This window comes from Streptomyces sp. WAC04114 (assembly GCF_019733245.1).
Classification (GTDB): Bacteria; Actinomycetota; Actinomycetes; order Streptomycetales; family Streptomycetaceae; genus Streptomyces; species Streptomyces massasporeus_A.
Genome location: NZ_JAIGQA010000040.1, coordinates 1 through 51,485 on the forward strand (window position 1 = coordinate 1; position 51,485 = coordinate 51,485).

Annotated in this window: 43 protein-coding genes and 5 pseudogenes; 15 read left to right on the top strand and 33 right to left on the bottom strand. The window is 69.6% G+C overall.

The window, feature by feature from the left end; translation table 11 throughout:
- Positions 1 to 123: 123 nt before the first annotated feature.
- The 3 genes from K4G64_RS13775 to K4G64_RS13785 form a co-directional block, all read right to left on the bottom strand.
- Positions 124 to 645 (bottom strand): hypothetical protein, encoded by a 522-nt coding sequence (locus K4G64_RS13775; protein WP_221756328.1) that lies wholly within the window; start codon positions 643 to 645, stop codon positions 124 to 126.
- Between the two features lie 123 nt (positions 646 to 768).
- Positions 769 to 1,404: a DUF6461 domain-containing protein gene (locus tag K4G64_RS13780; protein ID WP_221756329.1), complete on the bottom strand. Its 636-nt coding sequence runs from the start codon at positions 1,402 to 1,404 to the stop codon at positions 769 to 771.
- On the bottom strand, positions 1,394 to 1,741 hold the full coding sequence (locus K4G64_RS13785; protein WP_221756330.1) for a hypothetical protein: 348 nt from the start codon (positions 1,739 to 1,741) through the stop codon (positions 1,394 to 1,396). The genes K4G64_RS13780 and K4G64_RS13785 overlap by 11 nt, the downstream gene beginning before the upstream one ends.
- Positions 1,742 to 1,936: 195 nt before the next feature.
- Between K4G64_RS13785 and K4G64_RS13790 the strand changes: the two genes are divergently transcribed.
- Positions 1,937 to 2,938 (top strand): helix-turn-helix transcriptional regulator, encoded by a 1,002-nt coding sequence (locus tag K4G64_RS13790; protein ID WP_221756331.1) that lies wholly within the window; start codon positions 1,937 to 1,939, stop codon positions 2,936 to 2,938.
- Between the two features lie 194 nt (positions 2,939 to 3,132).
- Positions 3,133 to 3,543: a hypothetical protein gene (locus K4G64_RS13795; RefSeq protein WP_221756332.1), complete on the top strand. Its 411-nt coding sequence runs from the start codon at positions 3,133 to 3,135 to the stop codon at positions 3,541 to 3,543.
- Between the two features lie 315 nt (positions 3,544 to 3,858).
- Here the strand turns inward: K4G64_RS13795 and K4G64_RS13800 are convergent.
- Positions 3,859 to 4,654, bottom strand: a pseudogene (locus K4G64_RS13800) (transposase family protein).
- Between the two features lie 194 nt (positions 4,655 to 4,848).
- A complete protein-coding gene (locus K4G64_RS13805) occupies positions 4,849 to 5,310 on the bottom strand; it encodes a hypothetical protein (protein WP_308122358.1) in 462 nt (153 codons plus the stop codon).
- A gap of 136 nt (positions 5,311 to 5,446) precedes the next feature.
- On the opposite strand from K4G64_RS13805, the pseudogene K4G64_RS13810 reads away from it, so the two are divergent.
- A pseudogene (locus K4G64_RS13810) lies at positions 5,447 to 5,773 on the top strand (transposase family protein); the annotation flags it as partial.
- A 315-nt stretch (positions 5,774 to 6,088) separates the two neighbouring features.
- Here K4G64_RS13810 and K4G64_RS13815 read toward each other — a convergent pair.
- From K4G64_RS13815 to K4G64_RS13835, 5 genes are all read right to left on the bottom strand, one after another.
- On the bottom strand, positions 6,089 to 6,745 hold the full coding sequence (locus K4G64_RS13815) for a fasciclin domain-containing protein (protein WP_221756333.1): 657 nt from the start codon (positions 6,743 to 6,745) through the stop codon (positions 6,089 to 6,091).
- Between the two features lie 65 nt (positions 6,746 to 6,810).
- Positions 6,811 to 8,409, bottom strand: coding sequence for a sulfite oxidase (locus K4G64_RS13820; RefSeq protein ID WP_221756366.1), 1,599 nt, complete (start codon positions 8,407 to 8,409; stop codon positions 6,811 to 6,813).
- Between the two features lie 124 nt (positions 8,410 to 8,533).
- Positions 8,534 to 8,755, bottom strand: a complete 222-nt coding sequence (locus tag K4G64_RS13825) for a chaplin (protein WP_221756367.1) — start codon at positions 8,753 to 8,755, stop codon at positions 8,534 to 8,536.
- A gap of 395 nt (positions 8,756 to 9,150) precedes the next feature.
- Positions 9,151 to 9,894, bottom strand: a complete 744-nt coding sequence (locus K4G64_RS13830) for an anti-sigma factor (RefSeq protein ID WP_221756334.1) — start codon at positions 9,892 to 9,894, stop codon at positions 9,151 to 9,153.
- Positions 9,891 to 10,475, bottom strand: coding sequence for a sigma-70 family RNA polymerase sigma factor (locus K4G64_RS13835; RefSeq protein ID WP_221756368.1), 585 nt, complete (start codon positions 10,473 to 10,475; stop codon positions 9,891 to 9,893). Before K4G64_RS13835 ends, K4G64_RS13830 begins: the two co-directional genes overlap by 4 nt.
- Positions 10,476 to 11,121: 646 nt before the next feature.
- Here K4G64_RS13835 and K4G64_RS13840 point away from each other — a divergent pair.
- A complete protein-coding gene (locus tag K4G64_RS13840; RefSeq protein WP_221756335.1) occupies positions 11,122 to 11,976 on the top strand; it encodes a DUF4394 domain-containing protein in 855 nt (284 codons plus the stop codon).
- 173 nt (positions 11,977 to 12,149) lie between these two features.
- Here the strand turns inward: K4G64_RS13840 and K4G64_RS13845 are convergent, their stop codons facing one another.
- From K4G64_RS13845 to K4G64_RS13865, 5 genes are all read right to left on the bottom strand, one after another.
- On the bottom strand, positions 12,150 to 12,791 hold the full coding sequence (locus tag K4G64_RS13845; RefSeq protein WP_221756336.1) for a carbonic anhydrase: 642 nt from the start codon (positions 12,789 to 12,791) through the stop codon (positions 12,150 to 12,152).
- A 587-nt stretch (positions 12,792 to 13,378) separates the two neighbouring features.
- Positions 13,379 to 16,909, bottom strand: coding sequence for a hypothetical protein (locus tag K4G64_RS13850; protein ID WP_221756337.1), 3,531 nt, complete (start codon positions 16,907 to 16,909; stop codon positions 13,379 to 13,381).
- Positions 16,906 to 19,641 (bottom strand): hypothetical protein, encoded by a 2,736-nt coding sequence (locus K4G64_RS13855; RefSeq protein ID WP_221756338.1) that lies wholly within the window; start codon positions 19,639 to 19,641, stop codon positions 16,906 to 16,908. The genes K4G64_RS13850 and K4G64_RS13855 overlap by 4 nt, the downstream gene beginning before the upstream one ends.
- Positions 19,642 to 19,750: 109 nt before the next feature.
- Positions 19,751 to 20,854, bottom strand: coding sequence for a hypothetical protein (locus tag K4G64_RS13860; RefSeq protein ID WP_221756339.1), 1,104 nt, complete (start codon positions 20,852 to 20,854; stop codon positions 19,751 to 19,753).
- Positions 20,855 to 21,130: 276 nt separating this feature from the next.
- On the bottom strand, positions 21,131 to 21,853 hold the full coding sequence (locus K4G64_RS13865; RefSeq protein ID WP_221756340.1) for a hypothetical protein: 723 nt from the start codon (positions 21,851 to 21,853) through the stop codon (positions 21,131 to 21,133).
- A gap of 447 nt (positions 21,854 to 22,300) precedes the next feature.
- Between K4G64_RS13865 and K4G64_RS13870 the strand changes: the two genes are divergently transcribed.
- The 3 genes from K4G64_RS13870 (at position 22,301) to K4G64_RS13880 (ending at position 26,355) form a co-directional block, all read left to right on the top strand.
- A complete protein-coding gene (locus K4G64_RS13870) occupies positions 22,301 to 23,245 on the top strand; it encodes a hypothetical protein (protein ID WP_221756370.1) in 945 nt (314 codons plus the stop codon).
- 257 nt (positions 23,246 to 23,502) lie between these two features.
- Entirely contained in the window at positions 23,503 to 24,495 is a 993-nt protein-coding gene (locus K4G64_RS13875) for an immunity 49 family protein (protein ID WP_221756341.1), read from the top strand.
- Between the two features lie 468 nt (positions 24,496 to 24,963).
- On the top strand, positions 24,964 to 26,355 hold the full coding sequence (locus K4G64_RS13880) for a S9 family peptidase (protein ID WP_221756342.1): 1,392 nt from the start codon (positions 24,964 to 24,966) through the stop codon (positions 26,353 to 26,355).
- A gap of 188 nt (positions 26,356 to 26,543) precedes the next feature.
- Here K4G64_RS13880 and K4G64_RS13885 read toward each other — a convergent pair whose 3' ends face one another.
- Complete coding sequence (locus K4G64_RS13885; RefSeq protein ID WP_221756343.1) at positions 26,544 to 27,815, bottom strand: cytochrome P450; 1,272 nt, start codon at positions 27,813 to 27,815, stop codon at positions 26,544 to 26,546.
- Between the two features lie 337 nt (positions 27,816 to 28,152).
- On the opposite strand from K4G64_RS13885, the gene K4G64_RS13890 reads away from it, so the two are divergent.
- Positions 28,153 to 29,055, top strand: coding sequence for a DUF5134 domain-containing protein (locus tag K4G64_RS13890; protein WP_260460429.1), 903 nt, complete (start codon positions 28,153 to 28,155; stop codon positions 29,053 to 29,055).
- A gap of 36 nt (positions 29,056 to 29,091) precedes the next feature.
- Here K4G64_RS13890 and K4G64_RS13895 read toward each other — a convergent pair whose 3' ends face one another.
- The 5 genes and pseudogenes from K4G64_RS13895 to K4G64_RS13915 form a co-directional block, all read right to left on the bottom strand.
- Positions 29,092 to 29,955, bottom strand: coding sequence for a F510_1955 family glycosylhydrolase (locus tag K4G64_RS13895; RefSeq protein ID WP_221756345.1), 864 nt, complete (start codon positions 29,953 to 29,955; stop codon positions 29,092 to 29,094).
- 179 nt (positions 29,956 to 30,134) lie between these two features.
- Positions 30,135 to 30,818: a DUF305 domain-containing protein gene (locus K4G64_RS13900; protein WP_221756346.1), complete on the bottom strand. Its 684-nt coding sequence runs from the start codon at positions 30,816 to 30,818 to the stop codon at positions 30,135 to 30,137.
- A gap of 91 nt (positions 30,819 to 30,909) precedes the next feature.
- Positions 30,910 to 31,374, bottom strand: a complete 465-nt coding sequence (locus K4G64_RS13905) for a DUF6153 family protein (protein ID WP_221756347.1) — start codon at positions 31,372 to 31,374, stop codon at positions 30,910 to 30,912.
- Positions 31,375 to 31,544: 170 nt separating this feature from the next.
- A pseudogene (locus K4G64_RS13910) lies at positions 31,545 to 31,922 on the bottom strand (proton-conducting transporter membrane subunit); the annotation flags it as partial.
- A 180-nt stretch (positions 31,923 to 32,102) separates the two neighbouring features.
- Positions 32,103 to 32,561 carry a hypothetical protein gene (locus tag K4G64_RS13915; RefSeq protein ID WP_221756348.1) on the bottom strand — a complete coding sequence of 153 codons (459 nt, stop codon included), beginning with the start codon at positions 32,559 to 32,561 and terminating at the stop codon, positions 32,103 to 32,105.
- Between the two features lie 584 nt (positions 32,562 to 33,145).
- On the opposite strand from K4G64_RS13915, the gene K4G64_RS13920 reads away from it, so the two are divergent.
- Positions 33,146 to 33,640 (top strand): hypothetical protein, encoded by a 495-nt coding sequence (locus tag K4G64_RS13920; protein ID WP_221756349.1) that lies wholly within the window; start codon positions 33,146 to 33,148, stop codon positions 33,638 to 33,640.
- A gap of 114 nt (positions 33,641 to 33,754) precedes the next feature.
- On the opposite strand, the gene dapA is transcribed toward K4G64_RS13920, so the two are convergent.
- The gene (gene dapA, locus K4G64_RS13925; RefSeq protein ID WP_221756350.1) at positions 33,755 to 34,681 is read right to left on the bottom strand and encodes a 4-hydroxy-tetrahydrodipicolinate synthase; all 927 of its coding nucleotides are present in this window, start codon (positions 34,679 to 34,681) and stop codon (positions 33,755 to 33,757) included.
- Between the two features lie 70 nt (positions 34,682 to 34,751).
- On the opposite strand from dapA, the gene K4G64_RS13930 reads away from it, so the two are divergent.
- A complete protein-coding gene (locus tag K4G64_RS13930) occupies positions 34,752 to 35,675 on the top strand; it encodes a LysR family transcriptional regulator (RefSeq protein ID WP_221756351.1) in 924 nt (307 codons plus the stop codon).
- Positions 35,676 to 35,768: 93 nt separating this feature from the next.
- Here K4G64_RS13930 and K4G64_RS13935 read toward each other — a convergent pair whose 3' ends face one another.
- Positions 35,769 to 36,677 (bottom strand): LysR family transcriptional regulator, encoded by a 909-nt coding sequence (locus K4G64_RS13935; RefSeq protein WP_221756352.1) that lies wholly within the window; start codon positions 36,675 to 36,677, stop codon positions 35,769 to 35,771.
- A 137-nt stretch (positions 36,678 to 36,814) separates the two neighbouring features.
- Here K4G64_RS13935 and K4G64_RS13940 point away from each other — a divergent pair, with 137 nt between their 5' ends.
- Both K4G64_RS13940 and K4G64_RS13945 read left to right on the top strand, forming a co-directional pair.
- Positions 36,815 to 37,633 (top strand): 3'(2'),5'-bisphosphate nucleotidase CysQ, encoded by an 819-nt coding sequence (locus K4G64_RS13940; RefSeq protein ID WP_221756353.1) that lies wholly within the window; start codon positions 36,815 to 36,817, stop codon positions 37,631 to 37,633.
- 41 nt (positions 37,634 to 37,674) lie between these two features.
- Complete coding sequence (locus K4G64_RS13945) at positions 37,675 to 38,271, top strand: NADPH-dependent F420 reductase (RefSeq protein ID WP_221756354.1); 597 nt, start codon at positions 37,675 to 37,677, stop codon at positions 38,269 to 38,271.
- Between the two features lie 112 nt (positions 38,272 to 38,383).
- Here K4G64_RS13945 and K4G64_RS13950 read toward each other — a convergent pair whose 3' ends face one another.
- Complete coding sequence (locus K4G64_RS13950) at positions 38,384 to 39,034, bottom strand: hypothetical protein (protein WP_260460430.1); 651 nt, start codon at positions 39,032 to 39,034, stop codon at positions 38,384 to 38,386.
- Between the two features lie 410 nt (positions 39,035 to 39,444).
- Here K4G64_RS13950 and K4G64_RS13955 point away from each other — a divergent pair, with 410 nt between their 5' ends.
- Positions 39,445 to 40,062, top strand: coding sequence for a hypothetical protein (locus tag K4G64_RS13955; protein WP_221756356.1), 618 nt, complete (start codon positions 39,445 to 39,447; stop codon positions 40,060 to 40,062).
- An 11-nt stretch (positions 40,063 to 40,073) separates the two neighbouring features.
- On the opposite strand, the gene K4G64_RS13960 is transcribed toward K4G64_RS13955, so the two are convergent.
- The 7 genes and pseudogenes from K4G64_RS13960 to K4G64_RS13985 all read right to left on the bottom strand — a co-directional run bounded on the left by K4G64_RS13960 (position 40,074) and on the right by K4G64_RS13985 (position 47,848).
- Positions 40,074 to 41,276 carry a serpin family protein gene (locus K4G64_RS13960; RefSeq protein WP_221756357.1) on the bottom strand — a complete coding sequence of 401 codons (1,203 nt, stop codon included), beginning with the start codon at positions 41,274 to 41,276 and terminating at the stop codon, positions 40,074 to 40,076.
- Between the two features lie 173 nt (positions 41,277 to 41,449).
- Positions 41,450 to 41,833, bottom strand: a complete 384-nt coding sequence (locus tag K4G64_RS13965; RefSeq protein ID WP_221756358.1) for a VOC family protein — start codon at positions 41,831 to 41,833, stop codon at positions 41,450 to 41,452.
- A 164-nt stretch (positions 41,834 to 41,997) separates the two neighbouring features.
- Complete coding sequence (locus K4G64_RS13970; protein WP_221756359.1) at positions 41,998 to 42,996, bottom strand: YdcF family protein; 999 nt, start codon at positions 42,994 to 42,996, stop codon at positions 41,998 to 42,000.
- Positions 42,997 to 43,195: 199 nt separating this feature from the next.
- Entirely contained in the window at positions 43,196 to 43,831 is a 636-nt protein-coding gene (locus K4G64_RS13975) for a phosphatase PAP2 family protein (RefSeq protein ID WP_374206405.1), read from the bottom strand.
- A gap of 169 nt (positions 43,832 to 44,000) precedes the next feature.
- Positions 44,001 to 46,331 carry a PAS domain S-box protein gene (locus K4G64_RS13980; RefSeq protein ID WP_221756360.1) on the bottom strand — a complete coding sequence of 777 codons (2,331 nt, stop codon included), beginning with the start codon at positions 46,329 to 46,331 and terminating at the stop codon, positions 44,001 to 44,003.
- 182 nt (positions 46,332 to 46,513) lie between these two features.
- Positions 46,514 to 46,600, bottom strand: a pseudogene (locus K4G64_RS41055) (IS5/IS1182 family transposase); the annotation flags it as partial.
- Positions 46,601 to 46,708: 108 nt separating this feature from the next.
- Complete coding sequence (locus tag K4G64_RS13985; protein WP_221756361.1) at positions 46,709 to 47,848, bottom strand: CdaR family transcriptional regulator; 1,140 nt, start codon at positions 47,846 to 47,848, stop codon at positions 46,709 to 46,711.
- An 86-nt stretch (positions 47,849 to 47,934) separates the two neighbouring features.
- Here K4G64_RS13985 and K4G64_RS13990 point away from each other — a divergent pair, with 86 nt between their 5' ends.
- On the top strand, positions 47,935 to 48,990 hold the full coding sequence (locus K4G64_RS13990) for a ferredoxin reductase (RefSeq protein WP_221756362.1): 1,056 nt from the start codon (positions 47,935 to 47,937) through the stop codon (positions 48,988 to 48,990).
- Positions 48,991 to 48,997: 7 nt separating this feature from the next.
- Positions 48,998 to 50,116, top strand: a complete 1,119-nt coding sequence (locus K4G64_RS13995) for an acyl-CoA desaturase (protein ID WP_221756363.1) — start codon at positions 48,998 to 49,000, stop codon at positions 50,114 to 50,116.
- A 126-nt stretch (positions 50,117 to 50,242) separates the two neighbouring features.
- Here the strand turns inward: K4G64_RS13995 and K4G64_RS14000 are convergent, their stop codons facing one another.
- Both K4G64_RS14000 and K4G64_RS14005 read right to left on the bottom strand, forming a co-directional pair.
- Positions 50,243 to 51,058 (bottom strand): SAM-dependent methyltransferase, encoded by an 816-nt coding sequence (locus K4G64_RS14000; protein ID WP_221756364.1) that lies wholly within the window; start codon positions 51,056 to 51,058, stop codon positions 50,243 to 50,245.
- Positions 51,059 to 51,216: 158 nt separating this feature from the next.
- Positions 51,217 to 51,485, bottom strand: a pseudogene (locus tag K4G64_RS14005) (FAD-dependent oxidoreductase); the annotation flags it as partial.

Genomic DNA, 51,485 nt, shown 5'->3' on the forward strand with positions numbered 1-51,485 from the left:
ACATTCTGCACTGGTCAACCTGGCGCCGCAGACGGCAACACCAAGCCCGCCTGAGTCACTACAAACGACGCGGACACAGCCCTTGAAAACTGCCCAGCACTCAGAACAAGCACCGTTGCAGTACTAGGCGGCATCGTGGATGACGAGCTTGAACTCGGCGAGGGTCAACAGGCGCGGGTTGGCGTCGTTGTGCGTAACACGGAGCGCGACAGGGGTGCCCGGGACGACGAAGATGCCATGGTTCTTGACGTAGTACTGGCCGCCGGGCGTCGGCGTGCGGTGCTCGGTCGCCGTCGTGTCGTTGGGGTTGGGCGTCAGGCCAAGCGGGTCACGGACGTACTGGTCGCGCAGCTCGGTGTAGCCGGCCGTGCCGCTGGCGGACTCCCACTGGATCATCGCGTGCAGGTGGCCCCAGCCGGCCTTGGACGGCCAGATCAGGCCGCTACGGTCGTCTGTCGCCCAGTTGCTCACCACGTAGCCGTCCGGCTGGGCGGCCTGGTGCATCTCGAACCGGTCCGTCGATTCCGCCGCTCCGAAGGGGAACCGGACGATCGTGTACGCGGTGCCCGGCGAAATCAGCTGAGGTACATCGACCTTGAGAGAGCAAACCTGCACTCCGGCTGCAACGCCACCATCTGTAGCCATAGTTCAGCATTGCCCACGGCCGGCCGACGACATGCCCACGCCGATACAGCCCGACCCGCTCGCACCGCGAAGCAGGTGCATGAGGCAGAGGCCCGTGGCTCTGGTGGCCTGGCCACCGTCTACTCAGTACCCGTCTGCGATCTTGACGGTGAGGAGGCGGCTCTCATCGGCTTCCCGCGGCACCATGCACTGCAACCGTTGCTGAATCGCCCGCACCGCGTTCGCATACGCCTCGGCACGATCACCGTTGCTGATTGCAGCCGCGTGCCCGGCGAGTTGCGCGAACGCCTGCGGCCGCGTGCCGTAGTCGCCGTCTGGGAAGAGCGGATCGCAGGACGAGAGGATCTCGCCGTCCTCGGCGTAGGAGATCCAGCGGGAGCCCGACTCGCTGTCCCTCAGACAGAGAGCCACCGTCTGCCTGGAGACCGACGTGAGGATGTCGTCTGCCGCCAGGTAGGAGCCCTCGGGCTCGATCACGAAGGACCAGCCCTCGTGTTCGCCGGCCCGGAGGACGGGGCCCTCGCTGGCAAGGACGCCGCTGCCATGCAGCTGGTCCAGGTCCACGCCGGGCAGGTCGTCTACGTCAATATCCTCACCGCGGGCCTCGATGAGCCCTGACTCTGTGCGGGTCAAGGCGACAGGGTGGAGGCCTTCGCCTCCTGCACGGGCCAGGAGCTCAGCTGGGGCGAGTCCTCTCGCGAAGACGGCGCAGTAGCCGAACTGGTAGAGCTGGCGGTGCGGAAAGGTTTCACTGGTCACGGGGCTGCCCCGTCGGGTTCCTTGATGTGGCCTCCACCGCTGCTGGCCGGCCTGCCTTGTTGGGGCCGGCCAGCAACGGTGGGATACGGCAGTTGGTGAAACGGCCCAGGTCGCCGCCCACGCCCTCGTTCTGGTTCTGGTTCTGGTTCTGGTTCTGAGGCATGCTTGCACGGGCGCACTTGGCGTTCACCGGCGGCATCTTGCCCAAGGTCGAGGCCACCACGGTGTACTGCTGGCAGATCTTGCCCGATGTGATGCCGTGCTGGGCGCCGCTCTGCTTCGACTTGGCGCCCCTGACGACAGGCTTCGACCTGCTCGAGTGTGCCTTGTTCAGCACCCAGTGAGCCTTTTCAGCGTGGCCCCTGATCGGGTGATGCGGCGCTCCCATCAGTCGGTACGGCCGCCGGCGTTCACCGGCTCGAACGCGTGGCCGACGAACGGGTCCTGCGCCTCGACGCCCGATTGGGCGGTATGAGGTGGGGCAGGCTGAGGGGCGTTCACGCACTCCCCCTCGGCGGCAGGAGACCGGCAGGTGTTACGTGTTCACTTCACGGCGGAAGACCTCGCCAGGACCCGGGTGGCCGCGACCATCGGCGTCGCGGCCGAGGTCTACTACAGCCTGGAGCTACTGAGAGGCAACCGGGTGCCTACGCACCTCCACACCTGGCGCTCGGCGGTCGCGGGCAGGACGGGGGCCGACACACTCCCCGTGACATCCCTGGTCCCGACGCGCGGTCCCGGGCTTGATCTGCTGGCCCTGACGGGCGATGTGCCCTCTCTGGACCACGCCGTGGACAATCTGCTGCACGCCCCGGTGTCCCAGCTGCGCCGCGAGATCGAGTGTCTCGACTTCCGTCCCGGACAACTGCCGTGGGCCAGACGGGTGGCGGAGGGCGACCGTGACGCGCTGCGGGAGCTGGCGAAGGCCCTGCGCGCCTGCCACCGACTGACCGTCGAGCCCTACTGGGACAGAGGACGGTCCGAACTGGTCGCGCTGTCAACCCGTAGCGCGAACCTGATGCTGGAGGGAGGCGTCGATCTCCTGCTGCGCTCGATCTGTGCACCACTGGTCCGCTGGCGTCCGCCGGTGCTCGAAGCCCCCTACCCGCGCCGAGTCGATGTGCACCTCCAGGGGCGGGGACTCCTCATCACGCCCACGGTCTTCTCGAAGCACCCGGTGAGTTTCCTGTGGGACCCGCTCGACACCGCTCAGCCACCCCGCCTGACCGTACCGGCCCTCCGCCGGCCACTGACCGGCACCGGAGTGGCGGAGTCGGACGGCGCGACCGTCCGGAACCTGGAGTTGCTGCTCGGCCGCACCCGAGCCGCCGCCCTGCGAGTGACGGCGGAAGGCTGTTCGACGAGCGAACTGGCCCGCCGCCTCAATGTCACGGCCGCCGCGGCCAGCCAGCACGCGACCGTGCTGCGCGACACGGGCCTGATCACCACCAGCCGCCGCGGCAGCTCCGTACTCCACCTCATCACCCCGCTCGGGCTGGCCCTGCTGTGGACGGGCGCCCTGACGCAACCGTGACGGCGCGAGGACGCCGCGAACGAACGTCGCCTCCCTGTCACTCACCACCGAACAAGCGCACCGAGGTGTGTGAGGTACTGCCGCACCCACCGCCCTGGCAGCCCCTTTAAGCGGTGGCTTAAAGGATGGGCAACGGATGGTCGACCTGCCCAGGATGTGAGGCGACAACCGACTCGTCCCGTCTGGAGGACCACTTGAAGCCCCAACTCGCCGCCGCTGTCGGCTCCGCCGTTCTGACCGCGGCCACCGTACTGGGAGCGACGGCCGCGGGCGCGCAGACTGTGGCGTACCCGACCACGCCCATCACAGGCGTCTCGTATGGCGCCAGCTACATCAGCGGCACTCTGACCTGGTACAACCGTTCGGTAGGGGTCGACGGAGCACTCCGGGCCGTCGGCTGCCGCAGGGCGTGGGTCGGCGCGTACGACGCCTCGGGTATCCGCCTCGGCGCCAAGAGCACCAGTACCAAGTGCGACGTGATGTATTCGCTCGACGACTTCCCGGCAGTCCCCGCAGACGTGCCCGGCGGGGCCGCGTACGTCGTCGTCTGCCTTGACGACGCCACCGCGTCCCCACTCGATTGCGAGACGTTCTACCGGCCCTGACCACTCCAACCGCTCGATAAGTGACCTTGCGCCGAGACACATACCCGGCCCCGGGGCGGCATGACACGCGCCGCCCCGGAAGCTGATCCCGTCGCCCGACGAGGCAGAGCTACGAGCCGTCAACCGTCGAGCCTCCGTAGATGACCGGGACGACGGCAGACGTGGGATGTTCGGCTGTGTGACCGTGGGAGCAATGGGGCTGCGGTCCAGCTCGAAGTCGGCTGCCCCTCCGGCGGGCGAGGCCACCGAGTGCGTTGACGAGGCCGCCAGGCAGAGCAGCCGCCGCCCGGGGTGCATCGGGCCGCCGTCGCGGATTCACCCGATCGGTGGCTGTTCCGAAAAGGAATCAATGAGGTATTTCAGCGTTTGCCGCTCCAGCGTGAGGACGGCTGCGGCGATTGACGTCATGCGATTCGGGCTGCACCGGGATCTGCGGAAGATGCGCCAGGACCTCAGTCGTGCGACACCGCGCTCGACCGGTGCCCGTGCCGCGGACAGTGCACGGTTGACGGTTCGCAGGGTTGGCGTGAGCTCGCGGCCTGGTGGGCGTCTGAGGGGTGTCGTCACCCACGAGCCGGCTCCCATGTAAGCCCGATCGGCGAGGAGCGGGACGCCCTGGCGCTCGCAGATCCGCATGATCCGGTGGTCACGCGCCGCCGTCAGGTCGTGGGCACGGCCGGGCAGTGCGGGCGAGATCCACAGCAGCCGCCCGGCTGGATCGGTCACCAGCCCGCACGTTCACCCCGTGGCGGCGGTGCTTGTGGGAGTAGTCGGCGCGGCCGTCGCCGATCCGGTCGCACTCGGCGAGCGTCCCGTCCAGCAGGACGTAGTCGGGGTCGGCTTCGCGCAGGGCACGCAGCAGGCCAGGTGCGCGGTCGGCGAGCAGATTGATGACGGCAGCCGTGTAAGCATGGGCGGTGCCGACAGATATGCCGAACCAGGCCGCGATCTGCGTGAGGGTGTCGTGCCGGCGCAGGTACACCAGCCCGACCAGCGCACGCTGGTGCGGCGGGAGCTTGCAGCGGCGGTCACCCTCGCGGGTGACGATGAGCATCGTGACCCACTCGACCAGGGCGTGAGGCAGGTCGAGTGCGGCAGAATACGGAACCAACGCGGCTCCTGTGCCTGTGGGTTGAGACTTCGAATACCTCCCCCGACAGCACGGGAGCCTCGTGCGTTGCGGGCACCGGTCCCGTCACCCGATCAGTGGCCACGCTGAAAACGCTCACTGAGCCATTTCAGCGTGACCACCGATCAGGTGACGGCTTCGGCGCCCCAGGCAACAAGCACTCGCCGAGGAGACAGTCAGTTGAAAGCGTCAGTCATGCAGTCCACCCAACAGTCGGCGGCATCAAAGCGCTGGCGGAGGGCGGCAGCTGCCTCTTCGCGCCCCACGAAGTGCCCGTAGTGCTGGCACGCCACCCTGGTCACGTCCCCGACCGTGACGATGGCCGGTTCGCCGCGTGCGGCCTGGCGGCGTGCTTCGGTGATCGCCATGTCCGCAGAACGCAGCAGGCTTCTGGAACGGTCCCGGATCACGGCCGCCTGGGCCCGTTTCGCCGAGAGGGGGCGCAGGACACGTCCCCTCCAGACGTAGCCGGCGGCGACAAGGATGAGACCGAGCGCTACGAACAGTAGTCCGCCGGGGGCGTGAGGTCGCATCTGTCCAGTCTCCACCACTCGCGTGGTGATCGTCATGCCCGCGCCGGCGTGACGCTGCCGATTTTCGGAGCGACTTGGTGTCAGTGATCCTTTCAGCACGGCCACCGACCGGATGGCGCAACCGGGATGCACAACGCACGAGGCTCCCGTGCCGTTGGGGGGTGTTCAAAGTCTCAACCCATAGGTGCAGGAGTCGCGTTGATTCCCTACTCTGCCCCACGCCCTGGCCGATTCGGTCACCATGCTCATCGTCACCCGCGAGGGTGATCGACGATGCAAACTCCCGCCGCACCAGCGTGCGCTCGTCGCCCTGACGTACTTGCGTAAGCACGACACACTTGCCCGGATCACCGTCGGCTTCGGTATCTCGGTGGGCACCGCTCACTCTTACACCACCTCTGTGATCAGCCTGCTCGCGGACCGTGCACCGGGCCTGCTCAAGGTGGTGCGCGAGACCGATCCCTACTACGTCCTGCTCGACGGCGCTCTCGCGGAGTGCGACCGCCTGGGCGACGGCCGGGCCGACTACTCTGCCAAGCCCCGCCGACATGGTGTGAACGTGCAGTTGCAAGGAGCGTCACGCCCACTCGCTGGAACGGGTGCTGAGGGTTTTTCGGTCCGGGGAAGAGCTGCAAATGAAGCAGTGGGGACGGGGGGCCAGAAGATCGACTCAGACACGTGGTGGACGACAGAACCGTACATCCCCGCCGCTCGCATCGTTCCGGCACGCAAAGTGGAGGTCCTTGAGGTCCTCACGGAACGCGGCGCGAGCCCGACGGAGGAATACGGGAAATCCTCTTCTGTCACGGTGCCAGGGCTTGCGCAAGAGGGGCCTCGGCCGGGCGCGTTCACGTGGCGCCCGGCCGACGGGTCTGGTGTCTGGTCAGCTTTGCGGCATCAGCACGGTGTCGATGATGTAGACGTTGGCGTTGGCGGTCTTCACGTTGCCGCAGACCACCTTGGCAGAGTCGTTGACCGTGTAGGACTCGCCGGACCCGGACGTCGTCAGCTTGGACTTCTCCAGGGTGTCGAAGGAACCGCTCTCCAGGTCCTTCGGGGTGAGCTTCTGGCCCACGACGTGGTAGGTGAGGATCTTGGTCAGCTGCTCCTTGTCGTTGAGCACCTTGTCCAGGTCCGCCTTGGGGATCTTGGCGAAGGCGTCGTTGGTGGGCGCGAAGACGGTGATGTTCTCCGCGTTGTTGAGGGTGTCGACCAAGCCGGCCTTCTTCACTGCGGTGACCAGAGTGGACAGCGCCGGGTTGTTGGAAGCGGCGGTGGCCACGGGGTCCTTGGCCATGCCGTCGAAGGAGCCGGCACCGTCCTTGGGTACGGAGGCGCAGGCGGGGCCGAAGGGCTCGTCCATCGTGGAGGTGCCGGAGTCGGTCATGGTGTCGTCGGTGGCGGGAGCGGACGCCGAGGCCTTGGTGTCGGTGTCGGACTTCGCCGAGCTGCCGCCGTCGTCGGAGCAGGCGCTCAGCGCGAGGGGGAGGACGGCGGCAGCGGCGACGGTGGCGGCGATACGGCGGATTCGAGTGTTCACGTTGATTCTCCAGTAGGGATTGGCGTTTGCCACTTCTGACAGGGAATGAGGTGGGTGGTCTGTGGTCACTCGACAGTCACCACGACGGAGTGCCGGCCGCTGGCGCCGTCGGGGACTGTGCGGGTGCGTCGTGCGGTTTGCACCTGGCCGGTGCGGTCGGTGGCGCGGACGGTGAGGGTGTGCCCGCCCTTGGCGGCCCGCCAGGGGAAGGACCACTGGCGCCAGGTGTCCCGGGTGTCCTCGGCGGCCAGGGTGGCCGCCTGCCAGGGCCCGTCGTCGACGCGGACCTCGACCCGGTCGATGCCGCGGGACTGGGCCCAAGCGACTCCGGCCACCATCACCGTTCCGGCCTTCGGGCGGGCGAAGGGTTTGGGGGTGTCGATCCGCGACTGGGTCTTGACGGGGGCCCTGCGGGCCCAGTCGCGCCTGACCCAGTAGGCGTCGTAGGCGTCGAAGGTGGTCAGTTCGATGTCCTCGATCCATTTGCAGGCCGAGACGTATCCGTACAGGCCCGGGACGAGCATGCGGACGGGGAAGCCGTGCTCGAAGGGCAACGGTTCGCCGTTCATGCCGAGGGCGAGCATCGCGTCGCGGCCGTCCATGACGTCCTCGACCGGGCTGCCGATGGTCATGCCGTCCACCGAGCGCGCCACGAGCTGGTCGGCCGGTCCTCCCTTCGACGGCGGTGCGACACCGCACTCCGCGAGGAGTTCGGCCAGCCGGACGCCGATCCAGCGGGCGTTGCCGACGTACGGGCCGCCGACTTCGTTGGACACACAGGTGAGTGTGATGTGACGTTCGATCAACTCGCGTGCGAGCAGGTCGTCGAAGGACAGGGTGAGCGGACGGTGCACTCCGGTCCCGTGGATGCGCAGCCGCCACGCTGTGGCGTCGACCTTGGGCACGAGCAGGGCGGTGTCCACTCGGTAGAAGTCCTTGGTCGGGGTGATAAATGGGCTGACGCCAGCTATCCGTACCTGCGCTGCTTTCGGCGTCGCCGGGGCCGGTGAATCCGCAACCGGTAGGGCGACGCTGTTGCGGGAGGAGGCCGCGGCCTTGCCACTGGAGTTGTTCAGAGTCCGGCCCAGTGCACCTGCCCCTGCTGAGGCTGCGGCAGCGGCCGTTGCCGCGATCACGAAACCGCGTCGGTCCCAGCCCTGGCCTGCCGGCCCTTCCGGATCTGCGTCGTCGTGCGGTGCCCGGGGCGAGGCAGAGAGTCGTCCGATGAGGACATACAGGAGCCCGGCGCCCGCCACTGCCCCCAGGAGAGAGGGCAGGGCGTCGGTGAGGCCGGTGGAGTCGGGCCTGTTCAGGGCTGCCACCGTTCCCACGGCACCGAAGACCAGAACCCCGGCAGCACCGATACGCCGATGGCGCAGAGCCAGAACGCCGAGAGCCAGTGCGAACACTGCCAGGACGGCGAGAATGCCGATCTGCAGCACCAGTTTGTCGTTGGTGCCGAAGGTGCGGATCGCCCAGTCCTTCACCGCCGCCGGTGTGCGGTCGATGGCGGCACCGCCGACTGCAACCACCGGGCCGGCCTGCGGACGTATAACTCCCGCCACCAGCTCGGCGACAGCGAGCGCGGCGAGGCCGGACAGAAGACCACTCAACGCACTTAGTGCGAGAGGCGGCCCACTCACCAGGCTTCGCAGCTTCTTCATTTCCTCGCTCACGGGGGTAATCCGCAGCCGCCCGGCCGCCGGATTGGCCCGGAACTCAATCGGATTGGAATTCCCTCCGGGCCAATCCGCGGGACCAGCGGCTACGGATACATCCTCGTGCCGGTCAGCTGCGCCCCGTCTTCCAGCCGTGGTCGCTGACGTTGGCGCAACTGTTGCCGAAGGCGGGGTTGAGCAGGCCGATGACGTTGACCGTGTTCCCGCAGGCGTTAACCGGGATGTGAACCGGCACCTGGATGACGTTGCCCGAGGCGAGGCCAGGAGATCCGACGGCCGCACCCTGGGCGCCGCTGTCCGCCGACGCGCCCGCAGCCGCGCCCAGCACCATCACCCCGGCAGCGGCCACGAGCCCGGCATTCCTGATCGCGCGATTCTTCACAACAGTCTCCTCATGTCATGTTCCCGGGCGAAAGGAAGTTCGCCCCACCCGCCGCATCCGGCAGCAGGCACGGGCAATCCGCTCTGCGGGCGAAATCCGGATTGCCGGACGGCGCGTCATCCACCCAAAAGGAGCAGTGCAAGGAAACTCGGACGGTCAGCTGGACACGCAAGACGTGGTGGTACGAGCGGCGTTGCCGATGACGACGCTGTAGCCGAGCGCGCGCGGGCCTCCTCCGGTCAGCCGTCCGGAGGTGCTCGCCACCGGCGGGTGCCCGTCAGCGCCAGGATGCGGACTCGGAAGCGCGCCGACATGGTCGTCTCACCGGGTACCGGCGTGTGTGGTCATGTCGGCAGGTTCACCACGGCCAGGGGCGCCGAGGTGGGGCGGTCTGATCCTCCGGCGGGTTCCACGGTGATGCCCACGGCGGAGGCCGAGTTGGCCGAGCCGGACAGGGCCACGGTCTGACGGGTGCGGTCGGTGTCCATCAGGCCTGCCGGACGCATCGTGCCGTCCTGGTCGTACCAGAGTTGGTAGACCTTGCCCTTGGGCGGCGCGACCATGTCGGCCGCCACCACAACGGCCTTGTCCTGCGCGCGGGAGACGACGAGCGTCGCGCTCGCGCCCCGCAGCGGGATCCGACGCGACACGGCATCGGAAGCCCCCAGCACAGTGGCCAGCTCGTCCGCCTGCCGGCGGGCCTGCTGTTGCTGCGCGACGGCGTCCTCGGCCCGGTTGTGCTCCCATACGGCGACACCGCCCAGGGCGGTTGCCGCGGCAAGGCAGGCTGCGAGCAGGAGAGGGGGAAGTCGCCTGCGCAGTCTCGCCGCCGGCGGCGTCCGCGGGACGTGCGGAGCCACCTGCCGCACCGTCGTCACCCGCTGTTGAACCTGCCCTTTCATGGCGGGGCTTGGCGTGACGGCGACGGCGGCCGCCAGTTTCGCCGCAGTGGCCGTGAACTCGGTGATCTCCTCCGCGCAGGACGGGCACGCGTTCAAGTGCTGTTCGAAGAGGGCGCCTTCCTCGTCGGACAAGGCGTGCAGGGCGTAGGCCCCGGTCAGGGTGTGCAGATCGGTGTCGGTCGTCATGCGCTCACTCCGAGGCAGTCGCGCAGGCGGATCAGTCCGTCACGCAGGCGGGTCTTGACCGTTCCCAGGGGCAGCGACAACTGGGCGGCCACCTCGCGGTAGGTGAGTCCGCGGTAGTAGGCAAGGGTGACGGACTGGCGCTGCAAATCGGTGAGCGTGCGCAGACAACGGCGGACCTGTTCGCGCTCCAGGCGGTTCTCGACCTGTTCGCTCACCTCGTCGTACTCGGGCAGCTGGTCCAGCAGCGCGGCCTTGTGATCCCTGGCCGCGGCCGCCTCCACCGAGCGGACCCGGTCGATGGCACGCCGATGGGCGAGGGTGAGGATCCAGTTCAGGGCCGTACCGCGCTCAGGCCGGTAACGCGGTGCGGTGCGCCACACCTCCACCAGCACCTCCTGGGCCACCTCCTCGGACTGCGCCACATCACGCAGCACTGCACGGGCCACACCCAGTACGGAAGCCGCAACGGCGTCGTACAGCCGGCCGAACGCATCCGTGTCCCCGCGCGCGACGGACTCCACCAGCGCTTCCAGATCCGGTTGTTTCACCGGACGAGGACCGATAAATACGGGTTCCTTCACCGACATCCATCCTTGTGCTGCTGTGCCCAGCACCGTTGTCCGTTCGCTTGCGTACGTCACATCTTGGCCTTGCAATTCCCGTGCCGGACGTACGTACCCGGCTGTGCACCCGCGTCAGCGCCGTGGGGAAGCCACCGGAGTGTCAGTCAGAGCGATGGGGCTCAGCCGACGCGGGCAGTTGTCGTCTGTCACGCAGGGAATCCGGGGCTGCTCGGTGTACGGATTGGTCTCTGGGGCAACGAAGTGCGGCTCTGCGGGCCTACTGGCCGCGGTCGCGTCAGGTGGTTCAGGTGGTGAGGGGATGATGGCGAGCGGGTCGGTGGTGGGTCGCCGGGAGCCTCCGGCAGGCTCGATCGTGATGCCGACTGCGGCAGCACCGGCCAGCGGCCCTTCCAGGGCGCGACACGACTGCTGGACGGTGCGGCTTGGGAGGCTGTGTGGGCTTGTGCTGCCCGGGTGTCGGCGTCGTCGGCTAAAGGCACTGGCCGGAGAAGCGGCAGCAGCCCTGGATAGGGAAAAGGCGCAGGCTCGGTCTTGCGCCTTTCGGGTGGCATCTGTTGTCACTCCCCGACCGCCGCGGCTTCGGCACCGGATTCCCAGCGAGACCCCGATCGCCGTGTTCGGGGCCATTCGATCTGGGAGTGTCATGCGCACCCGTACCACAGCAACCGCCGGCGTGGTTCTCGCCGCCGTCTGTGCCGCCCCCGCGCTCGCGGCCGCCGACCAGACATCGGCTTCGGCTCAGCACCGGGGCCTCACGGCCGTCGGTCTGACCAGCGACCAGCGCCTGGTCGAGTTCGAGGTCGACAAGCCCACCGCGACCTGGTCGCTGGGCAAGATCACCGGCTTGGCCGGAGACACCAAGCTCGTAGGCATCGACTTCCGCGTGCAAAACGAGAAGCTGTACGGCGTCGGCGACAGGGGAGGCATCTACACCCTCAGCACCCGCGCCAAAGCAAAGAAGGTCTCCCAGCTGACCGTCGCCCTGTCCGGCACCAGCTTCGGCGTCGACTTCAACCCTGCCGCCAACCGGCTCAGGGTGATCGCCAACACCGGCCAGAACCTGCGGCACAACATCGACGACCCCGCTGCCCCGCAGACCACCACCGTCGACGGCACGCTCAGCAACCCCACCACCCCGCCCTCCACCGCCATGGGCGTCTCCGGCGCCGCCTACACCAACAACGACCTCGACCCGGCCACCGCGACCACGCTGTTCGACCTCGACACCATGGCCGACCGGATCTCCCTGCAGTCCCCCGCCAACGCAGGGACGCTCGCGCCCGTCGGCAGCCTCGGTGTCGACGCCGATCTGAACGCAGGCTTCGACATCCACTACAGCTCGGCCACCGGCATGAACCACGGCTACGCCACCCTCAAAACGGCCGGTGCCTACCGTCTGTACGGCATCAACATCCTCACCGGCAAGGCCACCAGCAAAGGCACCTTCCCGAAGAAGCACCAGGTCACAGACCTGGCCCTGCCCCTCAACCAGAAGTAGCCCACCTCGGCGGAAGTCGACTCACGGCCCGCAGGACGCACTTCTGCGGGCCGCCTTCGTCATTGCGTGGGCCGATGCGGCCGAGGTTGTAGATCAGTGAGCGTCCCGCCCAGGCTGGGCGCGCGCCTCGTGCCCGGGCAGGCCGGCATGGCCGGTATCCCGGGCCCGGGCGGTCAGGAGACCGCAGGGGCTGCGGCGTCGATACCGCGGGTCGCGACGAGCTGTGCACTACCGTCGGCCAAGCGGTAGGACAGACCCACCACAGCCGTCTGGCCGGCGGCGACTCGATCGGCCAGGACGCGGGAGCGTTCCAGCAGCAGGTCGACGGTCCGCTCGATGTGCTCGGCGAGGATCTCCTCGGGCTGGTGGCGCCCGGCGGCGCGGGCCGCGAGGACGCTGGGAGTCACCCGTTCGACCACGTCCCGGACGAATCCTGCGGGCACCTGACCACCGTCGGCGGCGGCGCAGGCAGCTGCAATGGCCCCGCACGAGTCATGGCCCAGCACCACAACCAGCGGACAGTCCAGCACGCTCACGCCGTATTCGATGCTGCCCAGCGCCTCCGCGCCGCCAACGTGCCCGGCGGTCCGCACGACGAACAGGTCTCCCAGCCCTTGATCGAAGATGATTTCCGCAGCCAACCGGGAGTCGGAGCACCCGAACAGCACAGCGAAGGGTTTCTGGGCAGGTGCGATCTGCGCACGACGCGTGGCGTCCTGGTGCGGGTGCTCAGGGGTGCCCGCAAGGAAGCGCTGGTTGCCGGCCAGCAGCAACTCGAAGGCGTCACGAGGTGTCGGAGTCTTGGTGTCGGCCATGTCCCGCAGCCTACGATCCGACAGCAGCCGTCGCCGCCAAGGGCGGCAAAGTGTCCCGGGCCCGGCACAGGCCGCAGGACGTGCCCGCCGCCACGGCCAAGACCTCATCATCGCGCGGACGCCTCCGCCGCCACCGCCTGCGCTCGTGTGTCGAGCGCACAAGCCGAGTTGACCTGCTTTGTCGAGAATCACCACCACGGGCTGTTCATCCCACACCAGCGTGCTCCAGCCGAGGAACTTGCGGCGTGGAAGCAGCACCACGACGCCTCGCACGGCCGTGCCCGTTCTCGCGTCGGCACGCCTTCGCGCGTGAAGACCTGGAAGATCCTCCGCGAATGCCGGCTCCCGCCATGACTCCGGTCTCCGTGCATCCGCGCATGCAGCCAGAGCGTAGACGGGATGACGATCAAAGGTCCGCCCATCGACTCCACCCAGACAGAAGAGGTGTGGGACGCGTCGGCTGCGGCACCGTGGCCGCCGGGATCGAGCACCGGCGTGCCGATGGGCTGCCGGCGGCACACCACAGCAGTCCTGCCCCGTGTGCCGACCAGCTTCGACCGAGCGTCAACCGGTGACGAACGACGGCATCACGGCCCCGGCAACAGCACCGTGTCCGTGAACACCGTCCGTTCCGTCACCTCCCCCGGTGTCCCCGACTTGAGAAACGCCCCGGGACGGGGTTCGTCGTTGGGGAGGAACTCCACCTCGCGGACCCGTACGCGGAACGGGCCGTCGCCGGGCGGTACGGAGAACTCCGACTTCCATTCCTTGAGGACCGGCGAGAGACCGACCCGTTTGGGTTCCGGCGACCTCGGAAAGCCCTGACGCTGCCAAGCCGGTACGCCCGTCACCGTCTCGAATCCAACGAGGTCCACCTTGTCGGCGGGGACACCGCCCGGCTGGGTGCAGCGCTCGAGGATCATGTCCACCCTGTTGACGGCGGGGGCGGGTGACACGACTCCGGTCAGCCTGAACTCGTATCCGCGGTCGGCCTTGCGCGTCACGCGCAGCGTCCGGTCGGGGAGGAGGGGCACCAGATCGGTGCGTACCACGGGGGACAGCGAGAGACCGTCGAGGCTGTCCGGCTGGTACCGGGCGACGGCGAGCCGGACGAGGGAGCAGTTGAAGGACGTGTCGTCCGCTCCGGTGAACGTCACGTCGCCCAGCCAGCATTCGCTGTCCGGGTGGTACTCCGGCTGGTGCGGTACGACCACCACGTCCGCGCCGGCCTCGTCGAGCCGCACCCGCTCCTCCTGCCCTGCGGCGCCGGTGATATGGCGGGCGAACGGCGCCCCCGCGCGGATGCCCCTCGATGGGTGGAGGGGGTCGAGGCCCGCCTGGGTGACGAAGGGTGCGAGCGCGTCCGTGGTGGCCTCGTGCTCCGGGCGTACGACCACGGCGAGCAGTTCACCGGCGCCCGTGCTGTACCAGGGCCGCGCAAGGGCGACCCGTACTCGGTTGCCGAGACGCTCGCGGACGAGCACATGGGTGACCGCGTCGAGGTCCCCGGTGCGCTTCCACTGGAACGCGGGACGGGTGAAGAGGACCACCGGGGGTGCGGGGCGGGCGGTGCTGCGCACGACGACCGGTGGCAGTTGTCTGGTCACGGCGAAGTCGTCGGGACTCCCGGAGTCGCGGAAATGGTCGCGGAAGCGGCTGACGGCCCGGAGCCGGTAGGTCACCGTGCGGTGGCGGGTGTCGCCGAACTCCTGCCGGAACAGGATCTGCGGGCGTGCCGGTCCGTCCTCGGCTACGGCGAGGGTGTCGACGGGCACGTCGGTGAACTGATGCGCTTCGTCGTCCAGCTGGTCCGGCCAGCTCGCGGTGACCTCCAGTTGGGCCGTACTTCTCGGGTCGTACACGTCGGACTGTGGCGCGAAGGCGGCGACCGTCGCGTTCGGGTCGCGGACGACTCTCAGGGCGGTGTCGGGAGGCCTGAGCGGGTGCTGGACGGCATGCACCAGGGTGAGGGTGCGGGCGGGTGTGACCATCGGGTGGCGGCCCTGGCGGAGGGCCTTCACCGAGTTCTCCGGGGGGTCGGCGACGTGCAGGGCGAAGTCGTCGACGATGTCCTCGCGGGGGAACGTCGACAGGTCGAGCGAGATCCGTTGCGCCGGGGCGAGGCGGACCACCAGTCGCTCGCCCTCCCAGCCCACCACGGGGCGTCCGGCGGACGGGGTCGTCAGCCTGAGCGTCTTCGCCTGGAGGTCGGGCCACTCCTCGTCCCAGGCCCTCGTCGGCATCGGGGTGTCCCGGCCGGTACGGGCCGCCACGATCCCGCCCGCTGCCGGATCCGGCAGCAGCCGGGCGCCCTCTGGCGTCTCCGGGTCCCCGGCAGCGAGTGCGCGGCCGACCCATGCCCAGGTCACACGGTCCGCATCGGGCGTGCCGAGGTCGAGCATGCCGTGCTGCTCGGCGACGGCCAGGGTGCTGCCGGGTGGGCGCAGCACCCGCTCGTCGTCGAGGGCGTGGTTCGTCTGCGCGGCGAACTCCTCGACGTCCAGGCCCATGAGGGGATCGCTGCGCATGACCACGTGTTCGACCGACTCCCCCGGGGCGGAGTGGGCGGGGTCGGTCCCCTCGGGGTACGAGATCTCCGGGGCGCACAACGGCTCGTAGCGCCCGTAGAACTCGGGGGCGGTGGTGTGCCGGTCGGCCGCCGGGTCATCGGGTGCGAGTCCGCCGCCCGCGACGTCGGCGGCCCGTGCCCGCAGGGAGTAGTGGCGTCCGAAGCGCAGCCGGGGCAGTGTGCCCTCCTCCGCTGTGAAGGACATGCTGAGGTTCATGCCGGGTGCCGGGGGCGGTGACGGCGGGGGCGTGCCGTCGAACGACGGTCGGGGCACGGCCAGGCTCCAGCCCCGCCAGCCGGCCACGATCTCGTCCGCGTGCAGGCCGCTGCGATCGTGAATCGCGGCGTTCGCCTTCAGGTGGCCCTCCTCGGGCGGCCCCGCCTCCCCGTCCGTGCCGATCGGGGTGAAGTCGTCCGACAGGGCACCGTCGGGGAGCCGCTCGTGGACCCGGTAGGTGGCCCTGCGCCGGTGCAGTGAGAACCACTCGTCCCCGCCGAGTTCGGGCAGGACGTCGACGCGGTAGCCGAGGACCAGGTCGTCGGCGGTGAGGACGTCCGGCTCCGCGCCTCGGTTGCGCACCCCTCTCTCACGACGCTCCGTCATGTCCTCGCCGCGGCCGCGCAACAGCAGTTGCAGCCCGTCCGAGCGCAGGGCGGGCAGGGCGGGCGGCTCGGCCGGGCGCGCGGCGAGCGCGCGAGCGGCTTCGCGCATGCGCTGGGCGGCCACGTCCACGTCCACGGTCGCGACCTGCCAGCGCGGGTTCCCGCTCCGGTCCCGTTGGTCGAGGGTGACCATGCCGCCGTCCACCCGGTCGGTGCCGGCCGGGCGGAAGTCGCCGCCGAAGGCGGTGCGGGGGGAGACGATCCCCGGCAGTGCGGCGGGACGGCCGGGCCACAGCACCCGCACCGTTCCCGCCGACGGGTCGCCGGTTCCGCCCAGACCGAGCGGGAGCTCGAAGATCAGGCCCAAGGCCCGCAACACTGCTGGGTGTTCGCGCAGCAGCGACAGGGTCCGGTTGAAGCCCGGCCGGTCCGACGGGGGGCCGGGAGCGGTGGCGCCCGGAACCGGCTCGTCCGGGCGGAGCCAGTGGTCACGTTCGAGTGCATCACGCGCCTTGTCGGTGAAGTCCGGTGAAACAGCGCCGAGTTGGGCGCTGACCTCGGCCCTGGACGCATCGCGGAAGGTGCGCACCACCTCATCCGCGTCCTCGGACGTGGCGTGCACGGTGAGCGGTTCGTCGGCCGGCCCGGGCGGCCGGTTGTCACCGCTTTCCGCGGGCAGGTCTGCCACGAGGCGTTGCCAGACGCCGGGCTGCGTGTGCAGAAGGGGTTCGAGGTCGAGTCGTGCGGCAGGGGTCGCCGGCGGGGCGGAGCCCGGGGTGAACAGTTCGACCCGTACGGACCCCCCGGTGAGGGCGGCGGGCGGCCACTGGGCCATCCCGTGTCCGGCCGGGGTCCCGCCGTCCAGTCGTGGCACGACCAGCACGCGCAGCAGCCGGCCGCCGTCCTCGAAGCCACCCGGCACGGGGATCCACAGCATGTCACTCATGATGCGAACGCCTTCCGGTATCGCTGCCACGCTTCGAAGCCCGCGTCGTCACGCTCGGCGCCTGTCAGGCGCCGCACACCCCGGGCGGGAGCGCTGCCCCCGATGAGTTCGAAGGTTCCGCTGTCGACGGTCACCGTCTCCGAGTACAGCGTCAGGTCCAGTTCGATCACCATGGTCGCGCGACCGAAGAGCCTCGGCGGGCCGTCCAGGTAGGTGAGCGAGACCCGCAGCTCGACGGCGACCGTCACCAGGCCGAGCAGCTCCACGCTGCCGCCGATCCGGATGAACGCCTCGAGCTCCACATGACCATCCGGCCGGCGCTGGAAGCGCACCCCTCCCAGGGCGTGCACCTCGGCCTTGGCGACCACGAAGTCGACGGCCAGCATCGCGCCGAACTCCAGGGAGATCTCCACCCTCGGTTCGTTGTCACCCGCGATCTCGACATCGGCGTACCCGCCGCCGCCGAACGCCGAGACCGAGAGGGCGAAGGGGTGCTCGCGGCTGGCGAATCCGAGTGCCACGACCACCGGCTTCTCGACGAAGGGAACGGTCACCCGTACCCGCCCGGTCACGTTCTGCAGCACGAACAGACCCGCCGCGGCCTTCGGTATCCCGACCTCGTAACCGACGGTGACGCCCGTCGTCGACACGCCGCTGGTCGGTCCGCGTACCCCGATGAGCTTCTCCAGTTGCGACTGCAGCTCCTGCAGCAGCTTCAAGGGACCCGCGAACTCGATCTTCAGTCCGTCGACGGCGACGGCGGGTGCGTGGCCGGCGGTGCGCGTGAACGTCACTGCGTCGAAGGACAGTTTGAGCAGCAGCGGGAGTGGCGGCGGCGGCAGGGCCAGGGCGAAGTTCCTCAAGACGCAGGTGGTCACTGGCTCCAGTGCGCCGGGCGTACCGGTGCCGGGGGCGGCCGGCGCGTAGCCGGTGAACAGGTCGAGTTCGGGCGGTGGCCCTGTCTGCCTGGCTCGGAAGGCGTTGTGCGCCTTCAGCCGCAACCGCTCCCACCTCATCTCCGTGACCAGCGCGTCGTTCACCCGCGTCTGGATGATGCTGGGTGGTTTCGGCTGGAGCGCGGCCTCGATGAGGGAGGCGAGGGGGAAGCCGAACAGCGTGGCCCCGTTGAACGCGTTGTGCAGCGCGTCCTCGAAATTCGGGGATCCCGGCAGCACGCCGGTAGGTACGGGCCCGAGTTCGCGGGAGATCCCGTCGGCGTTGAACCGGGGCGCCACGAGGCCGCCCGAGCGGTCGGCGTTCTTGGCGAAGCTGACCGGGACGCCGGAGGGTGCCTCGAAGCGGAACGGGACGTCGGGAACAGCGGCAGCACGCTCGGTCTCCGTCAAGGATCTGGTCAGGCGGTGCAATTGGGGCGTGTAGCGCAGGGGCTGTGGCTGGTCGTGCACTCCGGGGAGCAGGGACCGGAGGGCGGGCAGTATGGCATCGAACTTCACGATGTCCGGGCGCGGGCCCGTGCCGTCGTCACGGGCGCCGAACGTGAGCGTGTGCACCTCCAGTACGTCTCCGGGCTTGGTGTCGGCGCCCACCATGTCGAGGCTGGTGGCCGGTATGCGGGCTGTGGCATGGGGCTGCCAGTGGGCCTGCACGGCCGTGGTGGGAGCCGTATGGGGGCGGCTGAAGAAGATGAGCGGCAGGACGAACTCGATGTCCGTGTTCCCGGAGCGGCAGCGGATGGGGAACCGTACGGGGGCCAGGGGGCCTCCGGGGATGAACATGTGCGTGTCTTGCGGTTCTGCCGTGGTACTGAGGACGAATTCCTTCCCGAGGATCTCCACCTGGTCGAACGGGAAGGTCGGCGTGCGGGTACCGGTGAGGAGCTGCTGGGTGATCACCAGAGTGCGTCTCCTCAGCAGTCCCGCGACGCAGCCGAGCGTCTGGGGATTGTGGACGGGAAGGAACTGCCGCGTGGTGTAGTCCTCGTAGACCGCGCCGAAGCCGAAGGGCCACAGGGTTCCCTGAGTGGTGACATCCACCTTCTGGTCACGTCCGAGAACCATGTCGTGGGACCACGAGTCGGTCGGCCACTTCGCTGCGGCCGAGAGCGAGCCGCCCAGTGCGGTCAGTTCGAAGCGGGTGGCCCTCGGCAGCGAGACGGTCTGGCTGGATTCCACGATGTGCTGCCGCCACGCCTCCAGCGGAGGCGGCTGGAAGAGGCCGTCGGCGAGGATGCCGCTCTTCTCCGTGACGAGGGTGGGCCGGATCGTCAGGCCGGCGTCGCCCTGTGACGCGTCACTCGCCCGCAGCAGCGTGGACCACAGAGCGACCGTGCCTGATGCGGCGACGACGGGCCGGTCCGTGTGCTCGGCCACCACCTGAGTGCCCGGCGTCCGGGCCAGCGGGACGACACTGAGTCCCCAGGGCATCTCGATGCCCGAGGTCGGCTCGACACGGGCGCGGTCGGTCAGCGCCCCGAGGATCCCCGCCGCGCTCAACTCGATCACGGTTCCCGGCGCAATCCCGAATTCCAGCGCCCCCGAACCGGACAGGCGCGAGTCGCTGTGCACGAGACCGGCCGTGTGGAAGCCGGAGACCGTCGTCTGCTCCAGGACCGCCTGCGGCGGAAGGCCCACGGTCACGGTCGCCCGGTCGTCCGTCGCCACCAACGCCGGGAGTGCGGAGGGCCCTGGACCACGGATCTCGAACCCCGACCACCGGACGGCGAGGACCACGAAGTCGTCGCTGCGCACGATGAGGAAGTTCTGCTCTGCCACAAGTCATCACCCGCTTCAGGGCCGACGGTCCGGCACCGCTCCTCCCCGGCGGCCCCTTCACGCGGTCGCGCCGAAACCCATGCCATCAGGTTTCAGGCATGTCATGCCGTCAGCTGCTTGTGTCGGCCACGCCGTACCGCAGCGTTCCCGCCGCGATGTGTGCGAAATGAGCGGTTCCCACGCTGTCGAACTGCAGGTCGCTCCAAGCACCTCCGGCCTCCACGTCCTCGATGCCGAAGGCGCCGATACCGGTACGCCTCGCGAACCTCAGTCGGCCAGCGGAGCCGTGGACGACGCAGATCTGCGCCGGCGGTCCCACGCCGCAGGCCGAGTGCCGGTCACCGCCGTCGACGTCGGCAGTGACCACCTCGATCGCCGGCGACTCGGGAAAGTTGCCGAAAATGCAGACGTTGAGTGTGCGCCCGCGGACCTCGAAGTACGAGACGACGCTCTCCCCGGTGATGGCGTGCTCCATCACCGGGCATTCCGCCGAGACTTGCCCGCCGTGCAGGACCTGCACGTTCCAACTGTCCGGCTGACCGGGGAAGTCGGTCCCCGGGACCATCGTCGCCGCGCGCAGCCTCCGGTCGGACTGTCCTGCCGGCGTGAGGTCGTCGCAGTAGGCGATCCGCAACGTCTCGTCACGGCGATCGAAGGTCAGCGCCGGGAACCACCCCTTTTCCGCCGCGTTCGCCGAATCGACCTTGTGGACGTTCTTCCGCCAGGTCGGAGGTTTACTCGGATCTGTCTTGGGGGGTGCCTTGGTCGCGTGCCACAGCGAGAGGCCGGACTGGTAGGCGAAGTGCGGCCTGTCCTTGAACGGAGGCTCGCTGAAGGTGCCCAGATTGACCGTCATGGCCGGGAACCGGATCCGGTCGGGGAAGAGGCCTGCGGAGGTGGGTACCTCCTCGAAACTCCACTGGGCCCCCCTTACTCCGTAGATGAGGTGATCGGTGGCCCTGCTCTGGTAGGCGACATGCGGGTTGAGCGCGCTGTCGATCCCGAGACCGATCCGGTATTCGTCCAGCGCCGCCGGTTCCGTGGGCAGCCGCTCGTGCTGCCACGCGCTCTCGCCCCTCCTTGCCAGCATGACGTCGCCGGACGGCGTGGTGTAGGCGAGCCAGGGCGTGTCGCTCGTATCGACGACCAAGGACACCTGCCCATGAGCGGTGTGGGAATCGTCGACGACCTCTGTGGAGAATTCCGTCGCCATGATGGGTCATCTCCCAGTGCCGGCAGCCGACTGCGCGTCGTGCCAGCCCTTCGAACGCACCAAAAGAGCGCGAGAGATGTGCGTATACGGGCCGCGAGGGAGAGAGGTACAAGACCTCGATTTACGGGCCGCGAGGGAAAGAAAATACGGGACCTTCGGGGACGGACCTTCGATGCTGCCCCCTGGGGTCATCGTCACCGTCTACACATTCCAGAATTGCATTGTGGCCGGTATGCCGCAACTCCCCTGTCGCCGACCGCGGCTCCTACGCAACGATCAGTGTGCGTGGACGGCGTGGACGGCGGCCAGTTCCCCCTCCTCCTCATAGAACTCCCGCCCCATCGAGAACCGCAGGTCGACGCCGTCTGATCCGCCGTCCAGGAAGCGGGCAGCCACCTGCTCCCCCTCCCGCAGTCTGTCTCCCGCGCGATCGTCCCTCCCGACGATCTTGAGCCGTGGGCCCGTGGCCAGCAGCTCGTCGGTGAGTGGAACGCCCGACACGGTGCGGAACTGGCGCACTGCGATTGCCTGGTCGAAGTCCGGGGGCAGGTTGATCAGGTGTGCGAGGAACAGCTCACGGCCTTTACCGAAGGCCACGTAGGTGAGCGCCGGAGGGCGCTCGGCGTGGCGATCGAAGCGCCGGAAGTGGACGAGGCGTCGCACCGTCACCGTGACCGGGTCGACGATCTCGGTGCCGCCGCGCTCGAAGTGGCCACGGAACAGGGTCCCGGTGAACGAGATGAGCCCGGGCTGTCCCCCGGCCCCGGCGAGATCGGATAGGCGGAACCGTTCCGGGCTCAGCGTGTAGACGTCGGTCCCGGTCGTCCGACGATCTTCGAGGTAGATCCGGTGCGCGTCATGTGTCGCGTTGTCAAAGGTGACTTCCAGCAGGGCCTGAACATCGTGAGGGAACATGAACATGGGCAGGTGGGAGAGAAACGGGGTCTCCTCCCCCAGCACCAACATCCCGTGGACAGCTTTTGGTTCGACGGTCGCCATGGCTCTGACCTCCCCTGGAGAGCCCTTCCCGCGGTTCCGGACCCCACGGAATGCCGAATCCGGCGGACTTCCAGGTCTTTGTACAAGGCTGGCACGCTGCCCGAGGGATCGCCATTTCCCGGCCGCGGGGCTTTCGGCCGGTTCACACCGCCGAGGCCCGTCCCCGTCGGCCGTGTCGAGCCCGGCTTTCGCCTGGCAAAAGCGGGCTGCACGCCGTTTCGCGAGTGGTCACGCTGGCTGAACCGGACTGCGAGGGGGGGCTTGCGGAAGGGGAACCGCAGCGAGATCCTGGAAAGGAAAATGAGTTCGGAGCGGCCTTCCGCACAGGCGACGACCGCCGTGCAAGGTGACAGCCGACCCCTCGCAGATCGGCGCCACCACTGTTCATTCATCTCCATCGCTGCCCTGCGGGGCGGAAATCTCCCTAGCCTGCAAAGGGTGAGTCACATGCTCCCTGAGCAGCCGATCTCGGTTCCTTCCGACGCCATTGAGGCATCTTCCGCGCTTCGTGACCTCCTGAATGCCCGCGAGGCGGGAAAGTACAAGACCGGCGTGGGGCTGAAGCAGACAGGCGGGGAGTTCACCCCGCAGATCGCCTTGTTCGTCTACGTCGCGCAGAAGCGGCCTTCCGAGGAGGTCCCGGAAGGCGAGCTGGTCCCGGCCGAGTTCGGCGGCTACGCCACGGACGTCGTCGAGGTGCAGCCGGTTCCCATCGATGACACCGCGAGATACGACCCTCTGCGCGGTGGCATCGAGATCTCCAGGGAACGACTCATCCAGGACGGGATCTTCGCCCCGCCCACGGGCACGCTGGGGGCCGTCGTCAGTAGCCGCGTTCACGGCGGTGAGGCCCAGTTGCTCACCTGCGCCCATGTGGTGCAGCAGAGCGACATCAACGTCTATCAGCCCGGCCTCGTGTCGATATCACCGTTCGGCGACGTGGTCGGCACCGTTGAGGCTGTCCGCCACGAGTTCAATCCACTGTTCCTGGACTGCGCGACCATCGCTCTCAACGGGTCCCGCAGCGCGAAACCGCTGGTGGAGGAGATCGGTGCGACGCAGGGTGCCATGGTGGATCTCCCGCCGCTGGGAGCAGTGGTCAAGAAGCGCGGCAAGCGCACTCTGCTGACGTTCGGTTTCGTGGTGAGGCTGAGCTCGTCGGGCTTCGTGCCGGCCATCGACCAGATCGAGATCAGCGGCGCGGTGCCCTTCGTGACCTTGTTCGCGGGCAAGGGTGACTCGGGATCCGTCGTGCTGAATGCGAACAATGAGGTCATCGGGCTCCTCTTCGCGATACCGCGAGAGGACCTCGGCGCAGGCTTGGGCAGCGGTGGCATCGCCATGCCGATCTTCAACGTGCAGGAAGCCCTGCAGGTCGATGTCCTCCGGTGAGACGGCGACCGGGCCAGTTGCCAGCATGTGCCTCATCCAGCCGACATAGCGGTGGACTTCGTACTGGTCCAGGCCGCATTCGTTCTTCGCGGCCTGGAAGCATTCCTCGATCGCCCGCCGGCGCCCGGCAACGCGCACGTCGGTCGACGTGGGTGCCCCCGACGATGCCTCCGACCAGCCAGATGCCGAAACGCTGCTGTCAGTGGTCGTTGATAGCGTGCTGTACCAGATGTGGAGTTCATGAAAGGACGGGGTACGTGCGGAATGTGACGTGCCATCGGGTCGTCGAGCAGCGGTTGGCCCAAGCGCTCGACGACATCGAGGGGCGGACCTACACGCGGTGGCACTCGCTGCGGTACGGCAGTATCTCGCCGAAGCTGATCCGGGCCATGGCGGACGAGCTGCTCGACCATGTCGCCGCGCGAACGGTGACGGAGCCGGGGCTCGACGCCGCGGCCGGCACGGTCGCCGTCACCGCCGCGGAGTGTGTGCACGGAGTGCTGAGCATCATGTGCTTCCCGGGCGGGGACCAGGAACTCCGGTTCCCCCTCGTCGGGGAGCGGATCAGCACGGACCCGGACGACGACGAGTTCGGGGACGGGCCCATCACCTTCCGGGACGTCGTCAAGGAGGCGCCCACCGCGCGGACCTGGCTCGACATGTTCGAGATGTGTGTTGTCAGCGGGCACGTCTGGGACTGGGAGCGGGTCACCGGACTGCTGCTGCGCGGCGACTACGCGCCCGCCATCCGTGACGGCGTGCCCTACAACCGGTACACCTCCGTCTCCGACCCCGGCGACCTCGCCGCCATGGACGCCCTGTGCCCCTATCTCACCGAGGCGGCCGGGCATCTGCCTCGCGACTGGCCGACGGTTCCGCTGCGCAAGCCCGACGCCGGGGAGCGCGCGGAGGCCGCCCGCCGGCTCGATGAGGTCGGCGACGCGCTGAGCGCGGACCAGCGGCTGCTCCGCGTACTCCTCGACGACGACCAGCACGCCTTCGAGGACGCCCTCGTCGCCCGGCTGGTCGCGTACCGGGAGACCGTCGAGGCCGATACCGATGATCCCGCGCCCCGGTCCCTCCTCCCCCTCGGCACCCTCGCCCTGGCCTGCCTCGCCGTCCAGGTCCATGGGTGGGAACTCGGTGTCCGGTCCGGGTATCTGCCGTACGGTCTGCTGGGATCGCCGGACGCGCTGCGCCGGGCGGCGGAGGGGAACCAGAACGACTTGGACTACTGGGCCGCCAAGTAGGCCACCCCGGGGGACGGCGCACGAGTGTGACGGGCGTGAACGGGTGTGATCTTGTGAGAGCTCCGCGCCGACAGACGCGTCCGGGCTGAAGGTGCTCGCGCTCATCGCGTTGATACTGGCGTGCCGGGTGCTCGAGGTGGTCATCAACGACCTGCCGGGCTGGGTGGCGGCGATCCTTGTCTCGGCCCGGCGATAGCCCGCCCCAAAGCGTTGAGCTGCGGGGATGGTTCACTTGCGCCGCCTGCGCAACCAGCTCGATGACGAGCCAAGATGCGGCCGCTCGTCCGCGAGAGCCAAGGCCGCTTCCTGCGGATCACGAAGCGGGGACCACCGTCCTGAGCCTGGTAAGGATCATGGAGGCAACCGGCTCATGCACGAGACCGAAGCAGGCCCGCGCACGGGCCCGTTCGGAGCATGGGAGGGCGCGCCACATCCTCGGGCGGGGTGGAGCGTCGTAGCGTCCCCCGCATGACCGCAAGCACACCGCACCAGCCTGCTTCCCTCACCCGCCGCACGGCCTTGACCGGGCTCGCCGCGGGGGCGGGCACGCTCGCCGTCGGGAGCACGGCTCGCACCGCAGCCGCCGCGCCCAATGCGCCTTCGGCGCCCGATCCGACGCCGGGAGCGATGCGGCTCTTCGCTGATCCCGGCTTCAACTTCGCAGGGTTGCTCGCGCTGGGAGCCGCGGGCATGCGCGCCTCCGAGGTCGGCGAGGTGCTGACCGCGGTCAACGCCATCAACGCGGCGGGGCTCTCCGAGCAGACTTACACCGACACCTTCCGGTCCTGGGGCGACCAGCTCTCCGCTCCCCCGGCCGAGGGCCGGGACGGCCGCGGGACGCCGTCGCAGACCCGCCGTTTCCGCTCGCTGCGCGCTGCCCAGTACTACGCCCAAGCGCTGTTCTACGTCCTGGGCACCGACCAGCCCGGTGAAGAGGAGGCGGTCTACGAGGCGGGACGCAGGGCCTGGGACACCTTCACCCGGCTCTGCACACCCGCCGCCGTCACCGCCCGGGTCCCGTGGGGCAGGACCCGGCTGCCGCTGTGGTTCTTCCGCCCGGACGGCCCCGCCGAGCGGCGCCCCACCGTCATCCTCACCAACGGCAGTGACGGGCAGAACGTGGACATGTGGACCTACGGCGTGTCCGCAGCCCTCGACCGCGGCTGGAACGCGCTCGTCTACGACGGCCCAGGGCAGGGGCAGTTGCTGTTCGTCGAGGAGATCCCTTTCACCACCCGTTGGGAGACGGTGGTCGCCCCGATCGTCGACTGGTTGCTGCGGCGCGAGGACGTGGACGGCCGGCGGATCGCCCTCACCGGCCTCAGCATGGGCGGCAACCTCGCCCCGCGCGCCGCCGCCTTCGAGCACCGGCTCGCCGCGTGTGTGGCGATGCCTGGATGCCTCAGCCCCTGGCTCGGGTTCGACGAGGCACTTCGTGACATCGTCACACCCGACAAGGAGGAGACCAACCGGGTCTGGAACGAGGACGTCGTCCCGGAGCTGACCCCGCAGGAGGCCTTCACGGTCAAGAAGCGCTTCGAGGTTTTCAGTCGGCAGGCGCTGCGCCAGGCGCGCCGGGGCCAGGTCCTCACCGATCTCTGGACACCGGCGCAGGTGGTCATGGGCCTCGACATCACCGGGGTCGTCGGCAGGATCAAGGCCCCGACACTCGTACTGGACTACGACTTCGAGCAGTTCTACCCGGGCCAACCGCGTGAGATGTACGAACTTCTGCGCACGCGGCGCGACTACGTGAAACTGACGAAGGCCACCGGGGCACAGTTGCACTGCTCCCCGATGGCCCCTCAGCAGCACTGCGACGTCGTTTTCGACTGGCTCGCCGATGTGCTCCGGCGCTGAGTGCTCGGGTGCGGGCCTCACCGGGCTTCTTGACGATCAACGATGTCCAGGGAGCAACGAGGATCGCGTCCCCACCAGTCGGGTTGCAGCTGCAGGGCCACGCCGCCGGTTCACTCCCCGCATCAACCCTGGCGTGAGTTGAGAGCGACCCGCTCGGCCCTCCTTCTCTGCCGGCGAGCCCGCGCGGCTCACGCAGTCGGCCGCGCCGGGCTGAGTACCGGTGTCGGCACCCTTACGGCGTCCATGACGAAGCCGCTGCGCACGCGGGCCGGCATGCGGTTCAGCGGAATCCGCAGGTCCTGGTCGGGCACCTCGTACTCCAGACTGGCCAGTCGTGGGACGAGGGCCCGCAGCAGCGCGATCGTGACGTCCTCACCGGGGCAGCGGTGACCCGCCTCACGGTCGCCGCCGCCCTGCGGAATCAACTCATCGCGCTCGGGCGGCCGCTGCCGGAAGCGGTGCGGTTCGAAGGCATACGGATCGTCCCAGAGGTCCGGGTCGTGGTTCTGCCCGTAGAGGTCGAGCAGGACCAGCGTGCCCGAGCGGATCGGTTCGCCCCGCCAGTCGAGATCGGTGACGGCCCGGCCGCCGACGAAGGGCGCGAAGGGGTAGAAGCGCCGCAGCTCGTGGGCGAACGCCACAGCGTAGGAGGGGTCGTCGCCGATCAGGCGTTCCCGCAGTTCCGGCCTGCGGTGCAGCGCGTGCCCGGCGTAGGTGACGAACCAGCACACCGCGACCGTCGGGCGGATGACATTGAGCAGTTCGACCGCCGCCGTGTGCGGGTCGAGGAGCCGGCCGTCGGCGTCTCGGTGCCCGGCGATTCCTTCCAGTACAGAATTGGTCGGCGCGGCGACCATTCCCGACCGTACGCCTTGGACCAGGCGTCCCAGCCAGGTCTCGCAGCGGGCCCGCGCCCGTCGGGCCCGCCAGTGTCGCGGCCCCGGTGTGGCGAAGCCGTCGACCATGGCGACCAGGTCCCGGGCCAGTGGCTCGGCGTCCTCGACGACGATTCCGGCCCACTGGCATACGCCGCGGGTGAGCACGCGGCTCGTCTCGTCGAACAGCACGGTCCGGCGGCCGGACCAGGACTCCACCGCGTCGTCCCACGCGGCAGCGACGCGGTCCACCAGGCCGGCGACCGCTTCCGCACCGGTGAGCAGGGACAGGAAGAGTTCCTTGCGCACGCGGTGGTCCGGCCCGTCCAGGGTGTGCACGGCTCCGTGCCCGAACTGCGTGCTCAGCACCGGGCCGGGCAGCGCCGTCCGGCGTTCCACGTGCTTTTCGTCGTAGAAGAAGCGCACCGCCTCAGGGCCGTGCAGGACGACGGCCTCCTGCCCCATGAGCCGGGTGCGCACAAGCGGAGCGGTCGTGCGGCGCCTCCGGTCGGGCAGCCACGCGTACCCCTTGGCCAGGAGGGCAAGTGAACTGTCGGCGATCGGTGGACGACGACTCTCATTCATGGCGCGGCGAGTGCCCGCCGGCCCCGCGCGAAAACGCGGTCACACGGCAGTGGGCACCCGCTACCTAGTCGGCTCCTCCTTGGGATCGCTCCGACGGCTCGCTCTAGGGGCGCTCCGCGGCGGCGAGTGTGCGGCCGGCCAAAGTCTTGGATCGCCGTCCGCATCGGTGTGCGCCCTTCATCGCACTGACTCCCAGGGAGCAAACTCCCGCTCGCTGAACCGCTTTTGGCCCCTCTACGTACTGAGGGCATCCATAGATGACAGTCAGAGGACGACCCGCGTCGGCGCGCCCGCTCACCACCGCGCACTCGACGGCCGGTCGATGCGGAGGGCAGCAATGGGAAGTCCGGCTCTGACGTGGACGCTGGCGGCCGTCTCCGTACTCGTGACTGTCGTGAGCGCGGCCCGGCTCGCCGCGGCGGACAGCGGAGAGGCCCGGTTCGCGGCCGGAGGTGACGTCGTCATGGCCGGTGGCATGGCCGCGATGTTCCTTCCCGCGACGGCAGCCGGCTTCGGAGATCACAGCATGCTGTGGGTCACGGCCTTCACCGCCGTCGGCCTCGGCGGTGTGGCCCTGTCCGTGCGCCACGCCCGGCTGCACGGCTGGCAACACGGTCGCCGCTGGGCACATCACGTCATCGGCAGTGCCGCGATGGTGATCATGACGCTGGCCATGCCGGGCACCGATTCCGCGCCGGCTCTGGCTCTGGGCGGGCACTCGATGGCCGGCATGAACCACGGACACGGCCACGGGTCCGCCGGGACGTCCGGCGCCTCCGAGACGGGGGGCCACGCCGGGATGGAGGGCATGGGGCACTCCTCCGGGATGACCTCGCACGACATGACGACCGGAGCCGCCCACAGCGCTGCGGCGGGCGGCTCCGCTTCTGTGTGGCGTGCCGTTCTGTTCGCTCTGGCCGTGTACTTCCTGCTGTCGATCGTCGCGTCCGTCTGGTCACGACTGCGCGGCACCGACCGGCAGTCGGGTGCGGGCCGCGGCGCAGGAAGGGGCCGCTGGGCACGGCGGCTTCTCGCCCTGCCCGACGCGATCGTGGTGTTCGTCGCGTCGCTCGCCCTTTCCGTGTGGGACAAGGCCCGGCCGGGAGGGAACAAGCGCCGGGCACACGCGGCAGCGGGCAGCCGCCGTCGCCCGCCGGGCACGTCACCGGGCGCAGCGCTGACGGCCCACATCGGCATGGGCGGCACGATGTGCGCCATGCTCGTCATGATGGCCGGCTGACTCCTGGGCGGCCCCGACTTCGGGGGAGGCAACGCCTCAGTGGGCGTCGCTCGATTCGACAGCGAGGAGCGTTGTGAACGCGTGGCCGCCGTCCTTCGACTCGTACACCCCGGTCTGGGTGGCTGCCAGGATGTGCTCGGCGTCGACGGCGGTGAGCGCCTGTGGCCGGCCGCCCGGCACGGTGGCGGCCTTCTTCCAGGTGCTGCCGCCGTCGCTGCTGCGGTGTACGCCGCCGGAGGTGTCGATGCCGTACAAGGCGTCCTTCGCCGCCCAGGAGAGGAAGGCCATCACCGGCTTCTTCCCCCTGGCGAAGGTGCTGCCCCCATCGACGCTCCGGGCTACGCCGTCGGCGGTGGTGGCGAGCACGAGGTCGGGCCCCTGCGGGCTGACCGCGATGTCGACGGCTGCCACCCGCGTGCCGTCCTTCCAGGAGACACCGTCCTTGGTCGTGCGCACCCGGCCGGTGGTGGAGTCGTAGCCGTAGACCGTGCCGTGTGCGTGGTCCAGGGCGTGGAAGTCGGACTCGCCGGACAAGGACAGGGACTTCCAGGTCTTGCCCGCGTCGGTGCTCTTGATGAGCCCCTTGTTGCCACCGGAGGTCGGGTGGCCGCTGGCGTAGAAGGTCTTCGCACCGGACACGGTGAAGCCCATGAAGTCGTCCCTGCTGTTTCCGACCAGCTCCGGCTCCCCCTCGGCGTCGGGGGTGTAGACGCCTTCGTGGGTGGCCACGTACAGGCGCTGGTCGGCGGGGTCCAGGCCGAGACCGTGGATGTGGCTCATGGTTCTCCCGGAAGCGGTGGAGCCGGTCGAGTCCGTGTCGTCTCCACTGCCGGAGCAGGCGACCGGGGAGAGGGAGAGAGCCAGGGCTGTGGCTGCCATGGCGGCACAACGCTTGTTCATTGATTCCTCGCGGACGTGCGGGCGCATCGGAGCGGCGACAGCCGATCGATGTGACGGCTGATCGCAGTGCCGGCCGATCGCAGTGCCGGCCGATCGCGATGACGGTGGCAAGGGGGATGACCGCCCGGGCTCCTCGGGCGCGCGCCCTGGAGCCCCGGCGGTCAGTTCATGGATGTGGCTCAGATCCGGTCGAGGATCTTCTGGAGCTTCTCGACCTCGGCGGACTGGGTCTTCACGACGTCGGCGGCGAGCTTCTTGGCCGTGGAGTTGCGGCCGTTCTTCTGCTCGTCCTCCGCCATGGTGATCGCGCCCTCGTGGTGCTCGATCATCATCTCCGCGAACATCCGGTCGAACTCGGTGCCCGTGGCGGCCCGGAGCTTCTTCATGTCCGTCTCGGACATCATCCCGGACATACCGGAACCGTGGTCCATGCCACCGGACCCGTGGTGCTTGCCCGGCATGCTCTCCTCGGCGGACTCCGGCTTGCCCCAGGCCTTCAGCCAGGACTTCATGGTCCGGATCTCGGGATCCTGGGCCTTCTCGATGTCCGCGACCAGGGCCTTGACCTCCGTGTCGGAAGCCCGGCCGTCCGCGAGCTCGGACATCTCCAGGGCCTGCTCGTGGTGCGGGATCATCATCTGCGCGAACATGACGTCCGCGTCGTTGAACGCGCCGGGCGCCGGGTTGTCAACCGCCGTGGCGGTGGAGGCGGCGGCGGATGCGGAGCTGCCGCTCCCGTGGTCCATGCCCTCCATGTCGTCCCCGCCGCATGCGACGAGCAGCAGCCCGCCCGCGGCGACGGTGCTCACGATCGCAAGACGGCGACGCAGGCGACGATTCAGGGCAGGGTTGTGTGCGGTCATGTGTGACGGACCTCGCTTGATCGGTTCTGCGGTGAATGTGGCGGTACGCGCGGCGTGCGCGGGCATGCGAAGCCCGCGCTGCGGGTCCGGCCTATATCCGCAGGATCGACAGCTGAGCGAGGAGAGGTCTGGGTGGTGGCGGGAAGGGGCGCTGTACGGCCATCGCTCGGGCGAGCAGGGCCGTCAGCCGTTCCCTGCGGCGAGCCGCCGCGCCCAGGAACAACCACAGCAGCCAGCCGGTGAGCACCGCCACGCATACGGACAGCACGTCCATGCCCGTCAAGGGCCCGTCCGCGGTCGGTTCGGTCGGTGAGACCGCCCCGTGGTCCGCCATCGCCAGTGGCTCTGTGGAGGTCCCGGTCTCGGCAGCTCCTGGGCCCATGACGTCCTGGTGCGCGGCGGCGACCGTATGGGATGCGCCGCCTGTGCCTGAGCCGGACGAGTGCTCGGGATGACCCATCGTGTGCATGGCGAACACGCCGAAGGTGAGCGCGGCCACCAGCAGGAGGTACCCGAAGGCCCCTCCCACACGCAGCCGACTGCTCACACGCAACATGCCGGACATGCTACTGAGTCGATCCCCGGAACGGCGCCCCGACCCGACCACGCCGCCGCACTGGCACTGGCACTGGCACTGGCACTGGCACTGGCACTGGCACTGGCACTGGCACTGGCACTGGCACTGGCAGGAGGGTGCCTGGAGAGGCCGCCAAACCACCTTGTCGTTCACCGGGCGAGCGGTCCCCCCAGCACGTCCAGGACGGTCCCGCCGAGCAGCCCGAGTACGACGGATCCGGTGGCCGCCCCGTAAGCGACCACTGCAGCCGATCCGGACATCGCGCTCGGATCACCCACAGGTCCGCGCGAGAGAAGCGCCGGGGCGATCCAGCGCAGGTAGTAGAAGAGGGAGGCCACCGTGTTGACAGCCGCGACGACCGCGAGCCATGCGTAGCCTCCGTCGAAGGCAGCGCTGAAGGTTTCCAGCTTGCCTAGGAAGACGGCGGTCGGGGGCGTGCCCACCAGGCCCAGCAGGCAGACGACGAGCGAGGCCAGCAGGGCCGGGTGCGCCCGTGCCAGGCCGCGGTAGTCGTCGATGGTGTGGGCGCCGTCCTCCGCGCTGCCGCCTCGGCTCCGGCAAGCAGGGAGTGAGGCGCAGGCATGGGTGGGGCAGGACGGCTTCGACGAACGTGACGGCCCATCATGAGCACGGGACAGGACGCTCGTCGTGCGGTACCAGCCGAACCGGTGACATCCGGCAGGCCGGTTGGAGGAACCGCGTACCCTCTAGACCTGCTGCACGACGGAGGCCGCTCTGATAGCCATGGGAGACTCACCGTCCATGGGCCCACCAGCGGCCGGCCCTCGAACGGCCGAAGCGTCATAGGAACGGGTCGATTCGCGAACCGACGCTGCAAAGCAGGGCGATACCAGGGCAGAAGCCTGCTGAGGCTGTCCGGACAGGCAGTGTTCGCCAGGATGTGACGGCCCATGGCCCCCGTGGTGATCGTCGGCATCCGCGGCGGACAGCACCGTCGGTTCGACGCCTGCATGGCGAACGCCGTTGTCCGACGGTGCGGTGAAGGCCGTTGCGCTGGTGGAGAGGTGTCCCTTGACGCTTTCCTCGTGCACGCCGTGCGTCACCAGGACGCCGAACAGGACCACGGCCATGGCCAGCAAGCGCAGCAGCGGACCCGCACCCGAGCGGGTCCTGACGACGCGCCGGGGCGACCATGCCGTAACCATGCCGTAACCATGCCGTAACCATGCCGTGATCCTAGCGGCTCGCCGGGAGTGATCGACCACCCGTGCCCAAAGACTGGGTCAACTCGTCTGATGAATGGCTTGTTTGCTCCGGCTAGTGCTCAGGCGAACCTGATCCGGCCGTCGCATGTCCTCGCCGTCGTGTGCGCCCGGGCGGTGCGGCGGGCTCGTAAGCCGGTCAGGTAAGGCCCGTCAGGTGTGCCGAAGGGCTGTAGACGCTGACCTTGATCATGGCAATCGGCTCGCCCCCGCTATGGTTCGCACAAGCCCGTGCATGCGAGTCTCCTTCCGGGCACAGCCGGAGTCGATGACCGCAAGTCTGATTGAAAGACAGACTTCTGAGGGGCAGTTCAGGGCGTCTGATTCCAGGTTCGCCCCGTGTGCAAACCCTGTCAATTCCCCCCTGAGCGATCGACGACAACGGAGACGGGACACCCTCGCGTACGAACGTCGAACTGCATGGCGACTGCGCACCGACCACCACGACTTGGTCGAACCGGGACCCAGGCTGAGGCTGTGCGCGAGGCCACCCGAGAGGGAGCGCGGCCCGGCGGTACGGTGACCGGGTGGCGAACGTCTTCTCCGGTGGGGGCCGGGAGCTGGATCTGTCCAACGGCGGCACCGAGGTGTTTGTCGCGGTGCTGATGCTCGCTGTGTCCGATCTTGCATCCGAGACCTGGGACTTTCGCTTCGCGGCGCTGCTGACCCTGCAAGACCAGAACGTGATGGGGCGTGGTGCGGTCGGCTTCCACCTGGAGGAGGTCGACTGGGGCGCCGGCGAAGCCGAGCGGGCGCGGGCCAAGGACTTCGTACTGCGCGCCACAGCTCTCGCGGCGAGCGGGCACCGTTGGAACGAGCTGGGCTACCACCCGCCCCGCGTGCATGCCTACCTGGAGTGGTTCAGGATCATGGTGGAGCGTTTCCGCCCGCAGACCGACGGCGGCCCTTACCGCCACTTCCCGGGGCCGGACGAGGCGGCGATGGCGTCGTGCACGCGTCACCGCGTCCTCAGCGGACTCCCGTACTGGGAAGGCTGCTTGCTGTGCCATCGACCCCGGTAGCGCTGACCTGTCCGGCGGCGCCTCAGGGCCTGGCCGACGCGCCTGCGGCCGTTCTTGCGGTTGAGCCCATCCCACTTGCTCAGCTTCTCGCGGCGCGAGGACTACGGACCCGTGTCAGGCCGTGGCTTCGTCGTGGGCGCGGTGGGTTCCGGCGGTGGCCAGGTCTGTCGCTCGCCGGATCGAAGCGGCGGAGGCGGCCAGCAGTGGCAGCCGGACGGCCGGGCTGGGAATACGGCCCTGGGCGTGCAACACCCCCTTGATCACGGTCGGGTTCGGCTCGGCGAAGAGCGTGGCGGACAGCTGGGCCAACTCGGTTCCCAGCCTGCGGGCCGGTCCGGCGGCGTCGCGCTGCCACAGCGAGATCAGCTCGGCGTAATCAGCGGTGCGGACATTGGACGACGCCAGGATTCCGCCGTGGGCGCCCGCCGCGAGCAGCGGCGAGATGACGGCGTCGTCGCCGCCGAGCACCGCGAAGCCCGGCGGTGAGGAGCCGAGCAGTTCCATCGCGGCTGCGTCGATCGCACCGGTTGCGTACTTGACCCCCAGGATCTCCGGCAGGCTCCCGAGCGCGTTCAGCGTCCTGACGCTGAGGGACTGGCCGGTGCGGTACGGGATGTCGTAGACGATCAGCGGCAGCCCCCCGTGTTCGGCGAGTGCCGTGAAGTGCGCCATCGTTCCCGCCTCGCCGGGCCGGGTGTAGGGCGGTGTGGGAACCAGCGCCGCGGCGACGCCACCGCTGTCGGAGAGTTCCCGCAGTGTCGTGATGGCGGCGGCGGTGTCGTTGGTGCCGACGCCGACGATCAGCGGAGCTCCGTGCGCCCGGCAGGCCGCCGAGCAGATGCGGACCACGGCTCGCTTCTCCTCGGTCGTCAGCGTGGCCGCCTCCGCGGTGGTCCCCAGGGCGACAAGTCCCCTGGCGCCACCGGCCGACAGCGCCTCGTCGGCGAGGCGGGCGAGCGCGTCCGGGGCGAGGCGCCGGTCGTCGGTGAACGGAGTCACCAGGGGGACGAACAGGCCAGTGAGATTCGCGTCGGGCTTCATACGCCCAGCCTGACCGACACGACCCTGTAGATCCAGTTCATATTTCTTCGCTCTTGCGTAAGCTCAGCTTATGCTCGATGTCCGACGTCTCCACCTGCTGCGCGAACTGGACCGACGCGGCACCATCGCGGCCGTCGCCCAGGCGCTGGCCTTCACCCCCTCGGCCGTGTCCCAGCAGCTGAGCGTGCTTGAGCGCGAGGCGGGCGTCCCTCTGCTGGAACGAAGCGGCAGACGGGTCGTGCTCACTCCCGCGGGCCGCACCCTCGTCACCCACGCCGATGCCATCCTCGAGCGCCTCGAACTGGCGGTCTCCGAGCTGGCCGGAGCACGCCAAGGCATCGGCGGGCCGCTGCGGATCGGGACGTTTCCCTCTGGCGGCCCCGCGATCGTGCCGGCCACGTTGGCCGAACTGGCCCGACGGCATCCCGCGTTGGAACCGATGGTGCAGGAGATCGACTCGGCACGGGTCTCCGACGGCCTGCGCGCCGGCGAACTCGACGTGGCCCTCGTCCACGACTACGACTTCGTGCCCGCGTCACCGGACACCACGGTCGACCAGGTGCCCCTGCTGGAGGAGCCGATGTACCTGGCCACCGGCACTGCGTCTGCCACCGGTCGCGTCGCCCGCGGCGAAACGCTGGCGGAGCTGCTCGGACCGTGGGCCATGTCCCCCTGGATCACGGCCCGGGACGGCACGACCGGTCACGCGATGGCCGTACGGGCCTGTCAGGCGGCCGGATTCCAGCCGCGCATCCGCCATCAGGTCAACGACTTCCGTACGGTCCTGGCACTGGCCGCCATCGGGCAAGGCGCCGGATTCGTACCGGAGATGGCCACCGCCCACGCCCCCGAGGACGTGGTCCTGACCCGGCTCCCCCTGTTCCGCCGCTCGAAGGTCGCCTTCCGTGCGGGCGGCGGCACCCACCCGGCGATCGCGGCATTCGTGGCGGCCGCGCGAACGGCGGTGGGCACGACGGGCCGAGCCTCCCACTGATCACACGGCGTGCCTGGCAGCCGTTCCACAGCATCGGAACGGCCTTGGCGGCCGGCCGGGGATTCCTGATCAACGGATCAGGGACGGCGCCGGCTACGACGGCGCTCCGCACCTGGCCAGCGCGGTTCGCGCCAATCCACGCAGCCAGGCGTGGGCGTGGTCGGTGTCGTAGCGCTGATGCCACGACAGGTAGACCGGTGCCGGAGGTAGTTCGAGCGGGAGGGGGAGCACGACCAGGCCGAGGTCGGCGGCCGCTGACCGCGTGGTGGCTTCGGGGACGCTGATCAGGAGATCGGAGTCGCGCGCGAACTCCAGCGCGGCCGCTTCCGTGGGCGCGGTCGCCACGACGCGGCGGGTGAGGCCGAGCCGGGCGAGAGCGTCGTCGAGGGCATTGCTGAGGTTTCCACGTCGCGAGACGTTGACGTGCTCAGCGGCGGCGTAGCGCTTTGCGGTGACGGTCCTGACACGGGTGAAGGGGTGCCCCTGCCGCACGACGATGACGAGGGGTGTCTCGCCCACCGTCTCGGCACGGATGTCCGGTGCGCCGGGGAGGTTGGCGTTCGCCTCCAGGTCGACCTCACCGCGCCGCAACTCCGGCGTGTCGATGCTCGATTCCGCGACGAAGCGCAGTCGCACGCCCGGCGCCTGTCCGCGCACGGCCGAGAGCAGTGCGGGGCCGCTCAAGGCGACCAAGGAATCATGCCAGCGGAGTGTGAAGGTGCGCTCCAGCGTTGCCAGATCGAGTTCACGGCTCGGTGCGAGCACCCCCTGGACCTGGTGCAGCAGCTCGTGCACCTGTTCCCGGACGGCGATCGCATACGGCGTCGGCGTCATCGTGCGGCCCGTGCGCACGAGGATCTGATCCCCGGTCGTGCGCCTGATTCGGCCCAGGCTCCGGCTCATCGCGGGAGCGGTGACGTGCAGGCGCGCGGCCGCCCCGGCCACGCTTCCCTCCTCCAGCAGCGCGTCGAGCGCGGCGAGCAGGTTCAAATCCAATTGCATGTGAGTAACTCTAGCCGTGCTTTACATGCACTTGCAGTTAATTGAGGGCCTGCATACCTTCGAGGCGAGAGCGCAGCAGCGAACGCACAGCTTGCCGTGACCCGCCCCATCCCCCCTCCTCACACGGGAGTACCACCATGTCCGAAAGGCTTCAGAGCACTGATGTCCCCGCCTCCGACGCCGACCTGCTCGGCCAGACCGTGATCGCCGTGCGCGCGGCCGGTTCGGCGCTGCGCGAGCGCTTCGGCGAGGTGGTCCGCTACCGGACCCGCGAAGAGTTGATGCGCGCGCTCGCCGCCAACGACGACACGGCCCTGGACATCCTGCGCCCCCACCTCACGCGCATACGCCCGGACGCAGGCTGGGTGGAGGAGGAGCTGGACGGCGGGGCGCTGCCGCCCGGCGAATGGTGGGTCGTGGATCCGGCCGAAGGCAACGTCAACCACCTGCGCGCCCTGCCGGAGTGGGCGGTGACCGCTACGCTCGTGCGGAACAACCAGCCTGTGCTCACCGCGGTTCACCTCCCGTTGACCGGCGAGACCTACACCGCGCTGACCGGCGCGGGCGCCCACCTCGACGGTCGGCCGCTGCACGTCTCCCGGACCACGGACCTCGGACTGAGCATCGTGGCCACCAGTCAGGCCCGGCCGGACGAGGACGAGAACGTCGTGCGGCGGGTCGGCTCCTCGATCACCGCGATGCTCTTCGACGCGCTCGTCGTCCGCACCGCCGTACCCGCGACCCTGCACCTGCTGAACGTGGCCGCCGGCCGGATCGAGGCCTTCTGGCAGTTCGCGGGCGCCCGCGCGGACCTGCTGCCCGGGGCGCTGCTCGTCACGGAGGCCGGCGGGCAGATCTCCGACACCGAGGGCCGCCCCTGGACCCCGCAGAGCGGGAGCCTCCTGGCCGCCGCGCCCGGCGTCCACGCCGCGGCCGTCGCCACGCTCTCCCGCTGACCGCGCACCACGACCTGCACGCACGGAAGGACCAGATCAACATGACCACGATCGCAGTTCTCGGAAACGGCCGCGTCGGCGGCAGTCTGGCCACTGCCCTGACCCGGGCAGGTCATGAGGTGACCGTGGCGGGCCGAGAGCCGGGCGCCGTCGCCGACGCCGCCCGGACAGCCCGGATCGTCATCAACGCCACCCCGGGAGCCGGCTCGCTGGACCGGCTCGTCGCCCTGCGCGAGGAACTGCGCGACAAGGTCCTCGTTGACGTCTCCAACGCCACGGTCGACGGAGCTGACGGACTGCCCGGCCACCTGATCTACCCCGGCTCAAGCCTCGCCGAGCAGCTCCAGGAAGCGCTCCCCGAAACGCACGTCGTCAAGACACTCAATACCATGCTCTTCCCGGTGATGACCGCGCCGGCCACGCTCACCCGGGCGCCCGACGCCTTCCTCTCCGGCGACGACCCGCGGGCCAAGCGGACCGTCCGTCAACTGCTCATCGAACTCGGCTGGCGCACGGAGTGGATCACGGATCTCGGCGGGATCCAAACCGCCCGAGCCACGGAGGCAGCCATTCTGTTCGTACCGCACGTGATTCGGTCCAGCGGATTCGCGCCCTTCGCGATCTCGATCGCCCGCTGATCCGCACAGGGTGCAGGTTGGCGCGCAGGAGGTTGATGCCCTCCTCGACGGCCAGGCCCTCGGCTGCCCACGACGGCGCGAACTCGAGACGGGACGCCAGGTCGTCCGGGGCTCACCGGTGTTCCGCGGACTCCTCGATGTCCTGATGCAGATGCCCCATCACGCTGCCCATTTCCAGCACCGCCGCACCCGGGCCGTTCGCGTCATCGGCGACGCCCTTGAGCCAGGCGGTGGTCGACAGGGCCAGGGCACTCGCGTCCTCTTCCCGCTGCTCCGCGAGGAGCTTCTCCATGCGGCTGGCCAGCGTACCCAGAGTCTCGTCGGTGGTCTGCGGCAGCAGGTAGCCGCGCAGACCCGCCGGGAAAGGGTCCTGTTCCCGGGCGGACCGCAGGGCGCCGACCACCGTGGCGTCGTCGCTGTAGCGGTCGAGGTGGCCCATGAGGACGTACAGCCGCGCGATCAGCCGCGGACGGCCCGGGTAGCGGTCCAACCAGGCCATCAACTCCCGCTGGCCGCCCAGATGGTCGATGATCGTGGTCAGGGCCTCCCGCGACTTGGTGGGGATGTCCCAGCTGTGCGGGAGGAGTTCCGCGACCTCGTCGGCGAGCCTCGCCTCGTCCTGCGGTGCGAGCGTTCCGGCGGTGAACTGGCCCGCTCTCACGCTGTCCAGGCCGTAGCCGTCAGGCCCTGACTCGGGTTGGGCGCCCCGGGAGGCACGGTGCCGCCGGTGCAGCAGTTCACCGACGCTCCTGGTGAGCGGCATGTCGTGCACGGTGTCCTCCAAAACGGCAGTCGGGGCGTGGTGGCCGGGCGGGCCGTAGGCCGGCCACCCGCCGACCGGGAGGCGCGGGCCGACACCTCCCGTAAGACGCAGCACCATCCTGACGCCGGGCCCCGCCTCATGCGCGCCCGGCGGCGCGGACGGGCGACCCGGGCCCCCCGAGGCCTGCGAGCACCGCGCCGCTACAGACCCGGGCCACAGTACGACCAGCAGCAACATTCAGGGCCGGGGGCCGGGTCCATGGCCTCCGCGAGCAGCGTGTCGTGCAGCGGGCCGCCGGCGGGGTGCGGCCCGGCCATCCCGTGCGGCCGGCCCGGGTCGTCTTCTGCACCGTGCACGGACTGGCCGTCCCGGCCCCGCGGAGAAGCCCGGTCATTCCGTATCGTGACCTTGTGGGCGTGTGTATGGAGGTCCTGATCGTCGACTGGGCCTATCTGCAGTCGGTGGCGGCTGGGCCGAGGGACGAACTGGTCGAGCAGGCCGCGTTCGGCCCGGACGACGCGTATGACTACGCCCCGCCGCCGGGATGGACATGGCCCGACCCCATCGATGCCCGGTGGTGGGCGCGCTACGAGTTCCTCGACACCATGACCTCTTACAAGGCGCATTTCTGGGCCGGCGAGCGCTGGGACGAACTGCGCGCCTTCGTCGACACGCCGCTGCGCGACGCTCTCGACCAGTTCAGCGCCCCGCTGTTCTGGGGTGGCCACACCTACGCGTCCCAGACCTCGGGCTTCTCCCCGAGTGTTGCGCAGCACGCCTGTAGCTGGAACTCTCGGCTGGAGGTCATGCTCTGGCTGCTGCCGGAGGAGGTAGCCGCGCTGCACCACTTGTGGAGGCAGGTCGAGCCGGACCTCGGCACCCTGCGCGAGCCCTTCGAGCGCCATCTCACCGAACCCTTGGGCTGGATCCAGGATTTCGCGTCATTCTCACAGCTGGTCACCGAGTGGGGCGACGTCGTCGGCCAGGCCGCACGGCGCAACTGGGCCATCATCGGCCTGCGCTGCTGAGCACGTCCCGCTCAGCGCTCGTCCTCCCAGTCGTACGCGGGGAACGGCAGCGGATCCGTGACCCAGCCCGCCGTCAGCACGAGCCGCGTGTGGCGATGCAGGGCGAGGAAGCCGAAGGGTCGGTCGAAGGCGGCGCTGATTCTGGTGGTGACGTAGCGGAGGTCGGGCAGGCCCCCGGCCACCGCGTCGAAGGCCGTCACTGCGGCGGCCTCGAAGCCCAGCGCACCGAACTTCGCCATGGTGCTCTGCTCGGCCGACCCGATGGCGAGGGGGAAGTCGCTGATGCCCGGGAAGTGCCCGCTTGAGGTGTCCCGTGCCGCTGTGAGCCCGAACAACCGGTGGAGTTTCAGCAGATCGTGGCTCGCGTTCATGTGGAACGCCGCGGTCGTCACCTCCAGCGAAGGCGGCTCAGGTCGCGTACAGCGCATCTTCTCCACTCGCAGACCGGGGCCCACGTTCCCGTAGGGCAGCTGCGGCCCGCGCGCGACCGCGTACCGGCCGGCGAGGATTCCGATCCCGGCTCCGAGCACCTGTCCCGGCGTCATGGCCTGTTCGCCGAGCAGCAGGTGCACGTCCAGGGCGTTGTTCCCCAGCACCTTCAACTCGGTGACCCATCCGCGGGGTGTGTCCGCCACCCCGACCCGGTCCAGCACGGCACTGGAGCGCCACAGGCCCAGCCGCGGCTTGGTGACCCAAGGTTCGTACGCCGTCTCGAGTTCCACCTCGTGGAAAGGGCTCAGCCACTGCGTGCGCATGGTCAGCGCGCTCGCCAGCACCATCCGAGTATCCTCGGTCAGTGTGACCGGCATACGGTCGATCAGTCCGCCGGTCCGCTTCACCGTCCAGGCGTCCAGCGCCTGGTGGTCGACCGCAGGGTCCCCGGTGAGCACACCGTGGGCGTCGCTCGGCAGGCCTGCCTCCCACTCCTCCTTCAGCTCAAGCGTGCGCTGCGTCCACAGCCCAAGAGCAGTGTCCAGCCCCCGCATGGCCCCCATCGCGGCGAACAACTCGCGTGCGGCGTCCGCCGCTTGCCGGGCGGGAACCCCGAGAGCCTCCGCCAGCTCACCCCGTGCCACGCCGTCGGCCCCGGCAGCGAGGTGGGCCAGCAGCGGCCACACCCCCGGCGCCGAGAAGACCGTGCCGCTCTCAGAGACATCCGCCCACTGCGCCGTCAACTCGTTCACCGCGCGGACCGTCGACGTCGCGACTCCCATCCCACCCCTACCCTCAGCACCTCTACGATGCGCCCTGCCGTATGCCATATTCAACGGTCCCTGACCCCCGCGTTGACAGAGGCACGGTCCGCCGTCCGCTGTGAAGCGAGCGTGCTGGTCGCGGCCACCAACAAGCGGTGTGATCAGCTGGTCGGACGGTGAGTAAGTGAGCCCTAGGAAGGCGTTGCTGCGCGCTCGGCCTCGCTGCGCAGAACGCAGAATTCGTTGCCTTCAGGGTCGGCGAGGACGGCCCAGCCGGCACCATCGGGTTCCCGGCGATCGGCGACGAGGGTGGCACCGAGGCTCAGCAGTCGCTCGACCTCCTCTTCGCGCGAGGTCTCGGGGCGCAGACACAGGTGAATCCGGTTCTTGCTCGTCTTGGGCTCCGGCACCTGGTTGAAGTACAGCAGCGGGCCCTCCGGCAGGTTCACCGCCGTCTCCACGTCACCCGGCTTGCTCTCCGGATGCAGCGGACAACCGAGCGCCTCGCTCCAGAACCGAGCCAGCGCATAGGCATCCCCACAGTCGATCGCCACGTTCTGCACCACCGAAACCATGCGCGAGATCCTGCCCGGAACTCCGTTCGGTCAGCAAATGGCCTGGTCCTCGGCAGCCGGGCGCTGAACTCGACGAGCCGGCCGCGCGCAATCCGCGTCCCTCATGAGCCGCGTCATGTGCGGCGCTCTTGTCACGACCTCTTACGAGGACTGCGGCCGGCGCCTCAGTGCTGGAGGATGGCCGTCGCCACCGGCACTGACAGCAGCAGGCTGAGTCCGATCAGGGGGAGGCGGTCCAGCCATAGGACGGCGGCGAATTCGCGCAGTGTCGCGGCCAGCCAGTAGGCGGGGGAAGTCGGTGCGCCCACGACGTGGACGGGCACGCCGACGCGGCGGGCCAGCAGGGTCGTGCGGTAGACGTGGAAGCCGCTGGTGACCACCGTGGCTCGGTGGCCGGGAGTGGTGGCGTCGACGAGGGCCGCGCTGAAGCGGAGGTTCTGCCCGGTGTTGACGGAGCGGTCTTCCCGCATGATCCGGTCGGCGGGCACTCCGCGTTCGCGCAGATAGTCGGCCATCGCGTCCGCCTCGGAGCGGACCTCGTCGTCGCCTTGGCCGCCCGAGAGGACGAACACCACACGAGGTGTGTGCGGTGCGCGGGCGGCGTCGATCGCCAGGGCGCGCTCCAGCCTGCGGGTCAGCAGCGGGCCGGGCCGGTCGCCGTTGAGCCCGGCACCCAGGACGACGACGTGGGTGGTTTCTGGCAGGGGGGTGGCCCGGCCCCGGACGAACGCGTACCCGGCGAAGACGAGGAAGAGCAGAGTGAGGTAGCCTGCGGCCGCGTTCAGCGCGATCATGAGGGCACCGAACGCCTCGCCGCCGACCGCGTGGAAGACCGCGTCGAGGCCGAGCACAGTCAGCACCGCGCAGCCGGTGGCACCGGTCGCCAGCAGGGCTGCCTGCGGTCCGTAGCGCCGGACCAGGAAGACGCTGTCGGCCAGCAGCAACAGGCCCAGTGCGAGTGCCAGGAGCAGGGCGGCGACGGCGAGGACGGTGGTGAGGGTCGGGTGTGCTGCCGTGCTGCGCCCTGCCACGCCGAGTCCGGCAGAGGTCACCGCGAGGCAGAACATGACGGCGGTGGAGAACCGGTGCGGTGCCAGCAGTGCGTTGACGACGCCGCCCGCGGCGAACACGAGCGCGACGAGGTACTCCGAGTACTCCGGCATGTGCCGCACTGCTCCGCTCTTTCGCCTGCCGGGCCGCTGTCCGTACCCGCCCGTCTCTCGCCACCCGCGGGTTCCCGGGCCCGGTACGGGCGGCTGCCGGCCATCCTCCCAGACCAGCTGTGGTGCGCCGAACGCGGGTGAGCGGTCGCGTGATCAGCGGGACCGGACTGTTGTGCCGGTGGCGCTGCCCGGCAGCCCCTCAGGCCAGTAGGCGATCACGGTGGCTACCGGCCTCCGGAAGTTCCGGCCGGCACGGAAGGTGCGCGAACGGTGCAACGCCTCGCTGCTGGAGCCAGTGGCGAAGCACCAGGTTCGGTGCGTGGCGGATGAGCCAGGCGCTGGTCAGGCCGATGGCGGCGCCGACGGCCACGTCGCTGGGGTAATGGGCGCCGCTCTGCACGCGCTCCACTGCCACCATCGCGGCCGGTACCGCACACACGGCACCGGCCAGCGGCCATGTCGGGGCGACGGCGGCTGTGAAGGCAACCGCTGCGGCGGTGTGCCCCGAGGGGAAGGACGAGGAGTCGGGACGGTCCTCGGTCTCGTCGTGCGGGAACCACTCCTTGGGCGGGCGTGGACGGTCGGCCAGCTGCTTGCACACCCCGTTGGACGCCAACTGCGCCAGGGCAACAGCGGCCAGGCCCGCGACGGCGGCCCTGCGGCCCCGCCGGCCGCCCAGGGAGACCATCACCGCGGCCGCCCCGCACCACAGCTTCGTGCCCTCCGCCGTCTCCTCCACTACCGACAGCACCCGGTGGACGCGGGGCGAGGCGCCGGCACCCAGCCACTTGGCCAGCCGCCGGTCGGTCTCACGCATCAGAGCCTGCACACTCATGGCCTGTGGGGTATCCAGCCCGTCACCGGTCATGCAGGCGCCGGGCGCCCAGGTCCCGCGACGCAGGCGCGCCCGTCGGCACTCGACGGCAGCGACGGCGCCGGCGTGGTCGAGTCTCGTCCGGGCTGCGCCGGTCGATTTTGTCGACGAGGTGTCGCGTGCCCGGAGATCACCGTGCTGTGCGGCGTGCCGGGAGGGTGAACCAGGTGGTCTTGCCATGGTCGGTGGGGCGTACGCCCCAGCTGTGGGCGAGGGCGTCGACGAGGAGGAGGCCGCGGCCGGACTCGTCGTCGGGAGCGGCCAGGCGGGGCTGGGGTAGGTGGGCGCTGTGGTCGCTGATCTCGACGGTGAGTTCGGTGGCGGTGCGGCGCAAGTGGAGCCCGAGGGGGCCCTGGGCATGCTGCACGGCGTTGGTGAGGACTTCGGAGACCAGGAGGCGGGCGTCGTCGGCGAGGTGGGCGCAGTTCCAGGTGATGAGGGTCTTGGTGAGGAAGCTGCGTCCGTCGCCGACGGAGGAGGCGTGGGCGGGCAGGTCGGTGGTGGCGGTGGCCAGCGGGGCGGCGGGCAGCTGGGCGAGGAGCAGGGTGACGTCGTCGTCGTGGTTGTCGGTACCGGGCAGCAGGTCGGCCAGGACGCGGTCGGCGACGGCCTCCAGGGCGTCGGTGGCGGTGAAGGCGGTCCCGAGGGCACGGGTGAGGTCGGCGAGGCGGTGTTCGATGTCGCTGCCGGGGGTTTCGATCAGGCCGTCGGTGTAGAGGACGAGCGTGGCCCCGGCGGGCACGGCGGTACGGGTCTGCTGGTGGAGGATGCCGCCGACGCCGAGCGGCGCGCTGATGGGCGCTTCGAGTACCCGCACCCCGCCCGAGTCGACGAGGAGGGCGGGCAAGTGGCCGGCCGAGCAGACGGTGATCTCGCCGGTGTCGGGGGCGAGGATCAGGTAGCAGCAGGTCACCAGTTGGTCGGGGAGGTCGAGGTCGGCGACGACGGCATCGAGGGCCTGCATCAGCCGGCGGGGTTCCATGCCGGTTTTGGCCAGGGCGTGGGCGGCGGCCCGCAGCTGCCCCATGACGGCGGCCGCGTCCAGGCCGCGCCCCATCACGTCGCCGATGAGAATGCCGACCCGGCCCGCGCCCAGGGGGATGAGGTCGAACCAGTCGCCGCCCACCCCGGCGCCCTGGGTGGCGGGCAGGTAGCGGTGGGCGGCGGCGAGGCCGGGGATGGCCGGCGGGGTGCCCATGAGACTGCGCTGCAAGGTGAGGGCGATGTGCCGCTGCTGCTCGTACAGGGCGTGGAGTTCGGCCTCGGCCCGCTTGCGGTCGCTGATGTCACGCACGATGGCGCATGCGCCCCGGACCGTGCCGTCGGCGGCGCGGGTGGGCCACAGGGTGACATCGACGTCGAGCAGTTGCCCGCCGCGGGTGACGCGGAGCGTCTCGAAGTGCTCGATCTTCTCGCCGCCGGCCAGTCGTTCCAGCAACGCGGTGACCTCGTGGGTGCGGTCGGGCAGGGCGAGCAACGCCACGTGGCGGCCGATCGCCTCCTCGGCGCTGTAGCCGTACAGGCGCTGGGCGGCGGCGTTCCAGTAGGTGATGTGCCCGTCGAGGGTCTTGGCGAGGATCGCGTCCTGAGAGGACTCGACGAGCGCGGCAAGCTGGTTGATGTGCTGTTCGGCGGCTTTACGGTCGCTGACGTCGCGGACGGCGGCGGAGACAAGGAGGCCGTCGGCGGTCTCCAGCGGGCTGAGACTGATCTCCACGGGGAACTCGGTGCCGTCCTTGCGCAGCCCGTGCAGCTCCAGCCCAGCCCCCATCGGCCGCACCTGCCGGCTCGCGGCATACGCCTCCCGGTGCCGGGAGTGCTGAGGGCGGAACCGCCCGGGGATCAGCAACTCCACCGACTGGCCCAGCAGTTCCGCCCGCCCGTACCCGAACAGCGACTCCGTCTGCGCGTTGACCAACCGGATCAGACCCGCATCGTCCACGATCACCATCGCGTCCGGCGCCGCCTCCAACAGCCCCCGAAACCGCTCCTCGGCGGCTTTGCGGTCGCTGACGTCGCGGACGGCGGCGGAGACAAGGAGGCCGTCGGCGGTCTCCAGCGGGCTGAGACTGATCTCCACGGGGAACTCGGTGCCGTCCTTGCGCAGCCCGTGCAGCTCCAGCCCAGCCCCCATCGGCCGCACCTGCCGGCTCGCGGCGTACGCCTCCCGGTGCCGGGAGTGCTGAGGGCGGAACCGCCCGGGGATCAGCAACTCCACCGACTGGCCCAGCAGTTCCGCCCGCCCGTACCCGAACAGCGACTCTGTCTGCGCGTTGACCAACCGGATCAGACCCGCATCGTCCACGATCACCATCGCGTCCGGCGCCGCCTCCAACAGCCCCCGAAACCGCTCCTCGTCCGCCGTCAGCTCGTCCCCCGCTGCTGCGGTACCGCAGCGACAGGACGGCTGCGTCGTCACTCCGGCCCCGCGCGCCGGCACTGTGCTGTCATCGTCGTCCATGGTGGCCCCACCCGGCTGGCATTTCTTCAGGAATCGGGCCATCACAGCGCACCGGCGTCCGCCGCACCCTCGTATGCCCACTACTGGCTTCCAGTGGCCGAACCTGTCCGCCTGGCTTCAACAAGCCATTGTTTTCTGAGAATCCTGCGGTCAAGACCGGGAAGCCGCGAGGGCCTTCAAGGGTGCGGGTGGGTTTCGCAGTCGCGGGCCAGGCGGCGGTGCATGAGCCGGCCGAGGGTGCGTTCGGTGGCGCAGCGGCGGGGTGGGATGCAGGAGCCACGGGGGGGCGGGATCGCTCTGGACGTCCGGGTCGACCGAGAACAGGGCACGATTCCTGTGCCGCTCGCGGACGCGGTCGTGGACGGTCGAAGTACGCGTCAGCTGACCCCCAGGCCGACCGCCAACGTCAGTTCGAGGACCCGGTGCGGCGATGCGAGATCCGGAAACAGCTCCCGCAGTTGCGTCATCCGGTACCGGACGGTCTGGGGATGGATGAACAACTCCGCCGCCACCTCGTCGCGCCTGCCCTGATGCAGCAACCATGCCCGCAACGTCTCCTCCAGCCGCCGTGCGGTCGCGACAGGCAAGGTCCGCAACGGTGCGAGGGCTCGGGCACGCAGGTCCGCGTACGCGTCCGCGTCGGCGCTCAGCACCAGCTCGGGCAGGTGGTCCTCGGTGTCGCGAATGTCGGAGGAGAGGGAGCGCGCGCGTGCGGCTCGTGCGTACGAGTCGGACGCACGAGTCCACGGCCGGGCCGGGCCGACCACTGCGGTGCGGTCGGTCAGCTGCCGCAGGAGATGCGATCGGTCGGCGTCGGGGACGAGCAGCACACCGGTGGCGTCGGGCAGATCGTCGAGGACGAGAGTGCTCGGGTCGAGCGCGCGGTAGGCGGGCCGGGCCTGGGCGGAGGGCAGCAGAACCGCGGTCAGCGAAGCCGGAGGCTGCCATCCGGCCCGTTGCGCGGAGACCAGCAGCACGTCCGGGCTCACTCCGGCGAGGAGGTCGCGAGCCAGGTGCTCCAGGTGGCGCTCGTGGTCCCTGCCCCGGGCGGCCAGCTCGTCGGCGTGGCCCGCAGCGCTCGCGGCGGAGAGCTCGTCGATGTAGGCGAAGGTCAGCTCGGCGAACTTGGCGACCTCGGCGGCGGGCAGACCCGCTGGTACGGCACCCGCTGCCAGGCCTCGCCAGGCCACGCGGGCGCCGACGCGGTAGGCACTGAGCAGGGCGTCCATCGAGCGGCCGTCCCGGACCTCGCCGCGGCCCAGCTCGTAGGCCGCGTCACCGCCGTCGCCGCCTGTGGCATTCCCGCTCGCGAGGTCCAGGTAGTGCCCCAGGGCGGTGCGGACGGCTCGGCGGATGGTGGCGCCCATGTGACCCGAGAGGGCGCCTGCGTAGGGAGGGACCTCGTCGATGATCGCTTGGACGACCTCATCGGCGGTGGTCTTCAGCGCGGCCCGCAGTGCGGTGACCGTCGTCTCATCCAAGGCCAGTTCGCTGGCCCTCCGGATTACATGGCTCATTTTTTGTTCCCTGCGAACAATTCTGCCGACCAGATTCACGTCCTTCGGTCAGGACTTTACGCCCTGGGACGCAGCAAGCTGGGGTCATGACGAGTACAGCCCTTCGCAGCAGGGCGTGGAAACTGCTGGAGATGGTCACGACGCCGCTGCTGCCGTCCGACTACCTGGACCTGGTCAGCCCGCTGCGCGCGGGTGCTGACCTGCGTGGGCGCATTGAGGCTGTGCACCGTGAGACGGGTGACGCCGCGACCATCGTGATCAGGCCGGGACGGGGCTGGCGCGGCCACACGGCCGGTCAGTATGTGCGGATCGGCGTCGACGTCGAGGGGGTGCGCCTGTGGCGTGCCTACTCGGTCACCTCACCGGCAAACCGCCAGGACGGCCGGGTCACGATCACCGTGAAGGCGATCCCGGACGGCAAGGTCAGCAATCATCTGGTCCGCAGGGCGAAGCCGGGCACGATGATCCAGCTCGACCAGGCGGCCGGTGACTTCGTGCTGCCGCAGGCCAAGCCCGCCAAGGTGCTCTTCCTGACGGCCGGCAGCGGAATCACGCCCGTGATGGGCATGCTGCGTGACACCGAGTTCGACGACGTCGTCATGGTCCACTGCGCGCCACGGCCGGACGACGTGATCTTCCGCAGCGAACTGCACGATCTGGTCGCGGACAAGAAGCTGCAGCTCACCGAGGTGCACACCGACACAGACGGCATGCTCGACATCGCCCGCCTGAAGGAACTCGTGCCGGACTGGGCCGAGCGCGAGACCTGGGCCTGCGGGCCCGCGGGCCTGCTCGACGCCGCCGAAACGCACTGGGCCGAGCACGGCGTCCAGGAGCGCCTGCACACCGAACGCTTCCGCCCCAGCATCGTCGTCGCCGGCGACGGTGGCGAGGTCACGTTCAGCACCACCGGCAAGACTGCCGACGCGGACGGCGCCACGCCGTTGCTGGACGTCGGCGAGGAGGCCGGCGTACTCATGCCGTCGGGGTGCCGCATGGGCATCTGCTTCGGCTGCGTCACGCCGCTCAAGGCGGGCGCCGTCCGTGACCTGCGCACCGGCGAGATCACCGAGGCCGAGCCGGGCGTCCTCATCCAGACCTGTGTGTCCGCCGCGGCGGGCGACTGCGACATCGAACGGTAGGAGCACCTTGACCGCCATCGACCCCACCGCCCACCTGAGCGCGGAGCAGATCGAGGAGCTCGGCCGCGAGCTGGACGCCATCCGCGACGAGGTGATCGCCAGCCGCGGCGAGAAGGACGCCGCCTACATCCGCAAGGTCATCTCGGCGCAGCGCAAGCTCGAGCTGGTCAGCCGGGGCGTGCTGCTGTTCTCGTTCTTCCCGCCCGCGTGGATCATCGGCACCGCCGGCCTGTCCGTGGCGAAGATCATGGACAACATGGAGATCGGCCACAACATCCTGCACGGCCAGTGGGACTGGATGCGGGACCCGAAGATCCACTCCACCACCTGGGACTGGGATCACGTCTCGCCGGCCGATCAGTGGAAGCACTCGCACAACGAGCTGCACCACACGTACACGAACGTGGTCGGCAAGGACAACGACCTCGGCTACGGCATCATGCGCGTGGACGAGGACCAGAAGTGGCATCCCTTCCACCTCGGCCAGCCGCTGTGGAACTTCATCAACGCCTGCTTCTTCGAGTACGGCATCGCAGCGTACGACCTGGAGCTCGGCAGGAACCTGTCCAAGCACCGCCGCAAGAACCCGGAGTTCCGCGCGCAGGCCAGGGCCGTGGGCCGCAAGATCCGCAAGCAGGTGCTCAAGGACTATGTGATCCACCCGCTGCTGTCGGGCCCGTCGTTCCTGCCCACGCTCGGCGCCACGTTCACCGCGAACCTGGTGCGCAACCTCTGGTCCCACTCGGTGATCATGTGCGGGCACTTCCCCGAGGGCGTGCAGGTCTTCGAGCGCCGGTCGATCAAGGGCGAGACGCGCGGCCAGTGGTACCTGCGCCAGATGATGGGCTCGGCGAACATCAGCGGCAGCAAGGCCATGCACTTCATGACCGGCAACCTGTCGCACCAGATCGAGCACCACCTGTTCCCGGACCTGCCGAGCAACCGGTACGCCGAGGTCGCGGTGAAGGTGCGCGCGTTGTTCGAGAAGTACGAGCTGGAGTACGTCACCGGGCCGCTGCCCAAGCAGGTGTTCTCCGCGTGGCGCAAGGTCTTCCGGCTCTCGCTGCCGAACAAGAAGCCCAAGGTCAAGACGCCGGACCGCGAGCGGGAGCTCGTCGCGGCCTGATTCCCAAGTTCACCGGCCAATGAGGGCGCAGGGGCCGGTTCGCCCGACATCACTGGGGTGACCGTGGCGAAGCGTTTGACCCCGCCCTCGCGGACGACCACGGCCGCGTGCCCACGGTCTGCGGGTCTACGCTTTCCGGGCCAGTCCGGCGACGATGAGGTGTTCCCAGACCGTGAGCTCTCGTCTGCCGCTGTTCCATGGGGTGTCGGTCTCGCCAGGACGCCACAAGGGCGCGGGCACGATCCCGGGTTCAAGGATCTCCAGGCCGTCCAGCAGGGAGGCGATCTCTGCGTCCGTGCGCCACCGGCCGCGCCCGAACGTCTGCTGGAGGACCTTCTCGGCCTCCCTGGTCTCCGGGTTGTTGCCGGAGCGGAAATGGCTGATGAAGAAGTAGCTGCCGGACGGGACCTGGTCACACCAGTAGCGGACGATGCCGGCCGGGTCCTCGTCATCGTTGACGTGGTGAAGGATGGCGCTGAAGATGACGGCGACGGGACGGGAGAAGTCGATGAGTTCGAGCGTGGTGGGGTGAGAGCGGATGCCCTCGGGGTCGCGCACATCGACCGCGACGACGCGGGTTCGGTCGTTGTCCTCCAGCAGTGCGCGGCCGTGGACCAGCACTTGGTCGTCGATGTCGACATAGACGACCCGGGACTCGGGAGCGTGCCGTTGCGCGACCTGGTGGACGTTGTCCGCGGTCGGCAGGCCACTGCCCAAATCGATGAACTGCCGAATCCCGGTGGTCCTCGAGATCTGTCCGATCGCCCGGGTCAGGGCCGCGCGGTTGGCGAAGGCGATGGCCACCGAACCCGGCAGGTCGCGCTTGAACACGTCGCCGATCTCACGGTCCACGGCGTAGTTGTCCTTGCCGCCGAGCAGGTAGTCATAGACGCGGGCGATGCTGGGCTTTGCCGGGTCGATGGAAGAGCCTTCGTGCCTCATGGCAGCCATTCTTCCGGCAACATCGCCAGCGCACCCCCGTTTTCGGACTAGGTGAGGGGGACGAAGTCTGGCCGGTTCACGCATCCTTGACCTCCGATCAGCCCACCTTCATCGAGGGCAATCGGCGCCGCCGCTGGGGTGATCCGCCCGAGAGGTCCCTAGCCCGCATACCGGGCCACTGCCTCCTCGATCCCCGCCGCGTCCGCGGCCTCCGCCGCCCAGGCCACGTATCCGTCAGGCCGTACCAGGACGGTCGTCCGGCGGTCGCTCGCCCAGCGCTTGACGGTCAGCCATCCTTCACGGACACCGGGGCCTTCGTACGTCCCAGCCGTGACCAGCACGAACCGCCCGCCGCGCAGCGCCTCGTAGAGCCGGCCGTCCTTCAGGGCGACGTCCGGAGCACGGGTGCCGGTGAGGGGGTGGGCGC

Excerpts from the sequence above, each read along its gene's own strand:
- K4G64_RS13830 (WP_221756334.1), bottom strand. The coding sequence starts at position 9,894 with ATGACGACCGACACCGATCTGCACACCCTGACCGGGGCCTACGCCCTG.
- K4G64_RS13860 (WP_221756339.1), bottom strand. The coding sequence starts at position 20,854 with ATGGCGACGGAATTCTCCACAGAGGTCGTCGACGATTCCCACACCGCT.
- K4G64_RS13905 (WP_221756347.1), bottom strand. The coding sequence starts at position 31,374 with ATGTTGCGTGTGAGCAGTCGGCTGCGTGTGGGAGGGGCCTTCGGGTAC.
- K4G64_RS13965 (WP_221756358.1), bottom strand. The coding sequence starts at position 41,833 with ATGGTTTCGGTGGTGCAGAACGTGGCGATCGACTGTGGGGATGCCTAT.
- K4G64_RS13870 (WP_221756370.1), top strand. The coding sequence starts at position 22,301 with ATGCTCCCTGAGCAGCCGATCTCGGTTCCTTCCGACGCCATTGAGGCA.
- K4G64_RS13850 (WP_221756337.1), bottom strand. The coding sequence starts at position 16,909 with ATGAGTGACATGCTGTGGATCCCCGTGCCGGGTGGCTTCGAGGACGGC.
- K4G64_RS13820 (WP_221756366.1), bottom strand. The coding sequence starts at position 8,409 with ATGAAGAAGCTGCGAAGCCTGGTGAGTGGGCCGCCTCTCGCACTAAGT.
- K4G64_RS13775 (WP_221756328.1), bottom strand. The coding sequence starts at position 645 with ATGGCTACAGATGGTGGCGTTGCAGCCGGAGTGCAGGTTTGCTCTCTC.
- K4G64_RS13940 (WP_221756353.1), top strand. The coding sequence starts at position 36,815 with ATGTCCGAAAGGCTTCAGAGCACTGATGTCCCCGCCTCCGACGCCGAC.
- K4G64_RS13880 (WP_221756342.1), top strand. The coding sequence starts at position 24,964 with ATGACCGCAAGCACACCGCACCAGCCTGCTTCCCTCACCCGCCGCACG.
- K4G64_RS13960 (WP_221756357.1), bottom strand. The coding sequence starts at position 41,276 with ATGGGAGTCGCGACGTCGACGGTCCGCGCGGTGAACGAGTTGACGGCG.
- K4G64_RS13825 (WP_221756367.1), bottom strand. The coding sequence starts at position 8,755 with ATGGTGCTGGGCGCGGCTGCGGGCGCGTCGGCGGACAGCGGCGCCCAG.
- K4G64_RS13845 (WP_221756336.1), bottom strand. The coding sequence starts at position 12,791 with ATGGCCGACACCAAGACTCCGACACCTCGTGACGCCTTCGAGTTGCTG.
- K4G64_RS13935 (WP_221756352.1), bottom strand. The coding sequence starts at position 36,677 with ATGCAATTGGATTTGAACCTGCTCGCCGCGCTCGACGCGCTGCTGGAG.
- K4G64_RS13890 (WP_260460429.1), top strand. The coding sequence starts at position 28,153 with ATGGGAAGTCCGGCTCTGACGTGGACGCTGGCGGCCGTCTCCGTACTC.
- K4G64_RS13930 (WP_221756351.1), top strand. The coding sequence starts at position 34,752 with ATGCTCGATGTCCGACGTCTCCACCTGCTGCGCGAACTGGACCGACGC.
- K4G64_RS14000 (WP_221756364.1), bottom strand. The coding sequence starts at position 51,058 with ATGAGGCACGAAGGCTCTTCCATCGACCCGGCAAAGCCCAGCATCGCC.
- K4G64_RS13985 (WP_221756361.1), bottom strand. The coding sequence starts at position 47,848 with ATGAGCCATGTAATCCGGAGGGCCAGCGAACTGGCCTTGGATGAGACG.
- K4G64_RS13840 (WP_221756335.1), top strand. The coding sequence starts at position 11,122 with ATGCGCACCCGTACCACAGCAACCGCCGGCGTGGTTCTCGCCGCCGTC.
- K4G64_RS13975 (WP_374206405.1), bottom strand. The coding sequence starts at position 43,831 with ATGAGTGTGCAGGCTCTGATGCGTGAGACCGACCGGCGGCTGGCCAAG.
- K4G64_RS13900 (WP_221756346.1), bottom strand. The coding sequence starts at position 30,818 with ATGACCGCACACAACCCTGCCCTGAATCGTCGCCTGCGTCGCCGTCTT.
- K4G64_RS13970 (WP_221756359.1), bottom strand. The coding sequence starts at position 42,996 with ATGCCGGAGTACTCGGAGTACCTCGTCGCGCTCGTGTTCGCCGCGGGC.
- K4G64_RS13865 (WP_221756340.1), bottom strand. The coding sequence starts at position 21,853 with ATGGCGACCGTCGAACCAAAAGCTGTCCACGGGATGTTGGTGCTGGGG.
- K4G64_RS13950 (WP_260460430.1), bottom strand. The coding sequence starts at position 39,034 with ATGCCGCTCACCAGGAGCGTCGGTGAACTGCTGCACCGGCGGCACCGT.
- K4G64_RS13885 (WP_221756343.1), bottom strand. The coding sequence starts at position 27,815 with ATGAATGAGAGTCGTCGTCCACCGATCGCCGACAGTTCACTTGCCCTC.
- K4G64_RS13945 (WP_221756354.1), top strand. The coding sequence starts at position 37,675 with ATGACCACGATCGCAGTTCTCGGAAACGGCCGCGTCGGCGGCAGTCTG.
- dapA (WP_221756350.1), bottom strand. The coding sequence starts at position 34,681 with ATGAAGCCCGACGCGAATCTCACTGGCCTGTTCGTCCCCCTGGTGACT.
- K4G64_RS13990 (WP_221756362.1), top strand. The coding sequence starts at position 47,935 with ATGACGAGTACAGCCCTTCGCAGCAGGGCGTGGAAACTGCTGGAGATG.
- K4G64_RS13980 (WP_221756360.1), bottom strand. The coding sequence starts at position 46,331 with ATGGACGACGATGACAGCACAGTGCCGGCGCGCGGGGCCGGAGTGACG.
- K4G64_RS13895 (WP_221756345.1), bottom strand. The coding sequence starts at position 29,955 with ATGAACAAGCGTTGTGCCGCCATGGCAGCCACAGCCCTGGCTCTCTCC.
- K4G64_RS13915 (WP_221756348.1), bottom strand. The coding sequence starts at position 32,561 with ATGGTTACGGCATGGTCGCCCCGGCGCGTCGTCAGGACCCGCTCGGGT.